Consider the following 57,053-nt stretch of genomic DNA (forward strand, 5'->3'; position numbering starts at 1 on the left):
CGAGGTACTGTCCGCCGGTCAGATGCAGACGCAGCTCGTTGAACACTCGCCAGACCTCGGCCGAGCGCGCGGGCGGCAGTTCCGCGGCAGTCACCGCCGCGTCGCCCAGGATGAACGCCAGGTCGGCGACGAGCAGTCCGGCGGCCTCACCGAACCGGGCCGGGTCGCCCCGCCAGCGCTCCCGGCGGTGCAGGTTCTCGAACGACACATGCACCGCGGGCTTGAACCGCCGCTCCCGGGAACCGTCCATGATGTCGTCCTGAATCAGCGCGAACGCGTGCACCAACTCGATCGCGCAGCCCAGGCGCAGCGCCGCCCGGGCCGTGGCCCCCGCCGCAGGGCCGCCCGCCCCCCGGTAGCCCCAGTAGACGAGCTTGGGACGCAGCCGCTTCCCCCTGCCGAGCACGAACTGCCGCAGTGGCTCGACGAAAGAATGAGTGTGCTCCCCCAGGAACTCGAGGGCCTCCAACTGCCGTTCCAGCAGCCCGGCCAGCGCCCGCCCGACGGCCTCGTCGAGCGAGTCCTCGGCACGATCCCCGGCCGGGGATACATCCAGAACAGCGCCCTGCCTCACAGCGGTGGACCGGACCATGAATGACTCCCTCCGCGTGGCTCTGATCGGCCTCACGCTAATGAGCCGTCCTCCGGCGGTATTGGATTAATGGGACCTGTCCGCTCCCCGTAGGTGAGGGAGTACTCGAAGAGCGCGGTAGCTGTCCGGTGCGCGTGCGAGGCCGGACCGCAGCAGCGGCGCGTCACGCGCGGAACGGAAGCGAGGCAGCGCTCCCCCCGCTGATCAGTCCAAACCTGTCGGCGACCGAGAAGCAGTGCTGCCGTGTCTGTTCTGCCCGGCGTTTCCAGAGGTAGCGTGGTAAAGAAGGCCCCCATAGAAGGGCGATTCGATGCCGTGGTTCGCATGGCTGCTCGCCGCCGCGGCGCTGGGTGCCGCGGAGTTCTTCACCCTGACCCTGGTCTTCGGGCTGCTGGCGGGCGCCGCGTTGGTCGCCGCCGTGGTCGCCGGTGTGGGCATCGGCGTTCTCGGGCAGCTTGTGGCGCTCGGTGTGGCAGCGGCGGCGGGTCTCGTCATCGTCCGCCCCATCGCGCTGCGGCATATGGCACAGCAACCCCTCACACGCGACGGCAGTGATGCGCTGATCGGCAAGCGGGCCGAGGTCATGCAGGAGGTCACGGCGACCCGCGGCCTGGTCAAGCTCTCCGGCGAGGAGTGGTCCGCCCGCGCGCTCGACGAGAGTCTGGTGATCCCGGTGGGGGCGCTGGTCGATGTCATGGAGATCGACGGCGCCACAGCCGTCGTCTACCCCCGCGAACTCCTTCCATGAACGGCTGAACACGTAGCGATGGAGGCACCGTGGAACCACTTGTCATCCCCATTCTTGTGGCGGCCATGGTCGTGGTCTTCCTCGTGGCCTCCACGGTGCGGATCGTCCCGCAGGCGCGCCGCTACAACATCGAGCGGTTCGGCCGGTACCGCCGGACGCTGCAGCCCGGTCTGAACCTGGTCATGCCGGTGGCGGACCGCATCAACACCAAGCTCGATGTGCGCGAGCAGGTCTATTCGTCCGACCCCAAGCCGGTGATCACCGAGGACAACCTCGTGGTGAACATCGACACCGTGCTCTACTACCAGATCACCGACCCGCGGGCGGCCGCCTACGAGGTCGCCGACTACCTGCAGGCGATCGACCAGCTCACCGTGACCACGCTGCGGAACGTCATCGGCAGCATGGACCTGGAGGAGACGCTCACCTCGCGCGAGGAGATCAACACCCGGCTCCGCACCGTCCTCGACGACGCCACCGGCAAGTGGGGCATCAGGGTCAACCGCGTCGAGATCAAGGCCATCGATCCACCGCACACCATCAAGGAAGCGATGGAGAAGCAGATGCGGGCCGAGCGTGACAAGCGCGCGGCCATCCTGCACGCCGAAGGCGAGCGGCAAGCCAAGATCCTTACGGCGGAGGGCACGAAGCAGAAGGACATCCTGGAGGCACAGGGCACGCAACAAGCCATGATCTTGCGGGCGGACGGCGAGGCGCAGGCGGTGGAGCGCGTCTTCCAGGCCGTCCACCGCAACAACGCCGACCCGAAGATCCTGGCGTACAAGTACCTTGAGACGCTCCCGCACCTGGCGAAGAGCGACAACAACACGTTCTGGGTGATTCCGGGAGAGCTCACCGAGGCCGTCCGGACCGTCACCAGCGCGTTCGGTGACCAGTCGACGGCAGGTCCGCCCAAGCCCGCGCCGCCTCAGGAAACGGCCACCGCCGACGCCGACGACGCCTCGGACGAGGACCGGACTCCCGCGCTCGAGGCAGGCTCACCTGTTCCACCCGACGCCGGCGCGGCCACCGACGAGGCCGTGAAGCAGGCCGCCGCCGCGGTGAATGACGCCAAGGCGGAGGCGGAGGCCGCCAAGTCGCCCCAGATGTCGCGACGGGGGCGGACGTCCGGCGACTGACCGACCCCAGGTGCTTGCTGGCAAAAGCGACGGCCCCGGCACCTGCGAGAGGTGCCGGGGCCGTCGCGCATCGTCGCGCGTCCGCCGCCGAGGCGGAGCGCCTACGGGACGGCCCCCAGTTCGGGCTGCGGTGCCGGCTGCCGCAGGGGTGCGACCTTCGGTTCCCACAGTTTGGTGACGCGTACGTAGTAGTAGACGACCGAGGCCATCGCCAGAATGACGAGCGGTCCGGACACCTGCGGATTCCTGGCCATCTCCATCGGCACATAGCGAATGGCCACCAGGAGCACGGTGAAGACCGTGGTGCCGTAGGCGACCAGCAGGATTCCCGCCCTGTCCCAGCCTCGTTCGAGCGAGCGCAGGGCCGCGTCGATCGTGACCACGAAGATCACGCCGGTGACGATGTCCACGCCGTAGTGGTAGCCGAAGCCCAGTGTGGCGCCGAGCGTGGAGACCAGCCAGAACGTGCCTGCGTACCGGAGCCATCGCGGGCCCTTGCGGGAATGGATGAAGATCGCGGTGGCCCACGCCGTGTGCAGGCTGGGCATGCAGTTGCGCGGGGTGATCTCGTCGAACGGCATGTGGTGCGGCGTGCTGATCGGCGGCAACGTGTTCGGCCACAGATCGGCCACCGCCCAGGCACCGCCGTCGGCACCGTAGACGAAGATCGGTCCGACCACCGGGAAGAGCATGTAGATGCCCGGCCCGAGGAGGCCGATCACCAGAAAGGTGCGCACCAGATGGTGGCCGGGGAAGCGGCGCTCGGCCGCCACGTTGCGCAGCTGGTACAGGGAGACGGCGACTGCGGCCACCGCGAGCTGGATGTAGACGTAGTCCAGCACATGGGCGCCGATCGGGCCGGTGGCCTCCACGATGCGGCCGGCCAGCCACGACGGGTTGCCCAGTGCGTGATCGGCCATCGCCACGTACTGGTCGAGCACCAGCGGCTGGGTCTTCGACGTGATGAGCAGCCAGATGTCGCCCGTCTTACGTCCGGCCACAAGCAGCAGGCCGAGCCCGACGCCCTTCAGGAGCAGCACACGATCGCTGCCGCTGCGGCGGGTGAGGGCGATGACCGCGCAGGCCAGAATCACCCACAGTGCGCCGTTGCCGAAGTTCATCTTGGCGTCGGCCGCCCAGCGCACCAGGAAGAAGACCACGTCGATGCCGACCGCGGCGCCGGCCGCGATGAACCGCTGCCTCCAGGTGAGCACCACCATCATCAACGCCATACCGGCGTACAGCAGCGGCCCCGACTTGGGGGCGAAGATCACCTCGCGTGCCTGGTTGGTGATCGGCCCCGGCACGCCATAGCCACGTGCGGTGATCTCCAGCGCGACGAGAAACCCCAGCGCCGTCACGCTCGCCGCGGCCCACAGCACTGTCCGTGGCCGACGCCATACAGGGCAGTCCGCTTTGCCGTCTTTTCGCGAAGATGTCCGCGATATTGTATTAGTCAATTTTATGTCGTTTGTTAGGTATTGATTGGTCGGATCACTCTTCATGCCGGGCCGGGCAGCAACGCTTTTCTGCGAGTTCCGGTCAACTGGCTCCCCGGGCGGAGATGTTGACGTACCTCCAAGCGCTGTCACCTCCCCCACCGTCAGGAGAAGACGGAAAACCTGAGCGGCGCGTTGCGACAGCCCTGGAAGAGGGTGCCGGCTATCGGCCCCTGGCGTCGGTGGCACTGGGCGAGTGCGGGCTGTGGCGTGCGCATCGAAGACCCCCCGGTGTGTACCGGCCCGGCGAACCCGGCCGTCTGTGTAACTGAACGATGTAGAAATGAGAAAAGCCCGAGTGAATCCCAGGTGTCAACTCTGCGCGGAGTCGAGCATGCCGTGTGACGGCAGCTGCTCTCCAGGAACGTCGTGTACTGGATGACGGCGGGCACCCGGACCTTCAATGCGCCGGGATCCTCGGTCAGTTCCGTCTCGTAGGCGTCGAGTTCCATCGGCCGGGTCGAAGATCTCCCCCCGTACGAAGTGCTCGGCGCCTCCCTGCAGCGGTCTGTCGTCGGGAAGCCGTTCCACCCGCTCCAGTACGACCGCTGCCGGCTCCTCCGCGGAATCCGGGTAGGTGAGCGGGGGCGGGGTGAGCCCATACGCCGGCTGCGGTGCGGGGCCCAGGGTCTGGTAGCCGACGACTGCCACGGCCGCGGCGGTGACCGTCGTCGCGGCGGCCGTCACCCAGCTACGAGAATGTCCTCTGCGCTCAGCTCGCTGGACCACGCCGCGAACCTCCGTATGTCAGCTGAGCATCTCGGCCGCCCTGGTCCTCGGCCCTCCCGCGTCACCGGTGTTGAGCGTTCCCGCCGGTTCGAGCAGCAGGATGGCGGTCTCCTCGTCCGCCACGGGGCAGTGTTCGACTCCACGGGGCACCACGAACAGCTCTCCCGGTCCAAGGACCACATCGCCGTCCCTGAGCTGGATGGTGAGCCGTCCGCTGATGACGAGGAACATTTCATCGGTGTCCTCGTGGCTGTGCCAGACGAACTCCCCCTTCAATTTGGCCAGTTTGACCTCGTAGTCGTTGAGCGCGGCCACCTTCTTCTGCGACCACAACTCACTGAACTGCGACAGCTTGTCGGCGAGATTGACGGGAACAGCGGACTCCGGCATACGGCAACCTTCCTCAGGACTGAGCGGCCGGGAGCGGTCTCACGGGGCTCCCGGCCGGTGTCACGAGCCTGCCGCACCGGGATTTCAGCGGTCTTGTACGTTCCTGACATGGCCGGAAACCGAGCCCACACGTCCATCAGCGCCTGGCGGCCGTCGATCCCGGGGATCGCCGAGGTCTTCCACGCGCACTTCACCGACCACGCGTACCCGGCCCATACCCATGACACGTGGGACCTGATGATCCTCGACGACGGCGCGGTCGACTTCGCACTCGACCGCCACCGTCACGGAGCGACCGGCAGCGCCGGGGTCCTTCTGCTGCCTCCAGGTGTCCCCCACGACGGCCGGACCGTCACGGCGTCGGGCTTCCGCAAGCGCAACCTCTACCTCGACGACTCCGTGCTCCCGCGGCATCTGGCCGGCCGAGCGGTGGACGCCCCGATTCTCCGGGACGGGCCGCTGCGCGATCGGATCGACCGGCTGCACGCCGCGCTCGCCCATGCCGGAGACGGGTTCGAGGCCGAGTCCCGGCTCTCGTTCGTCCGCGAACGGCTCCACTTCCACCTCGACGCGCTCAAGCCCCGCGCACCGGGCCGCGAGGCGAACCGGCTCGCCGCCGGGCTGCGGGAACTCCTGGACTCACGGACACGCACCGGCATATCCCTGCACGAAGCCGCCGCTCTCCTGCACGCCCACCCCACCCATCTGGTCCGCTGCTTCAAGCAGACCTACGGCCTGCCGCCCCACACCTACCTCACCGGCAGGCGCATCGAGGAAGCACGCCGGCTCCTCCTCGACGGCCACCGGCCCACCGAAGTCGCCGTCACCGTGGGGTTCCACGACCAAGCCCATCTGAACCGGCACTTCACCCGCCATGTGGGCACCACACCCGCGCGCTACCAGCGCCCTCGCGCCCGTCCCGACACATCCCGGGGCCGGACCAGGCGTCGCTAGTTCCGCATTGCGGAAAACAGGGGCGGGGTCATCAGGCCCACGCGGCCTGATGATTAGCTGCGGGCCATGCAGCACGATTCGCACTCCGCGCCACAGCAGCCTTCGCACGCCCCGCACGCCTCTCAGCCCCCTCAGCCCCCTCACAACGGGGCGCAGCAGACCTACGCATGGGTTCAGCACGGTCCCGGGCAGCCACCCGGCTACGTGTACCAGTCGGTGCAGTTCGCGAAGATTCCTCCGCAGGCCCTGGCCGGGCGCGGGGCCCGGCTCGGGGCGCGAATAATCGACCTGATCCTCTGGATCGCCTGTCACATGGCGGTGGCCATCCCGCTGATGCCGGCCACGGACACCGCCAGCGCGGCGCAGACCATCCTTCTGCTCGGCTGGCTGCTGCTGACGTTTCTGTGCGTCTTTCCGTTCAGCATCCTGATGTACGGCACCACGCTCGGCAAACGGCTGTGCGGGCTGCGCGTGGTGCGCAGCGATCCGGACAAGGACCTGACGTACTGGCGGGTGCTGGCGCGGGAGTTCATGTGGCTCGTCGCCCACATCGTCCCTGTGCTCAGCTTCCTCAATCCGTTGTGGTGCTGCTGGGACAAGCCGCTGCAGCAGTGCCTGCACGACAAGCTCGCCGACACCGTCGTGGTGCAGCGGAACGTGCCGCTCGATCCGTATCCGGCCTGACGCTTCAAGGCGCCTTCGGCACCGGTGGTTGCGGGCCGGTGGTTGCGGGCCGCGTCACCGCCCCGTGGTGTCGTCCCTCTGCGTACGTCGCCCGGCGGCGGTGACATCCCGCATGGCCAGCAGGAACCGTCGCACCACGGCCAGTTCCTTCTCGTCGAACGAGTCCATCGCCGTCACCATCTCCTCGATCAGCGGCCCGAAGAACGACCAGCCCGTGGCGACGGCCTTGTCCGTAACGGTCAGGAGTACCCGCCGGCGGTCGCGGGTGTCGCGTTCCCTGCGGGCGAGCTCCAGTCGTTCCAAGCGGTCGATCAAGGCCGTGGTCGAAGCCGAGTTCACGCCCAACTGTGCGCCGAGCCACCCTGGTGTGGCGTCGACGCCTTCCCGGCCGGCGTCAAGCAGGTGGATCAGCGCACGCACATCGGTGGGATGCAGACCGTTCCGGCCTGCGAACTCGGCGGCGAAAAGGTCCAGTTCCACGGTGACGGCCCGCAGCAGATGAACCAGTTGAAGGCCGGGCTTCTGGTCGTCCACGCGCCCCTCCGAAGCTATTATCTCGATGACCGAGGTACTCGATCGTCGAGAAATCATAGACGGGACGGGCGGCAGTCATGGGGAACGAAGCGACCTTCTTCGCGGCGTACGACGCCGTCCTGAGCCAGTGGCCCGTGAAGGTCCACAGTGCCGACGTGCCCGGCCCCTACGGCAGCACACGGGTCCAGGTCTGCGGTCCCGAGGGCGGCACCCCGCTCGTACTGCTGCCCGGCGGCGGGACGACTTCGGTGACGTGGTTCGCCAACATCGGGGACTTGGCCCGCGACCATCGGGTGTACGCCGTCGACGTGATGGGCGACATCGGCCGCAGCACACACGACGGGGCCCAACTGCGCGGCCCGGGCGACCTGATGGCGTGGCTCGACGCGCTCTTCGACGGGCTCGGCCTGGACGGTGCGCACCTGTGCGGTCATTCCTACGGCGCCTGGATCGCCCTGACGTACGCGCTGCACGCACCCCACCGGCTCGGCCGGATCGCGCTGCTCGACCCGACGAACTGCTTTGCGGGGATGAGCTTTCGCTACCTCGCGCGGGCACTGCCGATGCTGCTCAAGCCCACCTCCGAGCGGTGGCGGGCCTTCCACCGGTGGGAAACCGGCCGCATGCCGGAAGACCCGGTCTGGCAGGCGTTCCTGGACAGTGCCGCCACTGCCCGGCGGTCGAAGGTCGTAGCCATGCGACGCCCCCGGTCGCGGGATCTGCGGGCCTGCGCCGTTCCGGCCCTGGTGCTCCTGGCCGGACACAGCCGGGTCCACAACGTGCGGCGGGCGGCGGCCGCGGCCCGTCGCCTCCTGCCCGAGGCCGACATCGCCGTCCTGCCCAACGCCACCCACCACACCCTTCCCACCGAGCAACCCGCTGAACTCAACCGGCTGTTGACGAGATTCCTGGCCTGAGCACCGTTCCTTGCGGTGGCCATAGCGACGCCTTTCAGCGTCTCCTATTCTTTCCCGTCCCGGGAAAGCGTGAGCCGGATGAGGGGTGAACCGCCGGACGTCGACGGGCAGTCGGTGCACCCCCGCGAGACGAAGACGCAGCCTGAGCAGTCCGGCATTCCCACGAATTCACGTTCGATACGCCCCTTGCGCACCCAGTGATCCGCCATCGCGCGCGCCTCGTCGACGGTGATACCGAGGCTGCGGGCGATCACCGCAAGACCCATGCCCGGCCGGGCCTGCTCGAACTCGCGCAGGAAGTCCCGCAGTCCGGCGCTCACGACAACACCTTCAGGAATTGGAACACGCCCACGGCGAGCAGCCACGCCACCACGAGCTGCACCCCGAGACCGATCAGCGTCAGGCGCGTTCCGATCTCCACGCGCTGGGCGGCGAGCGTCGCCATACAGGGCGTGTACGCGAGGATGAAGACGAGGAAGGCCATGGCCGCCGCGTCCGCGTGCCCTCCCGAGGAGTGCTCGAAGGTGTCGTGCAGCTGCTGCGAGAGCGCCTGCCCGCCCACCGCGGCGTCGTTGTCCTCGTCTCCCCCATAGGTCTGCGCGACCGTCGAGACGACGCCCTCCTTGGCGACGAACCCGGTCGTCAGCGCCGCCGAGGCATGCCAGTCGCCGAAACCGGCCGGGGCCATGACGGGCGCGATGGTCTCGGTGACCGTGCCGAACACGCTCTGCTCGACCGGCACTTCACCGAAGTGCCCGGCCCCCGCGGCCGCCGGGACGGCCATCAGGAGCCACACCGCGGCGACGGTCGCCACGATGATGCCGCCCGCCGTCTTCAGGAACGCCGCCGTGCGCTGCCACACCTGGGTGCCGGTCACCCGCAGCGTCGGAAGCCGGTACGGCGGCAGCTCCAGGACCAGCGGCTCCGGCTTCATGTCCTTGAACAGCAACGGCCGCAGGATCAGGCCCATCACCACGACGAGCGCCACCGACATCACGTACAGGATGAAGATCACGGTGCCCGCGTTCGAGCCGAAGAACACGCCCGCGATCATCGCGAAGACGGTCAGCCGCGCCGTGCAGCTCATATACGGGATCAGCAGTCCCACCAGGAGGCGGTGCGAGCGCTGCTTGAGGATCCGGGTGCCCGCAAGCGCCGGCACATTGCAGCCGAAGCCCACGACGAGGGGCAGGAACGCCCGCCCCGGCAGCCGCAGCGCGCGCATCGCCCGGTCGGCGACGAACGCGGCCCGCGCGAAGTACCCGGAGTCCTCCAGGAGCGTGAGCAGCAGGAACATGATGACCATCAGCGGCACGAAGGTCAGCAGCTGGCCCACACCGTTGACCACGCCGTTCACCAGGAGCCCCGACAGCCAGTCCGGCGCGTGCAGGGCGTCGAGGAAGCTCTGCGCACGGTCACTGACGGGACCCGAGACGAACGCGCCGAGCCCGTCCTGCAGCGGCTTCGCCAGGGTGGTGGTCGCCTGGAAGACGCCCCACATCACGGCCAGGAAGAAGGGAATGCCGAACCACTTCGAAAGGAGCAGCCGGTCCACCCGGTCGCTCGCCGTCGCCCGTGACGCCAGGGGGCCGCGCACCGCCTGTTCCAGGACCCGGTGCGACCAGGTGTAACGGGCCTCGGCGATCAGCAGCTCGGCGTCGGCGCCGTCCGTGTCGGCGCGCGCGAGCTCGTCCGCGGCCCGCGCCGCCGCGACAGTCAGCTGCTCCGCCGTGCCCGGCACCCGCTCACCGCACAACAGGGTCAGGGCCAGCCAGCGGGCGGGTCCCGGCTGCCCGGCGGCGGCCTCGGCCAGCGGATCGACCGTGCGCGCCAGGTCCGTCCCGCGATACCAGGCGGGCGCCTCGACGGGCGCGGCGAGCGCCCGCCGCACAGCCTCGGCGAGCGGCCCGAATCCCTTGCCGCTGCGGCCGGTCACGGCCACGACGGGCAGTCCGAGCGCCTGGGCCAGCGCCTCGGGGTCCGGCTCCGTGCCGCGCTTGGCGGCGATATCGGTCATGGTCAGCATGACCACCACCGGCAGCCCGGTATCGAGTACCTGCGAGAGCAGATACAGATTGCGGGCCGGGTTCGCCGCGTCCAGGGCGAAGAGCACCAGGTCGGGCCGCTCGCCGGCCGGGGCGGTCAGCAGATCTCGGACCAGCTCCTCGTCGGGGGAGTCGGGCAGCAGGCTGTATGTGCCCGGCAGATCGGCGACCCGCAGCCGGGCTTCGCCCGGGATGCGCCAGGATCCCTGGGCGACCTGGACGGTCTTGCCCGGCCAGTTGCCGACGTGCTGATGGGCGCCGGTCAGGGCGTTGAATACGGTGGACTTGCCGACGTTCGGATTGCCGACCAGGGCGATCAGCCGGGCCGTCATGCCGGTCGCGGGCCCATGGTCGAGTACGGCCGTGCCGCCGTGACAGGAAGCCGCCATCACCGGTGCCTCAGCCCGGCGGCAGTGCGGAAGTCGAGGGCGACGCGGGCCTCGCCCACACCGACGAGCAGCCCGCCGGTGGCGCCCCGGGCGATGACAGTGACTTCGGCGCCCGGCACGAACCCGAATTCAAGCAGTCTGCGCCGTGCGGTGGTGCCGCCCTCCGGGTTCTCAATTCCAGCCATACGGACGGTGGTTCCCGGACGGCAGTCATTGAGGGAGGGCACGGAATTACCTCTTCCATAGGTATGTGGATTAGGTAACCCTAACTTTGGCCGACCGTTGGATCAGGCGGCAAAGGACACCCGGCCGGAGGCCCTTCGCCCCCTGCTCGCTTATTGACCCGACCCTTATTGGAAAGTCCTTTACCTTTCCCGGAGGCCTTTCCCTCCCCGGAGGCCTTTCCCTCCCCGGAGGCCTTTCCCTTCCCGGGGGCCTTTCCCTCCCCGGAGGCCTCTTCCCTTCCGGCCTCCGCGGGCTAGCGGCCCAGCCACCACCCGAACTGCGCGCCCTTCTCGGGTGCCCCGATGCTCTTCGGCCCGAACGAGTCGATGCCCGTGGTGGTGAGCCCGCCGGTGGCTCCGCGCAGCACCCACACCGCGCCCGATGCCGCGTACGCCCCGTCCTCCTCGGGCACGCCGACCGTCAGGTCCGCCTTCTTGTCGCCGTCCACGTCCCGCAGCAGCACGGTGTGACCGAACCCGTCACGCGCCTCCGAGGCTCCCGGCACCCCGTCCGTCGACTGGGTGAAGGCCTGCGAACCGGCGCCGGTCACACCGCCCTTGGCGCCCTTGAGCAGGACGACGCTGCCCGCGTCCTTGATGTTCGTCGCCCCCGGCTTGATGTCCTCGCCGGGGATGCCGACCGCGATGTCCGCGATACCGTCGCCGGTCACGTCGGCGGCGCTGAGGGAGTAGCCGAACTGGTCGCCGTCGTACGTGCCGGAGGCGTCGCCCTCGCTCACACCGGGGACGCCCGGGGTGTCCTGCGTGATCTTCTTGGCGTGCGCGGAGTCGGGGCCGGCCGTGCTGCCGTACTCGATGCGGAGGGTGCCCGCCTCGATGGAGTTGTCGTCGTTGTTGGTGCCGTTGTCACGGACCACGAGGTCCCCGTAGCCGTCACCGTTGACGTCGGCGATGGTGCCACCGTCGGTGGACGCGATGCTCTTCGTCTCCGCGTGCGGAAGGCCGTCCTTGCCGCCCTTCCAGAAGCTGCTGCTGTACGCCGTCTCTTCGAAGCCGTGGCTCGTCACGAGGTCGTCGACGCCGTCGCCCGTCAGGTCGCCCACGATGAAGTCGCCCGGTCCGTAGTACTCGTTGCCGGTCTGGATCGAGTCCAGCCGGGCGGGCTTGCCGGCACGGGTGAAGGGTCCGTACGAGACGGTCATGCCCGACTCGTCGTCGTTGGGGTCGTCGTCCGGCGGGAATTCACCCGACACCAGGTCCATGTGTCCGTCGCCGTTGAAGTCCCCTGCCTGGCCGCCCGTGAGCGGCGGCAGTTCGACGCTGCCCGCGCCCGTCAGGCCGTCCTCGGCACCCCACAGCACGACAGGCCGGTCGCCCAGGCCGCCGACGACGAGATCGGTGTACGTGTCGCCGTCCAGATCGGCGGCGGCGTGGCTCCAGCCGAAGCCCGAAGTCTGGCCGCCCTGCCCCGGTACCCCGCCGACGCCGGGCCTGAAAGTGACGGCACGGGCCTTGTCGGGGCCTGACGCGGAGCCGTACACGACGCTCACATAGCCCGTCGCCTGCTGATCCCCCGAACCACCCCCTTGCGGCCCGGAGATGACCAGGTCCGCGTACCCGTCGTGGTTGAAGTCGACGACCGGCTTGCGCGGCGGGACGGGCGCGGCGTGCGCGCTGCCCGGCACGGCGATGACCAAGGGAGTCGCGAACGCCGTGACGGCGAGAGCGGCGAGGACGGAGCGGCGCACTGTTCCTCCAGCGAGGCAGGGGTTGGCGAGGGACACGGAGATCTCCATGACGGACGGATCTCCACAGCGGAAGACGAGTGGCCGCGGTGAACGGTTGTACACCTGAGGCGTGCTGCCCGTCCGAGCACGGCCACCGTCCGAGTCCACCCCCCCCTGCGCAGCCCTCTTCGTAGCCCCCGATGAATCCCCCCGTCACTCTTGTCGGCCACGACGAAGCTGCGGCCGCGGCGCTGTCCTACCTTCCGGACATCACCGATTCGATGCCTCGGAGGTGGGAGTCCGTATGTCGACGTTGGACGAGCTCAGCGCCCTGATCCAGGAACGTCTGCCCGGTCTGCTGGCCGAACACCGGGTTCCCGCCGCGGCGGTGGCGGTCTACGCGCATGGGGAGGTGGCCGACTGCGCGGCCGGGACGCTCAGCGGGAGCACCGGCGTGGAGGCGACGCGCGACTCCCTCTTCCAGATCGGGTCGATCACCAAGGTGTGGACCGCGACGCTGGCCATGCAGCTCGTCGACGAGGGCAAGCTGGATCTCGACGACCCCGTGTGCCGCTGCCTTCCGGAGTTCGCCGTCGCGGACCGGGACGCCGCACGGCGGATCACGGTACGTCAACTCCTCTGCCACACCGCCGGGTTCGAGGGAGACATCTTCACCGACACCGGCAAGGGCGACGACTGCGTGGAGAAGTTCGTGGCCACGCTCGGCGACGTGCCCCAGCTCTTCGCACCCGGGCAGATGTTCTCGTACAACAACGCGGCCTACTGCGTCCTCGGCCGGATCATCGAGGTGCTGCGGGACAAGCCCTACGACGACTGCCTGCGCGAGCACTTGTTCACGCCGCTCGGCCTGGCCCATGCCGCCAACGGCCCCTATGAGGCCATCCTCCACCGTGCGGCGGTCGGCCATCTCACCCCGGCGCCCGGCGCCGATCCGCAGCCGGCGCCGGTGTGGGCGCTCGCCCGCTCCAACGCGCCTGCCGGGTCCATGCTGAGCACGTCCGCGCGCGATCTTCTCGCCTTCGCCCGTCTCCATCTCGACCAGGGCAAGGGGCCGGACGGCGCAGCAGTGCTCAGTGCGGGCAGTGCGGCCGCGATGCAGCGGCGTCAGGTGGAACTGCCGTATCTGGGGATCCTCGGCGACGCGTGGGGGCTCGGCTGGGAGATCTTCGACTGGGACGGGCGGACCGTGATCGGTCATGACGGCGGCACCATCGGGCAGTCCGCGTTCCTCCGGGTGGTGCCCGACCGGCAGGTGGCGGTGGCCGTACTGACCAACGGCGGCAGTCCGCTGCCGCTGTACACCGAGATCGTCGGGCGGGTGCTGCGTGAGCTCGCCGATGTGACGATGCCGCCGCTGCCCGCTCCCGGTGCCGGGCGCGAGCGCACGGCGGTGGACGCCTCGCGGTATGTCGGTGCGTACTCCTCCTGCGTCGCGGACGTGGTGGTCACACAGGACCCCGAGGGGCGGGTGTGGGTCGAGCGCACGCCCAAGGGCGAGTTGGCGGCGCTGATGGGTGCGCCGGAGAAGACCGAGCTGGTGGCGATGCGGGGTGACACGCTGCTGACGGCCACCCCGAAGGACGGGATGTACCTGCCGCACGCCTTCGTCGGCGACGACGGAGAGGGCCGGGCGCTGTATGTGCACACCGGCCGGGCGGATCGGCGGGTGTCGGCATGAGCGGCGGTGTGGCGAGAGGTGCCGGGCGCGGCCTGCCGATTGTCGCGGTCGCCGTGCTCGTGGTCAGCGGCTGCGGCGGCTCGTCCGGGTCCGCCGCGGGCGGCGGGGGCCAGGAGCCGGTCGACGGCCAGACGTTCACCATGGCGTACGGCTCCGACCCGGGCGGCCTCGACCCGGCGAAGACAGTGATGTCGATCGCCATCGGCATCAACCGGTATCTGTACGACCCGCTGGTCCACCTCGACGGCAAGGGCGAGCCCGTCGCCGGTCTGGCGCAGAAGTGGCAGGCGACGACCAAGTCGGCCACTTTCACGCTGCGTTCCGGCGTCACCTGCTCGGACGGCTCGCCGCTGACCGCGAGCGATGTGGCCGCGAACCTCAACTACATCGGCGACCCGAAGAACAAGTCGCCGCTGGCCGGGGTGCAGATCGCCCCCGGCTCCACCGCGCGGGCCGACGACGAGCGGCGCACGGTCACCCTCACCAGCGGCGCGCCCGACGCGTTCCTGCTGCGCAACGCCGGCTCGGTGCCGATCGCCTGCGGCAAGGGACTGAAGGACCGCACCGCCCTGGCCAAGGGCGGCAAGGGCAGCAACACCGGCATGTTCACCATGACCGAGGCGGTCGCGGGCGACCACTACACCCTCACGCGGCGCAAGGACTACGCCTGGGGGCCGGGGAGTTGGAAGCGCGCGCAGAAGGGACTGCCGGACAAGGTGACGATCCGGGTGGTCCCCAACGAGACCACGGCCGCCAACCTGCTGCTGTCCGGTGAGCTCAACGCCGCGCCGGTGGTCGGCCCCGAGCAGAAGCGCCTGGCCGCGCGGAAGCTGTTCCACGCCGACGTGCAGGCCCCGGTGGGCGAGCTGTTCTTCAACCAGAACGCGGGCCGGCCCGGGGCGGACGTGCAGGTGCGGCGTGCCCTGGTGCAGGCCCTTGACCTGCCGGGCCTGGGCAAGGTGATCACCAACGGCACCGGGAAGCCGTCCAGGGGAATGGTCACGCTCGACCCGGCGGTGTGTCCGGGCGACGCGGTCTCCGGCAACCTTCCCGGGCGTGATCTCGCCGCGGCGAAGCGGGAGTTGGTCACGGCGGGCTGGAAGGCCGGCGCGGGTGGTGTGCGGGCCAAGGACGGCAAGAAGCTGAAACTGAACGTGCTGTACGGCACACAGTTGGGGCCGACCATGGCCGCGGGCGCCGAGCTGGTCCAGAAGACATGGAAGAGCCTCGGCGTCGAGGCCGAGCTGAAGCCGGTGGACAGCCCCGGCCTGAACAGCGCGCTGTTCGGCTCCGGCGACTGGGATGTCTCGATGGGGCCGGTCGGGCTGACCACACCCACCCAGCTCGTTCCGTTCATGGCCGGGCCCAAGCCGCCGAAGGGTGTCAACTTCGCCGGGGTCGACAACGCCGAGTACCGGAAGCTGGCGCAGAAGGCCTCGGCCGAGGTCGGCACCGCGGGCTGCCCGCAGTGGCAGCAGGCCGAGGCGGCACTGATCAAACGCCTCGACGCGGTGCCGTACTACAACTCCATCGCCCCGGTCTTCGGCCACGGCTCCCGCTTCCAGGTCAGCCAGGGCGCGATCGTCCCGTCCTCGATCCGTATGTACGCGGACTAGGGGGCCGCGTCCATGACGACAGCCGTGATCGAGGCGCGGGCGGCGGCCCCGGAAACGTCCGCCGCCGGCGCCCGGGGCAACCGGTGGCTGGTGTTCGGTGTCCGGCGTGCGGCCCGCCTGGTGGTGTCGCTGTGGGTCCTGGTGTCCGCGGCGTTCCTGATGATCCATCTGATTCCCGGCGACCCGGTCCGTGCCGCGCTCGGCATGACGGCCTCGCCACAGATGGTGGCGGCACGGCGCGCGGCACTGGGGCTCGACGACCCTTTGTGGGAGCAGTACTTGAGGTTCCTGGGCGGTGTGTGCACGGGCGACTTCGGGACCTCCACCATCAGCGGTCTGCCCGTCTCGGCCACCATCGGCGACCGGCTGCCCGCGACCCTGCAGCTCGCCGTGCTCGCCTTCGTCGCCGCCCTGGTGGTGGCGGTCCCGGTCGGCGTGCTGATGGCGGCGCTGACCCGGGGCGGGCGCCGGCGGGGCGGGGAGCTGGCGTTCACCTCGGTCAGCGTGTTCCTCGCGGTGATCCCGGAGTTCCTGCTCGCCGTCGTCCTCGCGTATGTCTTCGCGGTGCGGCTCGGCTGGTTCCCGGTCGCCGGGCGCGCGGGCGCCGGGTCGTACGTCCTGCCCGTACTGGCCCTTGCGGTCGGTCCCGCCTCGGTCCTGGCGCGGCTGTGCCGGGTGGAGATGCTGTCGGTACTCGGCGCCGACTACGTCCGGACCGCGCGCGCCAAGCGGCTGCCCGCCCGCCTGGTGTACCTGCGGCACGCGCTGCCCAACGCGCTGACCGCGACGCTCACCCTCGGCGGGCTGCTGCTGTCCGCGCTGGTCGCGGGCACGGTCCTGGTGGAGAACGTGTTCGCCTGGCCCGGGCTCGGCTCGACCATCGTGCAGTCGATCCTGCAGAAGGACTATCCGGTGGTGCAGGCCGTCGTGCTGGTCTACGGCGCCGGGGTGCTCCTGGTGAACCTGCTGGTCGATGTGCTCCTCGCGGTGCTCGATCCGCGATCCACGATCAGGGAGGGCTGATGGGCGTACGTCGCACCAAAGGGCTGACGGGCGTACGTCGTTCCAAGGCCGAGGCCGGGTCTGTGGCCGGGCCCCGTTCCAAGTCCAGGTGGCTCGCCGTCGCCCGTACCCCCGTGGGTGCCTGTGCCGGGGGGCTGTTGCTGGCCGTGACGGTCCTGGCGGTGCTCGCCCCTCTGCTGTGGGGGAACGACGCGGCCGTGGTGGACACCGCCGCGATCCAGCAAGGGCCCTCCGACGCCCACCTGTTGGGCACGGACAACCTGGGCCGTGACATCTTCCACCGGGTCCTGGTGGCCACCCGGCTTTCCCTGCTCCTCGCGGTGACCGCCACGCTGATCGGCGGGCTCCTGGGCATCGTCCTGGGCGCGGCGCCCTCGGTGCTTCCGCGCCGGGCGGGGCGCCTGGTGACCGCCCTCGTGAATATCGCCGTGGCCTTCCCCGGGCTGCTCCTCGCCCTGTTCTTCGCGGTCATCTTCGGGGTGGGCACGACCGGTGCGGTCCTGGCGATCGGGCTCGCCATGGCACCGGCGTTCGCCCGGCTCACCCAGACCCTGGCCGCATCGGTCGCGGGCCAGGACTTCGTGGCCGCGGCCAGGGTGGCCGGGGTGGGGCGGCTGCGCCTTCTGGTGCGCCACGTCCTGCCCAACATCGGCGAACCCCTGGCGGTCAACGCCACCATCGGCGCCGGCTCCTCGCTCCTCGCCTTCGCGGGTCTTTCGTTCCTGGGCCTGGGGGTGCAGGCACCGGACTACGACTGGGGCCGGCTCCTCGGCGAGGGCCTCGACCGTATCTACCTCTCCCCCGCGCCCGCCCTCGCCCCGTGTGTCGCCGTGGTCGTCACCGGCCTGGCGTTCAACCTCTTCGGCGAGGCCGCGGCCGCCGTCCTCGGCGTACGCACGCTGTCGCACCGGACCGGTCCTCGTGCCGTGGCGCCGGCCGTCCCGGATGCCGCGTCGGACACGCGGGGCGAGGGCGGGCCGGTGCTCGCGGTGGAGAACCTCCGCGTGGCCTTCCCCGGTCCGGAGCCGTCGGCCTGGATCACGCCGGTGCGCGGGGTGAGCTTCGCCGTGCACCCGGGAGAGGCGGTCGGTGTGGTGGGCGAGTCCGGGTCCGGCAAGAGCCTGACCGCGCTCGCCGTCTCCCGCCTCATCGAGCCGCCGTCCCATGTCACCGCCGACCGCCTCGACTTCGCCGGCACCCCGCTGCTCCACACCCCGGAGCGTGAGCTGCGTGCGCTCCTCGGCACGTCCCTCGCGATGGTCTTCCAGGACCCGATGACGTCGTTCAACCCGGTCAGAAGCGTCGGCCGGCAGCTCGCCGAAGTCGCCGAGCAGAACCAGCGGTTGGGCCGCGGAGCGGCTCTCGCGCGAGCGGTGGACCGGCTGCGCGCGGTCCGCGTACCCGCACCGGAGCGGCGTGCCCGGCAGTACCCGCACGAGTTCTCCGGCGGCATGCGCCAGCGCGCGATGATCGGCATGGGCCTGATGGGTGACCCGAGGCTGATCATCGCGGATGAGCCGACCACCGCGCTCGACGTCACCGTGCAACGGCAGGTGCTGCGCCTCCTCGCCGAGGTGCGGGCGAGCCGCAGCACCGCCCTCCTGCTGATCAGCCATGACGTCACCGTGGTCGCGCGGACCTGTGACCGGATTCTGGTCATGTACGCCGGACGCATCGTCGAGGACCTGCCCGCCGCCGATCTGCACACCGGCGCCCGGCACCCCTACACGCGGGCGCTGCTCGCCGCAGTCCCGGATCTGGACACCGACCGCGACCGGCCCCTGGCCGTGATCCCCGGTCGTCCGCCGGAGCCGGAACGGGTGCCGCCCGGCTGTGCGTTCGCCCCGCGCTGCCCGCGGGCGGACGACCGCTGCGGCCGCGAGGAGCCCGAGCCGGTCGCCCACGGCGAGGACCACCGGGTCGCCTGCTGGCACCCCGTACAGCAGGACACCGAATCCGTCGAGGGGACCACCGTGGGAGGTACGGCGTGAGCGATCTGGTCTTCGACGCGGTGCGCGTGCACTACGGCCACCGCCGCCACGGCCTCACCGCCGTCGACGGCGCGAGCCTGACCGTGCCGTCCGGACAAGTGGTCGGCCTGGTCGGCGAGTCGGGCTCCGGGAAGTCGACGCTCGCCCGGGCCGCGGTCGGGCTCGCCCCTCTCACCGCGGGCCGCGTCCTGCTCGGCGGCACCGACGTGCGGCAACTGCGGCGCGGACGGCGCCCGTTGCAGATGGTCTTCCAGGACCCGTACTCCTCACTCGATCCGCGGATGAGCATCGGGGACTCCATCGCCGAGGCGATACCGCGGCAGGCGGGGCGTGGCGCGGCAGAGCGGCGCGCAGAGGTGGTGCGCCTGCTCGAGCAGGTCCATCTGGCCCCGGACCGGGCCGCGTTGCTGCCCGGACAGCTGTCCGGCGGACAGCGCCAGCGGGTCGCGCTCGCCAGGGCCCTGGCCGGGCGGCCGCAGGTCGTCATCGCCGACGAGATCACCTCGGCCCTCGATGTGTCCGTCCAGGGCACCGTGCTCAACCTCGTGCGCGACGTGCAGCGGCGGCTGCGGCTGTCGATGCTGTTCATCTCGCACAACCTCGCCGTGGTGCGCTACCTCAGCGACCAGGTCGCGGTGATGTACCTCGGCCGGATCGTGGAGACGGGCCCCACCGAGGAAGTACTCGCCGACCCGCGCCATCCCTACACCCGCGAGCTGCTTGCCGCTCTGCCCGGGCGTCCGGGCCGGAGCTCCTTCCTGCAGAACGCCGAGGACGACGCGCCGGGCCTGGGCGAAGCCGCCGACCCGCACCATCCTCCGCCGGGCTGCCGCTATCACCCGCGTTGCCCCGTCGGCCCGTTGGTCCACGCCGATCGCGGCATCTGCCGTACCGACGACCCGGCCGAAGGCGCCGTGTCCCGAGCGCACCGGTCCGCATGCCACTTCGCCCCCGCCGCGGACCTCACGTATCCGACCCCTCTGCGAGGAGACAGCACACTGTGAGCCGACGCCTGGCCATCGAGGACCTCTACGCCATCGCGCTGCCGGAGCAGCCGTCCCTGTCCCCCGACGGCACCCGCATCGCGTACGTGCTGCGCACCGCCGACCGCCAACTGGACCGTGACCACCGCGCGTTGTGGACGGTGCCCGCCGACGGAGGGCCGGCGCGGCGGCTCACCAACGGGCCCGCGGACACCGCTCCCGCCTGGTCGCCGGACGGCCGGTGGGTCACGTTCCTGCGCGCCGGGAACGGCCCCGCGCAGCTGTGGCTGCTGCCCGCCGACGGCGGTGAGCCGGAGCCGGTGACGAGCCTGCCGCTGGGTGCCGGTGCGCCGGTGTGGAGCCCGGACGGCGCCGCCATCGCGTTCACGGCTCCGGTCGACGGCCGGGAGGAGACGGCGGCTTCGGGCCGTACGACGGCACCGGTCGTGACGGACCGCCTCGGCTACAAGGCCGACGGACACGGTCTGTTGGGTACGGTCCGCAGCCACCTGCACCACCTCGACCTCGACCGCCGTACGGTCCGGCAGATCACCCACGGCGACTGGCACGCCGTCGCCCCGGCCTGGTCGCCCGACGGACGCAGCCTCGCGTTCACGGCGGCACGCGGCGCCGACGCCGATCTGTCGCTGCGCTCCGGGGCGTACGTCGTGGACATCGCGAGGGCCGGTGCCCGAGCCGGTGCCGATGTCGGTGCCGGTGCCGGTGTCGGTGTCGGTCTCGGTGTCGAGCCGCGTCTTGTCGGCAGCGGTGAGGGCATGGCGTACACCGTCGGCTGGAGCGGCGGGGGCGACGCGCTGCTGGTCGTGGGGCGCGCGGACAGCGAGATCGGCCACGCGGGCCTGCTGCGCGTACCGCTGGACGGCGGTGCACCGGTCGCTCTGACCGCCGCGCTCGACCGCAATGTGATGCCCGGCGGGCCCGGCTACCCGGGCGCGCCGCCCCAACTCGCCGCCGACGGGCGCACGGTGCTGTTCTGCGTGCGCGACCGTGGCTGCACCCACCTGTACGCGATGGGCATCGACGGCGGCGGGCCCCGGGCCCTCGTCGGCGGCGCGGGCCGGGTGGTCTCCGGTGTGTCGGCCGCCGGCGGCATCGCCGCGGTCGTCCTGTCGACGCCCGCTTCCTACGGCGAGATCGCGACGGTCGACCTGGCCACCGGGCGCGAGCGGATCCGCACCGCACACAGCGGGAACCTCGCCGAGGTGGAGCTGTTCACGCCGCAGGAGCGGGAGTTCACCGTCTCCGACGGCACCACCGTGCACGGCTGGCTGCTGCGCGACCCGGACCGCTCCGGGCCCGCGCCGCTGCTGCTCGACATCCACGGCGGCCCGCACAACGCCTGGAACGGCGCGGCCGACCCGGTGCACCTCTACCACCAGGCGCTGGTCGCCCGCGGCTGGTCGGTCCTGCTGCTCAACCCGCGCGGCAGCGACGGCTACGGCGAGGCGTTCTTCACCGCCGCGCTCGGCGCGTGGGGGGCGGCCGACGCCCGGGACTTCCTCGAACCCCTCGACGCCCTGGTCGCCGAGAAGACCGCCGACCCGGACCGGCTCGCCGTCGCCGGCTACAGCTACGGCGGCTTCATGACCTGCTATCTGACCGGCCACGACGACCGGTTCGCCGCCGCCGTCGCCGGAGGCGTGGTCAGCGACCTGACCAGCATGTCCGGCACCAGCGACGAGGCACACCAGCTGGCCGTCGCCGAACTGGGCGGACCGCCTTGGCACCACCGCGCACGCTACGGCGAACTCTCCCCGTACTCCCGGGTGGAGCACGTCCGCACCCCGACCCTGGTCCTGCACGGCGCCGCCGACGAACGCTGCCCCGTCGGGCAGGCCGAGCAGTGGTTCACCGCCCTGCGCGAGCGGGGTGTGCCCACCCGCCTGGTGCTCTACCCGGGCGGCTCGCATCTGTTCCTCCTGGACGGCGCCCCTTCCCACCGCGCCGATCTCTCGCGCCGCATCGTGGACTGGGTGGAACGCCACGCGGGAGGCCCCGGGCGGCCGGCCCGTGCCCCGCTGGACGTCGCGCACTGGCAGCGCAGGCTCGACGAGCTGGCGGCCCGCCACCGAGTGCCGGGCACGGTCCTGGGCATCGCACGCGGCGACGAAACCGCCCTGGCCGCCCACGGTGTGCTCAACAAGGACACCGGCGTGACGGCCACCGAGGACTCCCTCTTCCAGATCGGGTCGATCACCAAGGTGTGGACCGCGACCCTGGTCATGCAACTGGCCGACGAGGGACTGCTCGACCTCGACGCCCCTCTCGCCGACGTACTGCCCGACCTGCGGCTCTGCGATCCGCAGACCGCGAAGCAGGTGACCATGCGGCATCTGCTCACCCACACCAGCGGCATCGACGGCGATATCTTCACCGACACCGGCAGGGGCGACGACTGCCTGGAACGGTACGTCGACCAGCTCGACCGGGCCGCGCAGAACCACCCGCTGGGGGCGACGTTCTCGTACTGCAACTCCGGTTACGTCCTGGCCGGCCGGGTCATCGAGAAGCTCACCGGTATGAGCTGGGACCGCGCCCTGCGAGAGCGGCTCTGCACACCGCTGGGTCTGGCACACACGGTCACGCTCCCGGAGGAGGCCCTGCGCTTTCGCACCGCGATGGGACACGCCGCCGAGGGCGAGGCGGAGCCGCGACCGGTGCCGGCCTGGGGCCTGCCCCGTTCCGCCGGGCCCGCCGGGCTCATCACCGCCACGGCCGCCGACGTACTGGCCTTCGCCCGTCTGCACCTGACCGGCGGCAGCACCCCGGACGGCAACCGTGTGCTGTCGGAGGCGGCCGCGCGCGCGATGACGGAACAGCAGGTGGAGCTGCCGGACACCCACACGCTCGGGGACTCCTGGGGCCTCGGCTGGATCCGCTTCGACTGGAACGGCCACCGGCTCATCGGACACGACGGCAACACCCTGGGCCAGTCGGCGTTCCTGCGCCTGCTGCCCGGGCAGGACCTCGCGGTCACCCTCCTCACCAACGGCGGGGGCGCCCACGACCTGTATCTGGAGCTGTTCCGGGAGATCTTCGCCGAGGTCGCCGGAGTCACCATGCCGCAGCCGCTCGAGCCACCGCCCGTACCGCCCCTGTCACCCCTGTCGTCCGAGGCGGACACGAGCCGGTATCTGGGCCGCTACGAACGGGCCGGCGCGCGCATCGAGATCCTGACCGGCATCGAAGGCCCGCGACTGCGGCTGCGCCAGACGGTGACCGGGGCGCTCGCCGAGCTGGTGCCGACGCCGGTCCAGGAGCTTGACCTGGTGCCGGTCGCGGATGACCTCTTCGTCGTCCGCCAGGCGGGCAGCCGGTCCTGGACGCCCGTGACGTTCTACGCACTTGAGACCGGGGAGCGCTATGTGCACTACGGCGTGCGCGCGACTCCGAGGGTGTCCTGACGTGGAGCGCCTGCACGCGGGCCATCCGGAGGGCAGTCATCGGGGAGCCCCTCGAGCAGCTCCTGACGTGGGCTTGTTCCAGGCCGCGTTGCCCGCGCTGGTCGCCGACATAGAGCGGCTCGTACGGACCGAGTCCCCGTCGGCCGACCTCGCCGCCGTGGCGAACAGCGCCGAGGCGGTCGCCGCCCTTGGCGCCGAACATCTGGGCACAGAACCGGAGTTGCTGGTCCTGGAGGGTCGCAGCCACCTGCGCTGGCGCCTCGGCGACGGGCCCCGGCGAGTGCTGCTCCTCGGCCATCACGACACGGTGTGGCCGCTCGGCTCCCTGGCCACGCACCCGTTCGAGGTGCGCGACGGAGTACTGCGCGGACCCGGCTGCTTCGACATGAAGGCGGGCCTGGTGATGGCGTTCCACGCACTGGCCGCAGCCGGTGTCCCGGACGGGGTGACCCTGCTGGTGACCGGCGACGAGGAGCTCGGTTCACCGTCGTCCAGGGAGCTGATCGAGTCCGAGGCGGCCGGTTGCGATGCCGCGCTGGTCCTGGAAGCCGCCGCGGACGGCGGGGCGTTGAAGACCGCACGCAAGGGCGTCTCGCTGTACGAGGTGCGCGTGCACGGGCGGGCGGCGCACGCCGGCCTCGAACCGGAACGCGGTGTGAACGCCACCGTCGAGAGCGCCCATCAGATCCTCGCGGTCGCCGCGCTCGCCGACGCCGAGGCCGGTACCACGGTCACCCCCACGGTGCTGGCGGCCGGCACCACCGGCAACACCGTTGCCGACACCGGCCGGTTCACGGCGGACGTCCGGGTGCGGGACGCCGCCGAGCAGGCCCGGGTGGATACGGCGATCCGCGCCCTGCGTCCCGTCGTCGAGGGCGCGTCCATCGATGTGGCCGGCGGCCCCAACCGCCCGCCCCTGTCACACGACGCCTCGGCCGCGCTCTACCGGCGCGCGCGGCATCTGGCGGACCGGCTCGGCATCGGGCCGCTCACCGCAGCGGCCGTGGGCGGGGCATCGGACGGCAACTTCACCGCGGGGATCGGCACTCCCACGCTGGACGGGCTCGGCGCGGTCGGCGGTGGTGCGCACGCGGATCACGAGCATGTGCTGGTGGCCGAACTCCCGGGGCGTACGGCCTTGTTGGCGGCGCTGATCGATGACGTGGCGGCCGCCGAACCGCAGCACGGCCACAACGCCCGGGAACGCCGGACCGCCCAGCCAACCAAGACCACCCGGACCACCCGGACCACCCGGACCACCCGGACCACCCAGACCACCCAGACCACCCAGACCACCCAGACGACAGCGACCGGCGGGAGCCCCCGATGACGGACATCCCCGCCGCCCTGGCCACGACGGCGCCGGACACCGGGCACCGCAACCGCCTCGCCGATGACGCCACGGCCGCGGCCGACGCGGCGGCCCGTGCCGCCGGCTGCCGCGTACAACCGGTCAGTGCCCTGCCGGACCTGGAGTCGGTGTGCCGTCTCTTCGCGGGCATCTGGACGCCGGGCGGCGAGAACGGCCTGGTGACGACGGAGCTCCTGCGCGCCATGGACAAGGCCGGCAACTACGTCGCGGCCGCCTTCGACGCCTCCGAAGGTGACAGCGGTGGCGGCAGCGGAGCGGGAGGCATCGGCCATGGCGACGGCCGAAGAGACGGCCGAGGCGATGGCCGAGGCGACGGCGGCGAACTGGTCGGCGCCTGTATCGGCTTCTTCGGCCCACCACCGCACGGCGCGCTGCACAGCCATATCGCGGGCGTCTCCGCCAGGATGCGCGGGCGCAGCGTGGGCTTCGCGCTCAAGGCGCACCAGCGTGCCTGGGCACTGCAGCGCGGCGCGACGCAGGTGTCCTGGACGTTCGATCCGCTGGTCCGGCGCAACGCCTTCTTCAACATCACCAAACTGGCCGCCCGTCCGGCCGAGTATCTGACCAACTTCTACGGCCGGATGAACGACGGCATCAACGGCGCGGACGACACCGACCGCCTCCTGGTGGACTGGCGCCTCGCCGCGCCCGAGGTCGCCGCGGCCTGCCACGGCCACCACAGGCCCGCCGACACCGCGGCGGCCCGCGCGGCCGGTGCCGCCGTCGCCCTGGGCATCACCGCCGACGGCCGCCCCACCCCCGGCCGGGTCACCGGCACCGGCGCCCTGGTCGCCGTCCCCGCCGACATCGAACACCTCCGCCGCAGCGATCCGCGGTCCGCGGCGGCCTGGCGCTCGGCCCTGCGCGACGCACTCGGCGGACCGCTCGCCGACGGCTGGCGGGTGAGCGGATTCGACCGCGACGGCTGGTACATCCTGCAGCGAGAGGACGCGCAATGAAGCTCACCGGGGTCGAAGTCCGCGAGATCCGGCTGCCGTTGGTGGCGCCCTTCCGCACCTCCTTCTCCGCCCAGACCGCGCGCACGGCCCTGCTGCTGCGGGCGGTGGGCACCGACGCGGAGGGCTGGGGCGAATGCGTGGCGATGGCCGACCCGCGCTACTCATCGGAGTACGCCGCGGCCTGCGCCGACGTCCTGCGCCGCTTCCTCGTCCCGGCACTGACCGGCCACGAGCACCTCGACGCCGCCGCGGTGGCCCCGGCCCTGGCTCCGTTCCGGGGGCACCGGATGGCGAAGGCCGCACTGGAGATGGCCGTCCTCGACGCCGAACTGCGCTCCCGTGACCTGCCGTTGGCCCGCGAGCTCGGCGCCGTCCACGACCGGGTGCCCTGCGGGGTGTCCGTGGGCATCATGGGCTCCGTGCCGGAGCTGCTCGACGCGGTGTCCGACTACCTCGACGCCGGCTATCTCCGTATCAAGCTCAAGATAGAGCCCGGCTGGGACATCGAGCCGGTACGGGCCGTACGCGAACGCTTCGGCGACAGCCTGCTGTTGCAGGTGGATGCCAACGCCGCCTACACCCCGGCCGATGCCCGGCACTTGGCCCGGCTCGACCCGTTCGGCCTGCTCCTGATCGAGCAGCCACTCGACGAGGAGGACATCCTCGGCCACGTCCAGCTGGCCAAGAGCGTCGAGACGCCCGTGTGCCTGGACGAGTCGATCACCTCAGCCCGCGCCGCCGCGGCCGCGATCACGCTCGGCGCGTGCAGCATCGTGAACATCAAGCCGGGGCGGGTCGGCGGCTATCTGGAGGCCCGCCGCATCCACGACGTCTGCGCGGCACACGGCATCCCCGTGTGGTGCGGCGGGATGCTGGAGACCGGACTCGGCCGTGCCGCGAACGTCGCGCTCGCCGCCCTGCCGGGCTTCACCCTCCCCGGCGACACCTCCGCATCGGACCGCTACTACCGCACCGACATCACCGAGCCGTTCGTCCTGCTCGACGGCCATCTGCCCGTGCCCGCCGGGCCGGGCCTCGGTGTCGCCCCCGTCCCGGCCGCGCTCGAGGAGTTCACCGTCTCCACCGAATGGATCCCGGCGTGACCGATCCCTTGTCGCACACGACGAACGAGGCACACAATCCCGTCGAGGCCGACGAAGGGCCGCCATGACCACTGTCTCCAGGGGCCGGAGGGAGCCTGTCGCCGTGCAGGAGCGACCGCGAGCGAGCCTGGGGCGGGTCCTGGAGGACCTCGGCACCACGCTCCTCGATCTCGTCTGCGGCGATCCCGAGAAGGCGGACGCGATCGGCGGCGTGGTCATCCATGATCCGCTGGACGAACCGGTGCTTCCCCGGCAGGCGCTGGTCCTCGCCGTCGGTCTGCACCAGGCCGCCGAGACCGCGCGGCTGCTCACGGAGCTCGGCGAGGCGGGCGCCGCCGCCCTGGTGGTCCGCGCCCCCGCCCCGAACGACCCCGCGGTCACCACGGTGGCACAGCGCTCCGGGGTCGCCCTGCTCGCCCTCACCCGCGGCGCGTCCTGGGCCCAACTCGCCGCCGTACTGCGCTCGTTGCTGGCCGAGGGCGACGTCGGCGAGGCGGGCCCGCAGACTCTGGGCGGCACTCCGTCCGGCGATCTGTTCGCCCTGGCCAACGCGGTGGCCGCGCTCCTGGACGCCCCGATCACCATCGAGGACCGCAGCTCCCGCGTCCTCGCCTTCTCCGGCCGCCAGGACGAGGCCGACCCCTCCCGCGTGGAGACCATCCTGGGCCGCCAGGTACCCGAACGCTTCACCCGCCTCCTGGAAGACCGCGGCGTCTTCCGCGCCCTGTACCGCCACGACAAGGCGGTCCATGTCACCCCTCCCGAGACCGAGGACTTCCACATCCCCCGCGTCGCCATCGCGGTACGGGCGGGCGACGAGATCCTCGGCTCCATCTGGGCCGCTGTCCGCACACCCCTGAGCGAGCAGCGCACCCAGGCACTGCACGACGCGGCCAAGCTGGTGGCCCTGCACATGCTGCGGCTGCGCGCCGGTGCCGACGTCGAGCGCAGACTCCGCGCCGACCTGGTCGGCACCGCCCTGGAAGGCGGCCCCGGAGCCGCCGAGGCCCTGGCACGCCTCGGCCTGGCCGACCACGCCGGCGTCGTCCTCGCCCTGGCCGCGCCGGAGCCGCCCGCACTCCCCCGCTCCACCGATCTGCACGCTCAGCACACCGCCGAACGCCAGCGCCTGGCCGACGCGTTCGCCATGCACCTCACCGCCGTCCACCCCCGCGCCGCCACCGCCCTCATCGGCGATGTGGCCTACGGCATCCTGCCCGTGCAGAACCACAGGACCGACGCCGAGGACCGGGCCGCCCGCGTCGGCTCCGACTTCCTCACCCGCGTCGGCGACCGCCTTCATCCCCTGATCGGCATCGGTCCGGCCGCGGCGGACGGCACCGGCCTGGCCCGCTCCCGCGACGGCGCCGACCGGGCCCTGCACGTCCTGCGCACCCACGGCGGCACCCGCCGGCTCGCCCGCATGACGGACGTCCACATCGAGGCGCTGCTCCTCGAACTCGCCGACCTCAGCGCCGCACGGGGCCACCCCCCGACCGGCCCTCTGGCCAGGCTGCTCGCCTACGACCGCCGCCACGACGCCCACCTGGTCGACACGCTCCGCGCCTGGCTCAACGCCTTCGGCGACGTCCCCGCCGCCGCCGAAGCGATGTACGTCCACCAGAACACGTTCCGCTACCGCCTGCGCCGCGTCACCGAGGTCGCCGAGACCGAACTCAGCGACCCCGACGCCCGCTTCGCCCTGATGCTGCAGCTACGCCTGCTCCGCCGCCCCGACACGTCGCCGGGCTGACTCCCCCTTGGCGCACCGCCAGGTCTCCCGTCGGCCGGCGCAACCTTCGGATGAACTTTCCGCAACCGGCCCCGAGTTGGGCTGCGGCGCTGGAACTCTGTCCACCGCACGAGGTACGACTCGGCAGTACACAGGGGAGGGTGGCCGCATGCCCGAAGACCTTCAGGCCCGTCAGGCGCCGACGCACAGCAACACGGACACATTCACGTACACGGACGGGTCACCGCAGGAGGAGACGGACGCAGCGCCGTTCAAGGCGGCCTCGGTGACCACCGAGACGGTGGCACGACTACGCACCCCCAGCGGCCGCCCGCGCATCACCATCGTCGACCTGATGGCCTCCTGACCAGGCGGCACCCTGCGCGAGGCGCTGGGCGGGCGCTGGGCGGGGCGCGACCAGCCACGACGCACCCGCAGATGACGCACCGGACGTCTCGCGGCGCGCTACGCGCCCCGGTGCTGGTCCCGGATCTCGGGGAGCTGCCGGAAGCCGGCCGACTTGTAGGTGGCGACGGCGCCGGCGTTGACGCTCGGCGTGAAGACGACCGCGCTCGACGAGCCCAACTCCCGCAGTGCGGCCGCCGCGGCGATGGTGACGGCCCTGCCGTAGCCGTGACCTCGGTGGTCCGGGTGCACGCCCATCGGCTCGAGCAGTCCGGGCCTGCCAGGACCGGCCGACCACACCGTCACCGCCGCCACCGCGTTGTCCCGGTCGTCGTAGGCGAGCAGACACCGGGCATCGGCGTACGGCAGTCCGGCCGCCATCGCGTGCCAGCGCTCGTCCGTGAACGTCGGCCGGCCGAACGCCGCGCGATGTACGGCGGTCCGCGCACGCGCCCGCTCCGGTCCGACCACCTCGATCCGTACGCCCGGACCCGGCACCGGCGCTGTGAGGTCGCGGCACAGCTGCGTCCATGGCTCGCCGGTGCCCCAGCCCTCCTCGAACAGCAGCTCCCGGACCCGTGTGCCCGCAGGCGTCTCGACGTACGCCTCGCCCTCCCCCAGCACACCGCGCTCGGCCCTCGTCAGGTCATCGGCCAACCGCTGTGCCAGCTCTTCGTCGCGCCGGGCGTCCGGCGCGACCGTCAGGCGCAGCAACTCGGCGCCGTCGAGCAGCCCGACGGCGAGAATCTGTCCGTCCCGCCGCCACGTCCGCACCGCCGCGGCCGTCGCCTGCGCACCGAACCGCCAGTACCAGCCCAGGTCCCCCGGATGCAGTTGCATCGGCGCCCCCTCGTACTGCCATGCCCTGAGCGCGCCCACGGCCTCGCTCAGCGCGTCTGCTCCGTCGAGTCCATCGCTTCCGTCGCCTCCGAGGGTACTCAGCTCAATTGGCATACCGCCGATCAGACAACACGGCACCGACGGTCCGCACCCGGTTTGGTTCCTGGTTCAGCGGCGGGCTTCGACCTTTGGACCGGCCGTGACGCCCCGCACCGTGGAACCAAGCGTGCCGCCCCGTACCGTGGATGCGACGCAGGAGCCGGCCGCGTTCCTGAGGGCCCGGCGCGAAAGCCTGGACCCGCACGATTACGGCCTGCCGTCGCGTCGGCAGGCCCGGCGGACCCCGGGACTACGCCGCGAAGAGGTCGCCGAACTGGCCGGAGTCAGCGTCGACTACGTCGTACCCCTTGAACAGGGCCGCGGACTGCGGCCATCGGCGGACGTGGTGGAGGCCCTTGCCCGGGCGCTGCGCCTGGACCCCGGCGAACGCGCCTACCTCTTCGGTCTGGCCCGGCAGCGTCCCCGCAACACCGCAAGGCCCGCGACCACCGCGGCGCCGCAGCTGGCCCGCCTTGTCACCGACCTGTCGCCGCTGCCGGCCATGCTGATGAACCACCGCTACGACATCCTGGCCTGGAACGGCGAAATGGCGAGGCAGCTGGTGGATTTCGGCAGCCTGCCGCCGTCGCCGCGCAATGCGATGTGGCTGTGCTTGATGCATCCGGAAGTGCGCGAGCTGTACGTCGACCGCGAGCGCGTCGTACGGGAAGGGATCGCCCATCTGCGTGCCGCGTGGGCCGCGCATCCGGAGGACCGGGAGTTGAGCGGTCTCATCGCCGAATTCGCCGCGCGTGACGAGCAGTTCGCGCGTTTGTGGGCCGAGCGGGACATCAAGGTCAACGGCCGGGGGCACAAGGTGCTGCGGCGTCCTGGCGGCGACGTCATCGCGGTTCATTTCGAGGTGCTGATGCCACTTCAGGACGCTGACCAGCGCTTGGTGATCTACCGCGCCGCGGACGAGGCGAGCCAGTCGGCATTGGACCGGTTGTGCGCACGCTGAGCCCCTCCCCCCCCCCAGCGCGTCCGGCGCGAGTTCAGGGCATGGTCCGCGAGTTCAGGGCGTGGTCAGGCGGTGCCATTCCTTGCCCATGGCCGTGAACTTGTCGACGGCTGGTGGCGCCGAGCACGAGAACTCGACGGGCTGAGGACCGGTCTCGTTCCCGAGGTTCAGTGTCCCCGCGCCGTTCTGGAACGTGATCGTGCCCGTATCGCGTGATCTCTGGACCGGGCCTCCCCTGTAAGGGAGTTCGATCTCGCGGTTGAGTGTTCCGTCGCCGAAGAAGGCCAAGGTGTCCGTGCCGGCCGGGGTTTCGGCCGTGGTGCCGTCCGCCTCGACGGGCCGGCCGGCCCGGAAGTGCCCGACGACATCGGTGATGGCCGCACCGCATGGGGGTGCCTCCGGTACCGCCTGGGCGGTGCCGGTCGCGGTGGTGAGGAGCACGGCACCCAGTCCGGCCGCGGCTGTTGCTTGCGCTACGGGCTTGAGGTCCATGCCTGCACGTTTCCTGCCGCGAGCGCGGCGGGCGACTTGGCTTCCGCCAGACAGGCGATACCTGCCGGGTGTTCCCTTCGCGGAAGGCGCGCGCCGCGCATCGGCTCGGGCGAGGCAGGAACGGCGTGACGCACCGGCCCGATCACCGACTGCGCACCTGGTCAGCGCCCTTCCAACTCACCCGGCCCGTGCGGCCCGTCGCCACATGTCACGGCCGACCGGGACGAACCAAGTCCCCGGAGGCCGTACGGGGCTCGTACGGCGCTCATATGGGGCTCCATGGGGCTCCATAGGGCTCAGCCCTCTGCCGCAGCGAACTTTTCCGCGAGGTCGTGATGCCTGTCCGCGGCCTGCTTCGCCTGAGAAGGGCTGATGGCCGATCCCGGCATACGGCCCAGGCGTTCGACCCACTCCGCGAGGCGCAGCTGCTCGCGCCGGGCCTGCTGTCGGCAGGCGAGGCAGGTGACTTCGTCCGGGCGCGGCGAGGTCATCGCATGGGGCACCCGTAGCCCGCATCCGGTCGTGACAAGGCTCGGCAGGTCACCTGCCAGACCGAACGTGGATGCCAGCACGTTGCGGACAGCAGCATCGTCGTGGAGCACCTTCGACTCCACATGGATGTGCGGATCGTTCCCGCCCACGCGCCCTCCTCGCCCCGGCGACCGCACCGGCCGGAAGTGCTCTCGGCCGGCTTCGGACTGCAGAGTGCTCTCGGCCGGAGAGTGCTCTCGGCCGGCGTCGGACTGCAGGAGGAGTTTCCCATGTCGCGACCGGCCATGGACGATCGCTGGCTCCCCTCCCCTCCCCGAGGCCGCAAGCCACATGCGCGCGGCTTTCCCCTGCCCACCGCCCGCTTATGGGATTGATCACCAGGTATTGCCTGGTGAGGGCAGGGGTGCTCAAGGTGGGCGCCTTGGGGCGTTACGCGCCGGATGTGAGGGTGCAGGGAGCATGGAGAGCAAGGAGGCCGGATTGCGTATCGGAGCCGGAGCCACAGCCACAGCCACAGCTTGCGGAGTGTGCGCGGCGCTGCTGGTGCTGTCGGGGTGCGGCGGCGCGCAGGGCGGGCGGGAGCCGGAAGCGCCGGGGAAGACCGGGGCGGTCAGCAGTCCGGCGCAGTCCCGGCCGGTGCCCCGGGGCGACGGGAGCGACGTCGGGAGCGACCTCAACGGGGACGGGCACCCCGATCTCGTACTGGGAGAGGACCTCCACGCAGGCACACGCCTCAGCGTCGCGTACGGCTCGGAAAAGGGACTCGACCCGTCGACGCACACCGTTATCGGGCCGGGCGGACTCCAGTTGGGCGAGACCGGGCAGGCCGCCGATCTCGACGGGGACGGTTACAGCGACATCCCGGTGGCCGCTGCCCCAGGTCAGGCGATGAACGCCCTGGCCACGCCACATATCGTGTGGGGCGGGCCGAAGGGTCCGCAGTCCGGGCGGACACCCGTCAAGGTGCCCCTGCCCGAGGGCTTCGAAGCCGGCTACGAGGAACTGTCACCGACCACCGGCGACTTCAACGGGGACGGACATCCCGATCTCGCGCTCAACGGCCCGAATGTCGCGGTCCTCTACGGACCGTTCAGCCGTGACGGCCGGCCGGACGAGAAGGCCGTACCGCAGGCGCGTACCGACATCGAGGGCGGCGCGTCGATCGTGGCCGACCCCGCCGCCTCCGCAGCGCGCGACTCCCCCGGCGGCAAGCGCGCCACCGGCCTGGTGGTCCTGGGCCGGGGCGGCGACGGCGAGCAGGTTCCGGCGACGTACATTCCCGGCGGCCCCGGCGGCCTGCGCGAGGACGAGTACCCGCTGTCCGCGGGCAACGCCGCCGCCTTCGGGGACTTCAACGGTGACGGCCGGCGGGATATCGCCGTGGCCGACAGCGGCAGCCGCAACAACGAGGCCCCCGGCTCCGGCAGCGCGGCCCGGCCGGACGCGGTCGCCGTGCACTACGGCACCGAGGGCGGCGGAGTCGACGGCAAGGAGAAGCGCCTCACCTCCCCGGCCGGCACGGGCGGTGTGGGGGGCCGGGTGCTCGCCGTGGACACCGACGGTGACGGCGCCGACGAACTCGCGGCGCTCGGCTACCCCGCCACGGAGGGCGAGACCCAGGCCGACAAGGTGCTGGTCTTCGACGGCGGGCGCCAGGGCTTGCGACCGGACGGGGCCAGGACGTTGCGTCGTCTGAGCCCTGCGAAGACGGCGGGACGTGAGCTGCCCGCCGGTGAACGGCTCGCCTCCCCCGAGGCGGCCCGTGACCTCGATGGTGACGGCCGCGAAGAACTGCTCCTCTCCTTCGCCGGTCCGGGCTACGAGGGAAGTCAGGTGTGGGTGACCGACGGGCACGACGACCAACAGGCGTTCAGCACCGCCAAGTGCAGCCAGGAAAAGCAGTGCCAACGCGAGGTCTACGACTACAAGATGAGCGACGTCGAAGCGGGCTTCAAGTAACCCTTCCCTGACGGCAACCGAGCACGGCAGCGGCCGGGCACAACCCGCACAGCACGACTGACGACGGACCCACACGCGGGGCCGGCCCTCCACGGCCGGCCCCGCGCGCCGTACCCCATGATCCCGTGATCCCACGCCCACGCGACCGATGAGTTCCACCTCGCCACGTCGTCTGCATACGGGAAACACCCCTTCCGCAACTGCGGGAGGCCCGCGATGAGTTGACGAGGAGCGTGTGCACCATGGGCCAGGAGAACCAGGAGAAGGTCAGCGCCACCCTTGCTGTCGCCGTACCCGCCGACACGGTGTTCGCGGTCCTTGCGGACCCGACGGCCCATGCGGCGATCGACGGCACCGGCTGGGTTCAGGAACCGGCCGACCCGGCGCCGCTGACCGAGGTGGGGCAGATCTTCCGGATGGACATGTATCACGCCAACCATCCGGACGGTGACTACCAAGTGGCCAACAAGGTCCAGGTGCTCGACCCACCGCGCACCATCGGCTGGCTGACCGGGCGCGAGAAGGAGGACGGCCACCTGGAGTTCGGCGGCTGGCTCTGGCGCTACGACCTCGCGCCGCTCGGCCCGTCCGAGACCGAGGTCACGCTCACCTACGACTGGTCGGCGGTGCCGCGGTACATCCGGGAGTACATCCAGTTCCCGCCGTTCGGCCCCGACCACCTCAGCAACTCACTGCGGCACCTGGCCGAACTCGCCGACAGGGAGCAGGGATCACCACAGCACAAGGCGAGCCACCACCCCTAGGCCGGCCATGGCAGGATCGCGGCCATGCCCTTCAGCGTTCCCCGCCTCCGGATCGGCTCGACCGAGATCATCGCCCTCGCCGATGGCGAGGGCCCGTTCTTCTCCCCGCGCGCCGAGGCCTTCCCCGAGGCCACGGCCGCTCAGTGGGCCGAGGCCGACCGCTTCGACCCGGGCGCGGTCGATGCCGAGGGCCGCTGGCGGCTGCAGTTCCGTGCGTACGCGATCCGCGGCGACAACGGCCTCACCGTCGTGGACGCCGGGATCGGCCCGGCGGACGGCCCGGCCGCCTCGTGGGCGCCCGTGCCCGGTGCGCTCCCCGAGTCGCTCGCCGCCGCGGGCATCGACCCGGCCGAGGTCGACACCGTGGTGCTCACGCATCTGCACACCGACCACGTCGGATGGGCGGTCGTGACCGAGGCGGCCGTCCCCTCGGCGGGCAGCGGCGCGGCGGCCGGCGGCGCTCCCGCTTCCCGCGGTGCCGCCGACGGTCGCCGCCCCTATTTCCCGAACGCCGAATACCTGCTCCAGCGGGCCGAGTTCGACGCCCTCGACATGCTCAACCCGCAGCTGCGCGAGGCCCTCACCGACCCCCTCAAGGCGGCAGGACGACTGCGGCTCCTCGACGGGGACACGCAGCTGCGCGCCGGGCGCGTGGTCGCCACGCCCGGTCACACGCCCGGGCACCAGAGCGTGCTGGTCGCCGACGGGCGCGACCTCGCCCTCGTCACCGGGGACCTTCTGGTGCACGCGCTCCAGCTGCTCCACCCCGAGCTGCCCTACTCCCACGAGACCGACCCCGTGGCGGCCAGGCACTCACGGGAACGCATGTTCCACCGCGAGGGCGCCTCCACGCTGCACCTGGCCACACCCCATCTGACGGAGCCGTTCGTCTCGGCGTGACCACGGCCGCCCGAGCCGTTCCGGCGCTGCCCGCCCACCGCGTGGCACCCCGGGCCGTCGCGAGCCTCATCCGGGGGACTTGCTGGTGCCGGGTGCCGCCGGACGGTGTCCACTGGACGGGTGCCCGATGATCTGCAGCATGAGCCGGCCCCGCAGCCCGACGCACTGACGGAAGGCCCGCCTGCCTGGACGGCACGTGCGGAGCGCATCGCGTTGTGGGCCCTGGCCGCGACGGCTGTCCTGACCGTCCTGACCCTGATCTGGTACGTGCGGCTCGACAACGCCCATCAGCCCCTCAAGGGCTGGGCGGCGCTGGCGGCCGTGGGCGCGCTGCTGCTGATCTGCGGCATCGTCGTACTCGTACGGCCCTTCAGGCTTACGCACGGTCGCACCGTCCTGACCTCCGCTCTCGTCTCCGTGGTGCTGGCAGCCGGGACGGTGAGCACCTGGATGCACATCAGCAAGGACGATGCCCATCTCCTCTCCCCCGGCACGATCGTCAACAGCTCGGACCAGGCACGGGCGCTGCTCGACAAGGACAAGTCCGCCAAGAAGACGACCCGCATTCCCACGGGGCTCTTCATCCAGCAGCTCACGTTCGACGGCCCGACCGCGGTGCAGGTCAGCGGCTATGTGTGGCAGCGTGTCCCGAAGGGCTTCCCCAAGGAGTACGAAGGCGTCGTGCTGCCGGACGCCGAGGATTCGTACGGCACCAAGGAGGTCTACCGCGACGTGCACACCGACGGCAGCGCCACCGTCGGCTGGTACTTCAAGGCCCGCGTCATCCAGCACTTCGACTACAAGCGTTTCCCCCTGGACCGGCAGTCCGTCCGGCTCCGGCTGTGGGACGCGGACCGGGCCGACAACTCCATCGTCCTGGAGCCGGACTTCCACTCCTACCCCCCGTGGGAGTACAAGAGGATGCTCGGAACCGATCCGGAACTGGTCCTGAGCGGCTGGGAGCGCACCTTCAGCGGCTGGAGCTACGCGGATCCCGTCTACGAGACCACCCTGGGCGGCAATCTCCGCCCCTACGCCCAGGCGCCGTCCGCGCCACCGGAGCTCTACTTCAATGTGGGGCTGGCGCGCGAGGCGGCCATGCCGATGCTGAGCAGCCTGATCCGCTGGGGCATCGTCGCGGTGATGATTTTCCTGGCGCTCTTCGTCTACTCCAAGGAACGCGGTGAGCTGCGCCCCAACCTCGGTTTCAGTACCTGGGCCGTCATCACCTTCTCCGTTTCGATGCTCCTGGTGATCGTCGTCGATCAGACCGCCGTCAGAGAGCAGACCGCGACCGCCATGGCCTACGTGGAGTGGTTCGCCCTGTCGCTGTACGTCGTGATCCTCCTTGTCGCCCTCAACGCCGTACGCCTGACCAGCAAGAGAACCACCCCCGGCCTGGAGTGGCAGGACAACCGCCTGGCCAAACTCCTCTACTGGCCGCTCCTGCTCACCCTGATCTTCGCCGCGACCCTCTACGTCTTCAGCCCCCGCTGGTAGCCGCCCGGCGCGGCACCGGCTCACCCGGCAGGGCTCTGCCGGTCCCCGCGCTCCGCCCTGCGCAGCAGCAGTGCCGCCACGCAGCCGCCCGTGAAGACCGCGGCCGCACCGGCCAGTTGGCCGGTCTCGACCCCGGACGCGAAGGCGTCGGTGACGGTGGCGCGTTCGCCCTCCGTTCGGGCCGCGGACAGGGCCGCGGGAAGGGAGCCCGCGCCCGCGAGCGCTGCGGGCAGCAGCGCGGCGAAGCGGGAGTTGAGGACGGCACCGAGGACGGCCACCCCGAGGCCGGTGCCGAATTCGGCCAGGGTGCCGTTGACTCCCGCGCCGACCCCGGCCTTCTGCGGCGGGATCGACGACATGATGGTCTCCGCCATGGCCGGGTTGGCCAGTGCGCACCCCGCGCCCATCACCACGAGTCCGGCGCACAGGGGGCCGTAGCCGCCCGCCCCGAAGACGGCGACGACCGCGAGGCCGCCCGCGAGGAGGCTCATTCCCAGGGCGATGGCGAGAGGCAGTCCGCAGCTCCGCATCAGCCGCGCCGAGATCCCGCTGAAGTTGAGGGCGACCACGGTGAGCGCCAGGGGCGCCGTCCGCAGTCCCGCCTCCAACGGCCCGTATCCCAGGATGAACTGGAGATGCTGGGTGAGCAGGAACAGGGCCCCGCCCATCCCGAAGGTGATCAGAATCGCGCCCGCGACCGCGCCCACGAACCGCTGGTTGCGGAAGAAGGCCATGTCCAGCATGGGGTGCGGGATGTGGAGCTCCCACAGGGCGAAGGCGGCCAGCGTGGCAAGGCCGATGCCCGCCGGCAGCAGTACCGGGCCCGAGCTCCAGCCCTCCTCCGGGCCGGAGATGATCGCGTAGACGACCGCCGTCATGCCCACAGTGGACAGCAGCGCGCCGAGCAGGTCGGGGCGCTCCCCCTGACGGCTCCTGGACTCCGGTACGAGGGCCGTGACCGCCACCAGACCGAGGAGCACCACGGGGACGTTGATCAGGAAGATCGCACCCCACCAGAAGCGGTCGAGCATGAGGCCGCCGATCAGCGGCCCGCCGGCGAAACCAAGGGCGTTGACCGCGGCCCAGATACCGATGGCACGGGGCCGCTCGTCGGCGTCGAAGATCTGCACGGCCACGGCCAGCGTGGTGGTCAGGAGCAGTGCGCCGCCGACGCCCATCCCGGCCCGCGCCGCGATCAGTTCGGCCGGGCCGGGTGCGAACGACGCGGCGACCGAGCCGAGTCCGAACAGGGCCAGGCCCGCGAGCAGCATCCGCTTGCGTCCGTAGCGGTCGGCGGCGTTGCCCGCGGCGAGCAGCAGTCCCGACTGGACCAGCGAGTACGCGTTGATCATCCACTGGATGTCGGAGCTGCTTGCGACCAGGTCGCGGGTGAGGGAGGGGATCGCCACGCTGAGGACGGTGTTGTCGAGCACCACCGTCAGCTGGGCGAGACAGATCACGCCGAGGATGAGCCACCGCGTCGGCAGCCGGGCACCGCCGGCGCCGGACGGTCCCGACGCCCGGTCGGTGTCCGCCTCGGCCTGCGCCATCAGGACTCCCCGCGTACGGGCGCGAAGCGGGCGATCGGGTTCTCCAGTGTGCCGATGAGCTGCAGCGCGCCCGCCGGGTCCTGCAGGTCGACCATCTGCTGGTTGTTGCGCAGCTGGAGCCGGTTCAGGCAGGAGCGCCCGAAGCGGTCGGCGAACATGTCGTACCGCTCGAACTTGTCGGCCAGGTGCGGGACGGACCGCTGGTAGTCGGCGACGCAGGCGGCGACGGTCGACCAGAAGAGGTCCTCGTCCAGCGTGCCGTCCGTGCTCAGGATCCCGTTGAGGAAGCGCAGGAAGCAGTCGAAGACATCCGTGAAGATCGACAGCAGTTTCATGTCCTCGGGCACGTCCGCGCGGATGCGCTCGACCGCCGACGGGAGCACCGCGTCCGGGTCCATGACGGCGATCTCCTCGGCGATGTCCTTGAAGATGGCGCGCTGCGGGATGCCCTGCTCGTCCAGGACCAGGATGACGTTCTCGCCGTGCGGCATGAACACCAGGTCGTAGGCGTAGAAGGAGTGCAGCACCGGCGTCAGATAGGCGTCGAGGTAGCGGCGCAGCCACACCTCGGGCGCGAGGCCTGAGCCGGCGATGAGCGCGGCCGTGAAGGAGCCGCCGTCGTGGTCGGTGTGCAGCAGGGACGCCATGGTGGCGAGCCGCTCGCCGGGCTGCAGCTGCGGCACCGGGCTCTCGCGCCACAGTGCGGCGAGCATCTTCAGATACGGGGAGCCCTTGGGCGCCGCGGCCTCGTAGTGCTCGTGGCGGTAGCCGACGGCGGCCCGCTCGCGGATGATCGAGAAGCCGGCGCCGGTCAGCACCTCGTCCTTGGCGATGAGGTCGGCGAGCCAGTCGTTGATGGCGGGCGTGGCCTGCATGTACGCGGCGGACAGACCTCGCATGAAGCCCATGTTCAGCACGGACAGGGCCGTCTTCACATAGTGCTTGGACGGGTCGGTGGTGTTGAAGAAGGTACGGATCGACTGCTGCGCCAGGTGCGCGTCGTCGCCGGGGCCGAGGCACACGAGGTGGCGGCGGGCGACCTCGGCGGCGAAGGTCACCGTGAGCTTGTTCCACCACTGCCACGGGTGTACGGGGATGAGGTGGTAGTCGGCCAGGTCGAGGCCGAGGTCGGCCAGTTGTCCGGCGAAGCGCCGCAGGGGCTCCTCCCCCAGCTCGGCGCGCATCAGCGTGTCGTAGTCGAGGTCGTCGGACGCGGTGAAGGTCGAGCGGTCGCGGCGCGCGGCCAGCCAGATCAGATGGACCGGAGCACCGGTCTCGGGGGCGTACGCGCGGTACTCGGCGATGTCGAATCCGAGCCGCCCGTTGTTGGCCACGAAGCACGGGTGGCCCTCGGTCATGCCGGTCTCGATGTCCTGGAAACCGGACCGGGCAAGCTCCGCGGCACTGCGCTGCCGTGTGTCCAGTTTGTACGCCGTGCTGGACAGAGTGGAGCTGATCTCCTCCAGGTAGACGGGAAGGATCTCGTCGCTCAGGCCGAGGGCCTGGCGCAGTTCGATGAAGAACTCCAGGGCGTCCAGGGGCAGTTGGGTGCCGTCGCGGTGGTGGCGGGTGATGCTGTCGGCGTCGATGTGCCAGTGCTCCAGGCTCAGCTGCCGGCCCGTGAAGCGGTATTCGACGCTGTTGTCGTCGTTCCTGACGGCATAGCGGCCGTCGGAGATCTCTTCCGGTTCGAGCAGGCACTCGTGCGCGAACTCGGCGAGGCCCTTGCGCACCAGGAGGCGGTTGGCGCGGTCCCAGTGGTCGGGGGTGAGGTGGGCTACGGCGTCGGCGGCGTGGGTCATGCGGTCTCTCCTCGTGCGGCCAGGAACTGCTCACGGGTGCAGATGCTGAGCAGGGCGTCCTTCTCGGGCTTGGCGATGGTGGCGACCACCTCGAAGCCGACGGACTTGTTCAGGGCGTGGACAGCTGTATTGCGCACATCGGGCTCGACCACGACGCGGCGGGCGTCAGGGGCGGTGAAGAACAGCTCCATGACGGTGGTGATCACGGCCTGGGTGAAGCCGTGCAGCGGGGTGTCCGTGGGCGCGCACAGGAAGTGCATGCCGACGTCGCCCTCCTGCGGCGGGTACAGGCCCACCAGCTCGACGTGGGCGGGGTCGTAGCGCTCGACCAGGAAGGCGGGGCTGCCGTTGTGGAGCCCGATGAACGCCTCGTGGTGGGGGTGTGCGTCGATGTCGCGGTATTCGCGCTCCACGTCGCCGACGCTGTGGTCCTGCATGAGCCAGTAGGCGCTCTTGGGGTGGGTCACCCAGCTGTGCAGCAGTTCGGCGTCGGCGGCCGGGTCGACGGGGCGTACGGCGAACTCGCCGAGCCGCGGGCCGTCCGTACGGGAGAAGATCACGTCGGTCATACGGGCCGGTACCTCCGCTTCGGCCGTGCCCGCCGGAGCACCGAACTCCTGGAAGGCGATGGACTTCTCGACCGGGTAGACCTCGCGGCCGAGGAGTTCGGCGATGATGTACGAGTTGCGGTATGCACCCATGCCCAGGTCGGGCGAGGTGATGCTGTGCGCGTGCACGCCCGCGTTCTGCAGGAAGACTCCGCTGCCGGTCGTGTCGACGCTGTAGTTGCGGCGTACGTCGAAGCGCCCTTGGTCGTCCCACAGCAGCCGGTCGCGGATCGGTGCCAGGAACTCCGGTGCCTCGTAGTGGTATCCGGTGGCGAGGACAAGACCCTGGGTGTCGAGGTCGAAGTCCCGGCCCTGCTCCTGCTGCCTGAGGCCCAGCGTGTACGTGCCATGGGCGTCGTCGTACGCGGCGGAGGTCAGGGCCGTGTTGGTCATGAGGCGCGTCGGGCACGGGCCGCGCCGGTTCTTGAGGTACAGCAGGTCGAAGATCTCGTCGACGAGCTCGGAGTTGATGCCCTTGTAGAGCGGCTTCTGCTCGGTGACCAGGCGGTTGCGGGTGGCTGCGGGAAGCGCGTGGAAGTAGTCCACGTACTCCGGCGAGGTCATCTCCAGGGTGAGCTTGGTGTACTCCAGCGGGAAGAAGCGGGGCGAGCGGGTTACCCAGTTCAGCTCGTATCCGTAGGTGTCGATGTCCTGCAGCAGGTCGTAGTAGATCTCGGCCGCGCTCTGGCCGCTGCCGACGACGGTGATGCTGTCCTTCGTCTGCAGCGAGGACTTGCTGTCCAGGTAGCGGGAGTTGTGCAGGTAGTCGCCGCCGAGTCCGCGGCAGGCTTCGGGGATGTACGGCGGCGTGCCGGTCCCGAGGACGAGCCGGCGCGCGCGGAAGGTCCTTGTCCGGCCACTCGGACGGTGTTCGGCACTGACGGCATAGAGGCCCGCCTCCGTGTCGTACTCGACCGTCGTGACGCGGTGGCCGAAGCGGACGCTGCCGAGTTGTGCGGCGGCCCAGCGGCAGTAGTCGTTGTACTCCTCGCGCAGCGGATAGAAGTTCTCGCGGATGTAGAAGGGGTACAGACGCCCGGATTCCTTCAGGTAGTTGAGGAAGGAGTAGGGCGAGGTGGGGTCGGCCAGGGTGACGAGGTCCGCCATGAACGGCGTCTGGAGGTGGGCGCCCTCCAGGAACATGCCCGAGTGCCAGTCGAAGTCCGGCTTGCTCTCCAGGAAGAGTCCGTGGAGTTCGTCGATGGGCTCGGTGAGGCAGGCGAGGCCGAGGTTGAAGGGGCCGAGGCCGATGGCGATGAAGTCGTAGTCCTCATCGTGGGGGTGGGGGGAAGACAAGGGTGGTTCTCCTGTGCGGGGGAAGAGAGTTACCGCTCAGCTCGCGCGGGCGGCCGGCTCGCGTTCGGGCCCGGCATGCTCCGCGAGGTAGCGCCCGGCGTGCTCGGCGATGAGGTCGAGGACGTCGGCGATGTCCTGGAGGGCGGTCTCGGGGTTGAGCAGCGTGAACTTCAGGTAGTGGGCGCCGTCGACGACGGTCCCGGCCACGACGGCGTCGCCGGAGGCGAACAGCGCCTCGCGGGCGTGCAGATTGACCCGGTCGGTCAGGGCGTGGCTCACACCCGCGGGGCCCGGCGGCACATAGCGGAAGACGAGGGTGCTGAGCTGCGACTTGGTGACGACCTCGAAGCGCGGGTCCTCGTCGAGCAGCCGCCAGGCGTCCGCGGCCCGGTCGATCACCTCGTCGAAGAGGTCGCCGACGGCGTCCGCGCCCATGATGCGCAGGGTCAGCCACAGCTTGAGCGCGTCGAAGCGACGGGTGGTCTGGATGGACTTGTCGACCTGGTTGGGGATGCGCTCCTCGGCCATCCGCGCCGGGTTGAGGTAGTCGGCGTGGTACGTGACGTGGCGCAGGGCCGTGCTGTCGCGGACCAGGATCGCGCTCGAACTGACCGGCTGGAAGAAGGACTTGTGGTAGTCCACGGTGACGGAGTCCGCGTGCTCGATGCCGTCGAGGAGCTGCCGGCGCCGCCGGGAGGCGAGCAGCCCGCCGCCGTACGCCGCGTCGACATGCAGCCACGTGCCGTGGCGCGTGCACAGCTCGGCCAGCTCCGGCAGCGGGTCGATGCTGCCGAAGTCGGTGGTGCCCGCGGTGGCGACGACGGCCATGACCTCCAGGTCCTGGCGCGCGCAGCGCTCCAGCTCGTGTGCCAGCGCGTCGGTGCGCATCCGCTTGTCCCGCTCGCACGGCACGGACACCACGGCCTCCGGGCCGAGTCCGAGGAGCGTGGCGGCCTTGGTGATGCTGAAGTGTCCGGCCTCGGAGGTGAGGATGCGAAGGCGGGGCAGGATCTCGGACCTGGGCAGCGGCCGCTCGGCGTTCTTCTGGACGATCCGGCAGGCCTCTTCGCGGGCGATGAGCATGGCCTGGAGGTTGGACTGGCTGCCGCCGCTGGTGAAGATGCCGTCGGCGGCCGTGCCGAGGCCGATGCGCTCGGCGGTCCAGTCGATGAGGCGGCGTTCGATGAGGGTGCCGCCGGCGCTCTGGTCCCAGGTGTCGAGGGAGGAGTTGACGGCGGAGAGCACGGCTTCGCCGAGAACGGCCGGGATCACCACCGGGCAGTTGAGGTGCGCGAGATAGCGCGGGTGGTGGAAGTAGACGGCGTCACGGAGGTAGACGCTCTCCAGCTCGTCGAGGGCGGCGGCCGGGTCGTTCAGCGGGCGGTCCAGGTCGATGGCGCCGACCTCGGGGGCGAGCCGGTCCGGGGTGATGCCGGTGAACGGCCGCTCGGTGCGGGCGATTCTGTCCGCCACCCGCCCCGCTCCGTCGGTCACGGAGCGCCGGTACTGCTCCGCGGTGTCGCCGTTGAGGAGGTGCGAGCGGGGCGACGCCGCTCTGTACGCCGCCGCCCCGGGTATGGCCTCGTCGGGTGACGCGGCGCCGTCGGGGTGGGGGTGGTAACTCACCTGTCCGTCCTTTCAGTTGGGGACAAGGGTGCGGACACGACCGGGTGCGGACACGGCCGGTCGATGACCATGAAGTAAAGGTAGCCTAACCTAACTAACACGCGTCAACGCAACGGCCTCGCCGACAAGCGGAACAGTCCCCTCCGCGTAACGGGCACCACATTTCACGGCCCTTCGGCCGAGGAAAAGGTGACGTCCCGAAGCCGCGTCTTACGGAGTATGCGGACGCGGGCGATGGGCCCGGATGTCGACAGGCCGCCCGTCGGGGTCATGAGCCGTCATCGTCCACTGCGTGGGCAGCGTCTCGATCGGACCGACCGGCCACCCGGCACGCGCGATGCGCTCGCGGACCTCACACAACTGCCCGTACGTTCCCACCCGAAGCCCCCATCCCGCCCGGTCGAGGGGGTCGAGGCCGGCGCTGGGGGCGGCAGCGGTTTCGACGATCATCAGGTGGTCGTCGCCGCCGACATCGACGACCGCGATCCGGGGATCGGAAGGGGTGGCGCCGCGCTCGAACGCGAGCGCGGCGCCGAGCAACTCCGTGTAGTACGTCACGAGCCGGTCGAGGTCGGTCGTGGACAGCGTCAGATGATTGATTCCGAGAAGATCCGGCATGGTCGGCCAACTGTAATGCGGCCGCCGCACGACGGCACCTTGCCCGTGACCGCCTTTCCGGTCACAACACCCGGTGTATCAGGGCGAGTTGAGCGACGGCTTCGTGGAGGGCGGCGTCGGCTGCCCGACGACGTTCGCGACCCTCAGTCGATACAGAACTCGTTGCCCTCGATGTCCTGCATCGGGATGCACGCGTCATTGCCGTCGTACAGCGTCCGCACATGTACCGCCCCGAGCGGGACCAGCCGTGCGCACTCGGCCTCCAGTGCGGCGAGGCGCTCCTCACCCACGAGTCCGGTGCCGACCCGCACATCAAGATGCAGCCGGTTCTTGGCGGCCTTTCCTTCGGGCACGCGCTGGAAATACAGTCGCGGGCCCACGCCTGAGGGGTCGACGCAGGCAAACCACGCGTCCCGCTGCTCGGGCGGCTGCGAGCGCTTGAACTCGTCCCAAGAGGCGAACCCCTCAGGCGGCGTCGGCACGACGTACCCGAGCACCTCGCACCAGAAACGAGCGAGACGCTCGGGCTCGGCGCAGTCGAAGGTGACCTGGAACTTCTTGATCGACGTCATCGGGTCACCATATGGGCGCGCCCTGCCCGGTGGAACCCCGGGTCGCTCAGGAACCGTCGCTGGTCGTCCAGGAATCCGGGCGCGAAGAGCGAGCGGGGAGCGAAGAGCGCGGTGAGTGTGATCTTGAGGTCCGAGCGTTCGACGGACTGCTTGACCAGGGAATGGGCCGCGTCCGGGTAACGCTTGACCGTCAACGCGCCGCTGCTGCCCAGCACTTGGCGGTAGCCGCGTTCCGTGTCTGCGGTGTCCACGTTGAGGTCTTGGCCCGCGGGGGTCAGCAGCACGGGTATGCCGCGCAGGGAGCGCAGATCCCGAGTGGCGTCCGCGGTGTGGTTCCTGGAGACGAAACCCCAGCGGTCGGCGGTCATGCCGTCCGTGTCGCCGCGCACGGCCTCGACGTACTCCTCGAAGGTGGCCCGGCGTTCCAGCAGTCGGCGGGTGGTGTCGCTCCTCGCGATCGCGGCCCTGGTGCGGGCCGCCGACGCGCCGTCGGCGCGCAGCCCGGCGAGGAGGTGGTAGCGGCCCTGCCGGCGCCAGTTGATCGCGGGCGACACGGCGATGACGAAGCTCACCGGCGTCCTGGCGGCGACCTTCGGCAGGACCCAGCCCGCCTGGCTGGCGCCCCAGAGCCCGATCCGGTCCCTGTCGATGTCCGGGCGGGCCCGCGCCCACGCGATGGCGGCGGATGCCTCGTCGGCCCGGTCGTCCATGGACTGGTCGAGCCAGTTGCCCGGCGCACCGGCGACGCCCGGCTTGTCCCAGGACAGGGAGGCGTAACCGGCTTTCGCGTTCGCTTCCCACAGGGACCTGTAGCCGTCGTCGTCCTTCGCACCACGAAGGACCTGCGCAGGGGCGGCACCCGGGAACCCGCCGAACTCGCCCGCCAGTTGTGGCCCCTGCAGGAGATCGAGGACCGCTATCACCGCCTCAGCCGCATCACCCGGCCGCGACTCGACCGGCTCACCGGCCCTGCCCGGCTCTCCCCGTCCGCGCTCCTGACCATCGCGGTCGAGCTGGCCGCCGAACTCTCCCGCGCCATGGAGCCCGACCCGCTGCTGCCGCCCCAACTCCTCCCCGAGCCCTGGGCCGGCACCCTGGCCCGGGAACTCATCGCCCGGTCCTGGGCGGCCCTGCACGAGCACGACCACGGCGAAGCCCGCCCGGTCCTCTTCCGCCTCTACGCCGACATCACCCGCGAAGCAGCGGACCGGGCCACACGCCCCGAAGGGGCGCGGGGAACTGCGCGGCCGGCCACGACGCACCCGCAGGTGTCATAGGCGTTGGCGAGGCGGCCGCTCGGACAATCAGGTGTCCTGATCCGGGCGTTGGCCGGTTCTCCGGGGCTCCGGTCCCGCAGCGGCGCCTACTTCGGCGAGGTGAGGATCTCGGCCCCGTCGTCGGTGATGGCGATCGTGTGCTCACTGTGTGCCGTCCGGCAGCCCGTCGCGCTGCGCAGCGTCCAGCCGTCGGCGTCGGTGACGAGTTCGGCGGTGTCCGCCATCACCCACGGCTCCAGTGCGAGGAGCAGTCCCGGGCGCAGTTTGTAGCCGCGGCCGGGCCGGCCGGTGTTCGGAACGTGCGGGTCCTGGTGCATCGTAGAGCCGATGCCATGGCCCCCGAACTCGGTGTTGATCGGGTAGCCCGCCTCGCTCAGGACCGTGCCGATGGCGTGGGAGATATCGCCGATACGGGCGCCGGGGCCGGCCGCGGCAATCCCTGCGGCCAGCGCGCGCTCGGTCGCACCGATCATCGCGACGCTCTCGGAGGGCTTGGCGTCGCCCACGAGGAAGCTGATGGCGGCATCCGCGGCGACTCCGCCACGGGAGACGGCGAGGTCGAGTGTGAGCAGATCGCCGTCAGCGAGGGTGTAGTCGTACGGAAGCCCATGGAGCACCGCGTCGTTGACGCCGGTGCAGATGTAGTGGCCGAACGGGCCGCGTCCGAAGGAGGGTGCGTAGTCGACGTAGCAGGACTGCGCTCCCGCCTCGTCGATCATGGCCTTGGCCCACCGGTCGATGTCCAGCAGGTTCGTGCCGATCGTGCTCCGGCTCTTCAGCGTCTGCAGGATGTCGGTGACCAGGGCGCCCGTGTCTTTTGCCCGGGCCAGCAGGGTGGGGTTCAGGATCTCGATCACGCGGCGTCCTTTGCATGCAACCAATAACTATACCGGCCAAACTATACCGGTATTAGAATCGGCGTCATGGTCAGGTTGCCGCTCACTCCCGCAGAGGTCGAACGCGGACAGCGTCTCGGCGCTCTCCTGCGCCGGGCCAGAGGAGAGCGCTCGATGCTCGAGACCGCGCTCGACGCACGGGTCTCGCCGGAGACCCTCCGGAAGATCGAGTCGGGCCGTGTGGCCACCCCCGCCTTCCCGACCATCGCGGCGATCGCCGATGTCCTCGGTCTCTCCCTCGACGCGGTGTGGGCCGAGATCAGCCGGCCCGAACGAGGCGTTGCGGCGGCCGACTCCGGTCACCACCCGCGCGAGCAGCTGACCCGCTGAACAGCCCCGTGCGTCCTCTCAGCCGAACCGCAGGATCCGCGGGGCGAACGTGTTCTCGGGACCGGCGGCGCGGCCGACCGACCACACCGTCTCCGCGCCCGGCACCGCCGCGAGGCGCAGCGTCGAGGAGTCGCCCTCCCCGGCCACCGCCGGTTCGCTGTGCCCGGTGAACGTCTGCCCGTCCCAGGCGAGGAAATCCGGTCCGGGTACCCACGGCGGATAGCTGCCCGGCGGGCCCCACTTCAGCGAGCGCGTCACCGATACCCAGCCCAGCGCGCCGGACGAAGTGGGCGCCAGTGAGGTGACCCCGCCGAAGTCGGTGGGCATGGCCACGCGGCTCCACGTCTGCCCGTCGAAGCGGACCAGGAGGGGCGGGATCGGCCGGCCCACCGGGCCGCCGACGAACCCGGCCGTGCCGCCCGCCCACACCTCCGTCGGCGAGACCGCGAGGACGCTGCCCACGGCCGAGCGCGGGAACCCGTCCACGATCGTCTGCTGCCACTCCTTCCCGTTCCAGTGCGCCACGGCCGCACCCGAGACGGTCTCGCCCGCGGCCCACACGTCGTCGGCCGCTTTCACATGCAGGCCGTACACGGCTCCCGGCGGCACCGGCATCTCCTGCCAGTCGCGCCCGTCCCGGCGCAGCAGCACCAGCGCGCCGTCCCTCGAACCGATCAGCCAGGTCTCACCGCCGCCGGCGACGACTCTGGTCAGCGCCACACCGCGCGGCGGCCGGGTTTCGCGCCAGGCGATGCCGTCGTAGCGGAGCAGGTGGGCGACGCGCTCCGTGTCGCGGCCGACCGCCCACACCGCGGTCGGTGAGGTCGCGGCGATGGACAGCAGTTCGCCCTGCCAGCCGGTCCCGGGCAGATTCTGGCGCTGCCACGCGGTTCCGTCCCAGCGCAGCAGCAGCGGGAAGCCCGGCGCCTCCCGGCCGACGGCGTCGGCGCCCACCGCCCATGCCCGGTCGGGCCCGAGCGCCACGGCCTCGTTGAGGCCGGTCTGCGGGCGCAACTCGGCCGGGACCGGGACGTGTTGCCACGCCTGGGTTTCCGCCGCTGCCGAGGTCATGAAGGTCACGACGGACATCGCGAAAGCCAGCACCACGACGAGAAGTCGGCGTCTCATGGTCAGCCTCCCAGCCGCTCGCTCATCAGGTTCGGTTTCGAGCCGTAGATCTCGACGGTCCCGAAGGACAGCAGTGAGAATCCGGCCCTCGCCAGTGCACGCGGTTTGACGTCGATCGCGTTGGGGCGCTCCGGGCCGTAGGAGTAGGTGGTGTGGGAGCCGCTCACCCGTGCGTACTTCGACTGGAACGCACGGTCGCTGCGCACCGGCAGCCACAGCGCGCCGTCCGGGCCGCGCTCCATGCCTTCGGTGTACGTGTCGCCAAGGGGCGGGTAAGTGGTGCGCCACCTCTGCCCGTTGAAGGTCATCAGGTACGTGTGGGGGCCGCTGTCGGTGTACTGGCTGCCGCCGATCGTGGCCCGGCCCGACGGTTCGAGCAGGATCGTGTGCACGTTGCCGTTCGGCGGCAGCGGCACCTGCGCGTCCCGCCACGCCGTGCCGTCCCAGCGCAGGACGGCGGTACCGGTGGCGGTGTCCGCCCAGGCCCAGGCGTCGGTGGCGGTTCGTGCGGTGATCCCCATCACGTAGTACACGCCGTCCGGGGTGGACTGTGCGGTCCAACCGGAACCGTCGTAGTGCAGGACCTTCAGCCCGTCGTCGTCCTGACCGACCACCCACGCGGCACCCGGCACCGCGGCGAAGTCCTGGTAGATCCACAGGGTCTGCGGCAGCGGCAGGACACTCCAGCCCGCCGCCGACCGGCGCAGGATCTCCCCGCCCGCGCCGCCGCTGTGGAAGATCCACATTTCCTCGCCGACGAACTGCACGTTGCCGAGCCAGCCGAGCTCACCGGCGCCGGGGAAGGTCGTGTCCCGGCTCCACGCCGTGCCGTCCCACCGGTACAGCATCGGGCGCAGCCCGTCGGCGGCGTGCTCGTACCCGCTCGCCCACGCCTCGCCCGGCCCGCGGGCGGCGAGATCCTTCAGGGTCACCGGCGCTGCCGCCGCGGGCGGCACCGGCAGCGCCGACCAGCTCGGCGTCATCGCCGTCGCCGGTGTTTCAGCCGCAGCCGGTGTCTCAGCCGCGGCGGGCGGCACAGCCACGCCCGGCGACACCAACGCGGCACACGCGATCACAAAGCAGACAAGAACCGCACGGAGACCGTTCACATGACCCCCCATAGCGAAGGTCGCAGAGCCTATTGGCGTTCACACACCGTGAACAGAGGCCATTCGGCCTCTCACGTTTCCCTCCGGAGGCCCGTCGTGCCGGGCAACTCCTGGCGCCACGCGCGCAGTTCGCCGTACGGGCCGAAGGACCCGGCGCGACCGGTCCGCGGCGGACACAGTTCCTGTCCGAGTTGATCGCCGCAGGCACCTGGTGGGCCAAGTTCTGAGCAGCGGCGCGAGAAGGCGACCCGCTCAGCTGACCGTCTCAGCCTCCCAGGCCCCCGGCGAACGGCATGGTCCGCCATTGCTCGATGGCGGGTTGCACTGCCTCCTTGAGCATGGGCAGCTGCGGTGCGAGCGCGAGGCACGACACCGCCCGCAGCATGCCGACGGCGTTGACGACGCGCAGGACGCGCTCGTCCAGCTGCCGCAGGCCGAGGCGCCGCGCGGCAGCGTTGTACGCGGCTTCGCAGTCGGGGCCGAGCCCGGCCAGGTCCCACTCCACGGGTCCGAGGGTGACCAGCTCGAAGTCGGAGTACAGCTCACCGGCCGCGACGGTGACGATGTTGACCACCGGCGCATCCCCGTGGACCGGCTGGAGTTCGATGCCGGGGAACTCCGTCCGGAATCCCGCGCGCGAGCCGATCACGGGTTCGAGGACCGCCCACTCCCGGCGTGCGCGGTCCAGATCGGCTGCCGTGATGACGTCGGGGCGCGTGGCGAGAGCGGCAAGTGCCTCGGTGACGAACTGCGGTTCGGCCGCCGAGAGGAACGGCAGCTCGCCGGGGTACGCGCGCAGCGCGGCATGCAGGTCGGCGACGAGAGCGGAGTGGTGCACGTAGTCGGGCTCGGCGTTCTCGTCCCGCGCGACGAACTGCCAGAACGTCATCGAGAAGCCGTCGCGCTGCACAGGTTCACGCGGCACCAGCGGACTGGGCGGAATCACCGGGTGCCCCTGCTCGGCGAGCCACCCCACCACATCGAGCTCGGCGCGCTGGCGCGGCCCCAGGGTGTCGAGTCCGGCGTACGGCGGCAGGACGGTGGGCACCCGGACCACCACGGGCGCCGGAGCCAGGTGCACGACCACGGAGAACATGTCGTGGAGCACCACCGCGTCGCGCACGTCGAGCCCGAGTTCACGCCCCGCGGCGACGGCCGCGCCACGCGCGCGTGCGGTACGGGCGGCCAGCCGGCCGGGCGTCATGCTTTCGCTCATGCCGTGATCGTGCCACGCCGGGCCGGCACCGATCGCCGGTGCGGGGATGGGTAGGGTCGTGCCCAACTGCGTTCTGCCACACGGACGTTCACACGATCGGGGAACTCACATGACCATCGGGGAACTCGCATGACACCTGAGGAGTGGTCCGACTCCCTCGGCATACCCGCCGACCGCCCGACCTCCGCCCGTGCGTACGGCTGGATGCTCGGCGGCAAGGACAACTACGAGATCGACCGGGAGTTCCTCCTCGCCACGCTGCCGAGCTTCCCCGAGTGCGTGGACATCGCCCGGCAGAACCGCCTCTTCCTCTACCGCGCGGTGCGCCATCTGGCGCAGGAGGCCGGGATCCGCCAGTTCATCGACATGGGCTGCGGCCTTCCCACCGACGACAATGTCCACCAGGTCGCCCAGCGGTTCGTACCGGACGCCCGCGTCGTGTACGTCGACATGGACCCGATCGTCCTCGCCCACGGCCGCGCGCTGCTCGCCGACGACCGGTCCACCACGGTGATCGCCGCCGATATGCGGGACCAGGACGCGGTGTTGGGTCACCCCGATGTGGCGCGGCTCATCGACTTCGACGAGCCGGTCGCCGTGTTGTTCCTCTCGGTGGTGCACCATCTCACCGACGCCGACTCCCCCCGGCGCGTCCTGCGCACCATCGTCGACCGCGCCGCGCCCGGCAGCTTCCTGGGCCTGTCCCAAGTCGTCTCCGACGACGCGGAGACCGGCGCCGCCATGTCGGCACACATCTCCGCGGGCGGCATCCCCTGGCAGACCCGCACACCGGCCGAGGTCGACGTGTTCGTCCAGGGCCTCGAGCCCGTGGCGCCAGGCCTTGTGGATCTGCCCGACTGGCACCCCGACGCCTCCCAGCCGGCCCTCGATCCGGCCCCTGAGGCCCTCCTGCCGTACATCGGCGCCACCCGGCACAACAAACGGGTCTACGAATACGGCGGGCTGCTGCGCAAACCGTAGGTCCCTTGCTGTCAGCACTACTTGACCCGTGTCTCGCACCGCATCCTGCGCCCGTGACCGACCTCGCGCTCCGGCCCGGTCAGAGTGAGCGGCACTGTGTGGTGGACGAGGGCGCTGGAGGCGGCGACACGCAGTTCGAGGGCTCCGGGTTCGACGACGCGGCGGCCGTCGGCGCCGGTGTACGCGGCGAGGTCGGCGGGGAACGTGGCGTGCACCTCGGCCGAGGCGCCGGCCTCCAGCGGCACCCGGGCGTAGCCGACGAGCCGGACCTCGGGCCGGGCAACGGTGCCGAGCGGGTCGTGGAGGTAGAGCTGGACGACCTCTGTGCCCGCCCGGTCGCCGGTGTTGCGGACGGTCAGCCTGATCGACGTCTCGCCGTCCGTGGGGAGTTCGGGGGTCTCGCACTCGGGGGCGTCCCAGGTGAACGCGGTGTAGGACAGGCCGTGCCCGAACGGGTACAGCGGAGTCGGGTCCACGGTGCTGGGGAAGCCGTGCCGGCCCAGCGGCGGCGCGAGATACGGGGCGGGCTGGCCGCCGGGGCTGCGCGGCACCCCGACGGGCAGCCGCCCCGAGGGGTCGACGCGGCCGGAGAGGACGCCCGCGACGGCCGGGCCGCCCGCCTGCCCGGGGAAGAACGCCTGGACGACGGCGGCGGCCCGGTCGGCCCAGCGGCCCAGGGCGTAGGGCCTTCCGCTGAGTACGACGATGACGACCGGCGCGCCGGAGGCCAGCGCCTCGTCAAGGACCTCTGCCTGGCCGTACGGCAGTTGCAGGTCCTCGGTGTCGCAGCCCTCCCCCGACGAGCCGCGCCCGAACAGACCCGACCGGTCCCCGACGACGGCCAGGCAGACCTCGGCCGCCGCCGGATCGTCGACGAACGTGGCGCCGGGGAGCTCGGCGCGCAGCGCCTCGGCAAGGGTCAACACCTCCACTCCCGTGGGGAGTCCGGGGTGGTGCACGCCCACGTGCCGGGGGAAGGTGTAGCAGCCGAGCATGGCGGCCTGCTCATGGGCGAGCGCGCCGAGGAGGGCGATACGCGGCTCGTCACCCAGAGGCAGCACCCCGGCGTCGTTGGCGCACAGGACGACCGACTCCTCGGCGGCCTGCTGTGCCAGCTCCCGCATTTGCGGAGGGTTCAGGTCGACGGGCACGCCGCTCGTGACGGTCTCCACGTCCGGGTCCAGCAGGCCCAGTTCGCACTTCTGCGTGAGGACGCGCAGCGCGGCCCGGTCGAGCAGGTCCTCGGGGAGCGGATCTGCGGTGCTGAAGCAGCGGGCCGCCGGAAGCTCCACGTCGACACCGGCCGCGAGGGCGAGCCGCGCGGCGCCGCCTTCCCCGTCGGCGACCCGGTGCGCTTCTTCGAGGAGCGAGACGCCGTAATAGTCCGAGACCACGGTTCCGGTGAACTGCCAGTGCTCGCGCAGAACTTGGGTGAGCAGCTCGGTGTGGGCGTGGGCGGGCAGGCCGTCGATGTCGTTGTAGGCGGGCATCACGGAGCGGGCGCCGCCGTCACGCACCGCCATCTCGAACGGCGGCAGGAGCACGTCCGCGAGTTCGCGCGGGCCGAGCGCGGCGGGCGCGTGGTTGCGGGCGGCGCGCGAGGCCGAGTACCCGGCGAAGTGCTTGAGCGTGGCGACGATCCCGGCCGCTTCCAGGCCCCGCACATAGGCGGTGCCGATGGTGCCGACGAGGTAGGGGTCCTCGCCGATCGCCTCCTCGGTACGGCCCCAGCGTGGATCCCGTACGACGTCCAGGACCGGCGCGAGTCCCTGGTGGATGCCGACCGCGCGCATCGACGTGCCGATGGCCTCGGCCATTTCGGTGATCAGCGCGGGGTCGAAGGTGGCGCCCCAGGCGAGCGGGGTCGGGAAGACGGTGGCCTGCCAGGCGGCGAAGCCGGTCAGGCATTCCTCGTGGGCGATCGCGGGCAGGCCGAAGCGGTTTCCGGCGCGGATGGTGCGCTGCAGCTCGGCCAGGCGCTCGACGCCCTCGGCGGGCTCGACGGGCACGGTGCCGAAGGGCCGGGTGAGGTGGCCGAGGCCGTAGGGGCGGAGTGCGTCCAGGGCTGCGCTGCCGGCGGCGTAGGCGTGCTGGCCCGGGGCGACGTCGGCGTCCGCTGTTCCCTCGGCGGCGGCGCCGATCCAGACGCCGGCCAGCTGGGCGGTCTTCTCCTTCGTGGTCATCCGGGCGAGCAGGTCCGCCGCCCGGACGTGGGCGGGCATGGTGGTGTCCTGCCAGGGCTCGACCATGGAACTCCTCAAACGCGTTACGGGTACGGGATGTTGGCCTGCACGGGGGTCAGCCCTTGGTGGCGCCCATCGTGATGCCGCCGATCAACTGCCGTTCCGCGACGGCGTAGAAGGCGAGCGCGGGCACCATGGCCAGGACGAGATAGGCGAAGATACGGGCGATGTCGGTGGCGTACTGCCCCTGGAACTGCTGGACGCCGATGGGGATCGTCCACCAGGACTGCTCGCTGAACACCAGGAGCGGCAGCAGGAAGTTGTTCCAGCTGCCGACGACGGCGAGGATCGACACGGTGCCGAGCGCGGGCCGCGCCATGGGCAGCAGGATCCGCCGGAAGAACCCGAACGCCGAGCAGCCGTCGAGGGTGGCGGCCTCCTCCAGTTCGCCGGGTATCTCCCGGAAGAAGCCGCGCAGGATCACGATCGTCACGGGCAGTCCGAACGCGGCCTGCGGCAGGATCACACCCCAGGGGTTGTCGAGCAGCCCGAACGTGCGCAGCAGGATGAACAGCGGCAGGATCGCCACGGCGAACGGGAACATCAGGCCGACGGCGAACAGGGTGAAGAACAACTCCCGCCCGCGGAAGGCGAAGCGGGCGAGGGCGAAGGCAGCGAGGGCCGCGGTCCCCACCGTGAGCACGGTCGTGCCGACGGCGATCAGCGTGGAGGAGCCCAGCATGCGCCAGAACGCACCGGAGGCGAGCACATCGGTGTAGTTGGACGTCACCCACGGCGAGGGCAGTCCGAACGTGTTGCGGGAGAGCTGGTCGGTGGACTTGAACCCGGACACCAGCGCGTACAGCAGCGGTGTGACCATGACGATGCCGACCAGCCACACGATCACGTACAGCGGCACGGAGCGCAGCCTGCTGCGCATGCCCGCGCTCATCGGGAGGCTCGCATCGTGGTGAGGGCTCCTTCGGTGTCGCGGCGCAGCACGGAGCGCTGGTAGATGAGGGCGAAGACGAGGCTGATGAGGAACATGGCGATGCTGATCGCGCTGGCGTAGCCGATCTGGTAGCGCTTGAAGCCGAACTGGAACATGGTCACGGCCATGGTTTCGGAGTGGTGGTCGGGGCCGCCCTGCGTGACCACCCACACCAGGTCGAAGAGCTGGATGGCGCCGATCACGGAGAGGAACACGCTGATCCGGATCGTCGGCCCGAGCAGCGGCAGGGTGATGTGGCGGAAGCGCTGCCAGGGGCCCGCGCCGTCGATACGGGCCGCCTCGTGCAGTTCGGCGGGGATGCCCTGCAGCCCGGCCAGGTACAGCATCATGTGGAAGCCGAAGTACTTCCACGTCATGACGAGGAACAGGGTCGGCAGCACATGGTCCTGGTCGGCGAACCACAGTCCGCCGAGGCCGTCGAGGCCGACCGCGCCGAGCACCTGGTCGGCGAGCCCCTCCTGCGGCGCGAAGATCATGGAGAACAGCACGCCGGTGATGACTTCGGACAGGACGTAGGGGGCGAAGAACAGCATCCGGTAGACGGCACGGCCGCGCAGTTTCTGGTTGAGCAGCACGGCCATGCCGAGTGCGAACGGCAGCTGCACGCACACCGAGAACAGCACGAGCAGCAGGCCGCGCCACAGGTCGCCGAGGAAGACCGGGTCGCGCAGGAGCCGGGTGTAGTTGTCGAGGCCGGCGTAGTCCGAAGGGGCCCCGAAGCCACCCCAGTTGAAGAGGCTGACGTAGACGGCGTACAGGATCGGGGCGAGCACGAGCGCGCCGAACAGGAGCAGGGCGGGCAGGGTGAAGCAGAAGGCGGTCAGCCAGTGGGCGATCCGCCGGGTCCGCGGCCGGCCCGCCCCGGTGTCCGGCCGCTTCGGTGGAGCGGTGACGGGTGCGCGGTCCTTCACGTACGTGGAGGTCATCGCGCTCACTGGCTCTTCGCGACCTGGGTCACCGAACGGGCCACCTGCTCGGGCGACTTGGACCCGGCGATCAGGGCGGCCACCGAGTCGTTGATCTCCTGGCCGACGGCGGGCGGGTACGCCTGGTCGAGGTAGAGCTGGAACCCGGTCGCCTTGCCGAGGGTGTCGGAGACGGCCTTGAGGTTGCGGTCGGTCAGGGCGCTCGTGGCCTCCTTGACTACGGGCATCATCGAGCCCTTGGAGACGAGGATGCGGTCGGACTCGGCCGTCATGAAGAACTTCAGGAAGTCCGCGGCCGCCTCGGGGGCGCCCTTGCGCACCGCGTAGCCGCCGCCTCCGCCGAACACGTCGGTGACCGCGCCGCGGCCGCCGGCGACCGCGGGGAACGGGAAGAATCCGAGGTCCTTGCCGAGGCCCTTGCCGGCGTCGGCCTGTACGACGGGGGCCCACTGGCCCATCAGCTCCATGGCCGCCTTGCCGTTGCCCATGGCGGCCGCCTCTCCGGTGGGCGTGGAGTACGCGGCGCCGAGGAAGCCCTTCTGGAACGGCTGGAGCGCGACGAGTTCCTTGAGGTGCTCCCCCGCCTTGACGAAGTCGGCGCCGGTGAAGTCCTTGGCGTCGGCGGCTTTCTGCATGCCCTCGACTCCGGCGATCCGCAGGGCCAGGTAGGCCCAGTAGTACATGCCGGGCCATTTCTCCTTGCCCGCGAGGGCGATGGGGGTGATCCCGGCGCCGCTCAGCTTTCCGACCGCGTCGAGGTAGTCGGACCAGACGGTGGGCGGGGCCTTGATCCCGGCCTTGGCGAACAGCGCTTTGTTGTACCAGAAGCCGACGGCGCCGATGTCGAAGGGCACGGCGTACGTCTTGCCGTCGAACCGGTACGCCTCGGTCGACGCGGTGATGAGGGTGTCGGCCCAGGGCTTGACGGCGGAGGTGAGGTCCTCGACGAGTCCGGCGTCGATCTGCTGCTGGAGCACGCCGCCGCCCCAGGTGTGGTAGATGTCCGGAAGTTTTCCGGAACTGGTTAACGCCGTCATCTTCGACTTGTAGGCGTCGTTCTCCATGGTGACGAGCTT

The 57,053-nt window shown here is 71.0% G+C and carries 50 protein-coding genes and 1 pseudogene (2 of these 51 cut by a window edge); 24 read left to right on the forward strand and 27 right to left on the reverse strand.

Features of this window, described 5'->3' with window-relative positions:
- Nucleotides 1-592: the 5' portion of a polyprenyl synthetase family protein gene (locus tag ACFQVC_RS23115; RefSeq protein WP_381833447.1), read on the reverse strand. Its footprint begins 539 nt before the window's first position; only the first 592 of its 1,131 coding nucleotides appear in the window; the start codon lies at nt 590-592; its stop codon lies beyond the left edge, outside the window.
- A 310-nt stretch (nt 593-902) separates the two neighbouring features.
- On the opposite strand from ACFQVC_RS23115, the gene ACFQVC_RS23120 reads away from it, so the two are divergent.
- Both ACFQVC_RS23120 and ACFQVC_RS23125 read left to right on the forward strand, forming a co-directional pair.
- Complete coding sequence (locus ACFQVC_RS23120; RefSeq protein ID WP_381833450.1) at nt 903-1,340, forward strand: NfeD family protein; 438 nt, start codon at nt 903-905, stop codon at nt 1,338-1,340.
- Nucleotides 1,341-1,369: 29 nt separating this feature from the next.
- Nucleotides 1,370-2,479 (forward strand): SPFH domain-containing protein, encoded by a 1,110-nt coding sequence (locus ACFQVC_RS23125; RefSeq protein ID WP_381833453.1) that lies wholly within the window; start codon nt 1,370-1,372, stop codon nt 2,477-2,479.
- 101 nt (nt 2,480-2,580) lie between these two features.
- Here ACFQVC_RS23125 and ACFQVC_RS23130 read toward each other — a convergent pair whose 3' ends face one another.
- Together ACFQVC_RS23130 and ACFQVC_RS23135 are read right to left on the reverse strand one after the other, a co-directional pair.
- Nucleotides 2,581-3,861, reverse strand: coding sequence for a phosphatase PAP2 family protein (locus ACFQVC_RS23130; RefSeq protein WP_381833456.1), 1,281 nt, complete (start codon nt 3,859-3,861; stop codon nt 2,581-2,583).
- A gap of 864 nt (nt 3,862-4,725) precedes the next feature.
- Complete coding sequence (locus ACFQVC_RS23135; RefSeq protein WP_381833459.1) at nt 4,726-5,097, reverse strand: cupin domain-containing protein; 372 nt, start codon at nt 5,095-5,097, stop codon at nt 4,726-4,728.
- 108 nt (nt 5,098-5,205) lie between these two features.
- Between ACFQVC_RS23135 and ACFQVC_RS23140 the strand changes: the two genes are divergently transcribed.
- Together ACFQVC_RS23140 and ACFQVC_RS23145 are read left to right on the forward strand one after the other, a co-directional pair.
- A complete protein-coding gene (locus ACFQVC_RS23140; protein ID WP_381833461.1) occupies nt 5,206-6,051 on the forward strand; it encodes a helix-turn-helix transcriptional regulator in 846 nt (281 codons plus the stop codon).
- A 66-nt stretch (nt 6,052-6,117) separates the two neighbouring features.
- Entirely contained in the window at nt 6,118-6,735 is a 618-nt protein-coding gene (locus ACFQVC_RS23145; protein WP_381833464.1) for an RDD family protein, read from the forward strand.
- A gap of 54 nt (nt 6,736-6,789) precedes the next feature.
- Here ACFQVC_RS23145 and ACFQVC_RS23150 read toward each other — a convergent pair whose 3' ends face one another.
- The gene (locus tag ACFQVC_RS23150) at nt 6,790-7,269 is read right to left on the reverse strand and encodes a MarR family winged helix-turn-helix transcriptional regulator (RefSeq protein ID WP_381833467.1); all 480 of its coding nucleotides are present in this window, start codon (nt 7,267-7,269) and stop codon (nt 6,790-6,792) included.
- A gap of 77 nt (nt 7,270-7,346) precedes the next feature.
- Between ACFQVC_RS23150 and ACFQVC_RS23155 the strand changes: the two genes are divergently transcribed.
- Nucleotides 7,347-8,186 carry an alpha/beta fold hydrolase gene (locus ACFQVC_RS23155; protein ID WP_381833470.1) on the forward strand — a complete coding sequence of 280 codons (840 nt, stop codon included), beginning with the start codon at nt 7,347-7,349 and terminating at the stop codon, nt 8,184-8,186.
- Between the two features lie 44 nt (nt 8,187-8,230).
- Here ACFQVC_RS23155 and ACFQVC_RS23160 read toward each other — a convergent pair whose 3' ends face one another.
- The 4 genes from ACFQVC_RS23160 to ACFQVC_RS23175 all read right to left on the reverse strand — a co-directional run bounded on the left by ACFQVC_RS23160 (nt 8,231) and on the right by ACFQVC_RS23175 (nt 12,601).
- Nucleotides 8,231-8,506, reverse strand: coding sequence for a FeoC-like transcriptional regulator (locus tag ACFQVC_RS23160; protein WP_381833473.1), 276 nt, complete (start codon nt 8,504-8,506; stop codon nt 8,231-8,233).
- The gene (feoB, locus tag ACFQVC_RS23165) at nt 8,503-10,620 is read right to left on the reverse strand and encodes a ferrous iron transport protein B (protein ID WP_381833476.1); all 2,118 of its coding nucleotides are present in this window, start codon (nt 10,618-10,620) and stop codon (nt 8,503-8,505) included. Before feoB ends, ACFQVC_RS23160 begins: the two co-directional genes overlap by 4 nt.
- Entirely contained in the window at nt 10,620-10,847 is a 228-nt protein-coding gene (locus tag ACFQVC_RS23170; RefSeq protein ID WP_381833479.1) for a FeoA family protein, read from the reverse strand. Before ACFQVC_RS23170 ends, feoB begins: the two co-directional genes overlap by 1 nt.
- Nucleotides 10,848-11,098: 251 nt before the next feature.
- Complete coding sequence (locus ACFQVC_RS23175) at nt 11,099-12,601, reverse strand: FG-GAP and VCBS repeat-containing protein (RefSeq protein ID WP_381833482.1); 1,503 nt, start codon at nt 12,599-12,601, stop codon at nt 11,099-11,101.
- A 235-nt stretch (nt 12,602-12,836) separates the two neighbouring features.
- On the opposite strand from ACFQVC_RS23175, the gene ACFQVC_RS23180 reads away from it, so the two are divergent.
- From ACFQVC_RS23180 to ACFQVC_RS23230, 11 genes are all read left to right on the forward strand, one after another.
- On the forward strand, nt 12,837-14,231 hold the full coding sequence (locus ACFQVC_RS23180; protein WP_381833485.1) for a serine hydrolase domain-containing protein: 1,395 nt from the start codon (nt 12,837-12,839) through the stop codon (nt 14,229-14,231).
- A complete protein-coding gene (locus ACFQVC_RS23185; RefSeq protein ID WP_381833488.1) occupies nt 14,228-15,847 on the forward strand; it encodes an ABC transporter substrate-binding protein in 1,620 nt (539 codons plus the stop codon). Before ACFQVC_RS23180 ends, ACFQVC_RS23185 begins: the two co-directional genes overlap by 4 nt.
- A gap of 12 nt (nt 15,848-15,859) precedes the next feature.
- Nucleotides 15,860-16,870: an ABC transporter permease gene (locus ACFQVC_RS23190; RefSeq protein WP_381833491.1), complete on the forward strand. Its 1,011-nt coding sequence runs from the start codon at nt 15,860-15,862 to the stop codon at nt 16,868-16,870.
- The gene (locus ACFQVC_RS23195; protein ID WP_381833494.1) at nt 16,870-18,861 is read left to right on the forward strand and encodes a dipeptide/oligopeptide/nickel ABC transporter permease/ATP-binding protein; all 1,992 of its coding nucleotides are present in this window, start codon (nt 16,870-16,872) and stop codon (nt 18,859-18,861) included. The genes ACFQVC_RS23190 and ACFQVC_RS23195 overlap by 1 nt, the downstream gene beginning before the upstream one ends.
- Entirely contained in the window at nt 18,858-19,865 is a 1,008-nt protein-coding gene (locus ACFQVC_RS23200) for an ABC transporter ATP-binding protein (protein ID WP_381833496.1), read from the forward strand. The genes ACFQVC_RS23195 and ACFQVC_RS23200 overlap by 4 nt, the downstream gene beginning before the upstream one ends.
- Nucleotides 19,862-23,269 carry a serine hydrolase gene (locus tag ACFQVC_RS23205; RefSeq protein WP_381833499.1) on the forward strand — a complete coding sequence of 1,136 codons (3,408 nt, stop codon included), beginning with the start codon at nt 19,862-19,864 and terminating at the stop codon, nt 23,267-23,269. The genes ACFQVC_RS23200 and ACFQVC_RS23205 overlap by 4 nt, the downstream gene beginning before the upstream one ends.
- A gap of 67 nt (nt 23,270-23,336) precedes the next feature.
- Nucleotides 23,337-24,599: a M20 family metallopeptidase gene (locus tag ACFQVC_RS23210; protein WP_381833502.1), complete on the forward strand. Its 1,263-nt coding sequence runs from the start codon at nt 23,337-23,339 to the stop codon at nt 24,597-24,599.
- Nucleotides 24,596-25,600, forward strand: coding sequence for a GNAT family N-acetyltransferase (locus tag ACFQVC_RS23215; protein WP_381833506.1), 1,005 nt, complete (start codon nt 24,596-24,598; stop codon nt 25,598-25,600). Before ACFQVC_RS23210 ends, ACFQVC_RS23215 begins: the two co-directional genes overlap by 4 nt.
- Nucleotides 25,597-26,703, forward strand: a complete 1,107-nt coding sequence (gene menC / locus ACFQVC_RS23220; RefSeq protein ID WP_381833509.1) for an o-succinylbenzoate synthase — start codon at nt 25,597-25,599, stop codon at nt 26,701-26,703. The genes ACFQVC_RS23215 and menC overlap by 4 nt, the downstream gene beginning before the upstream one ends.
- Before the next feature lie 103 nt (nt 26,704-26,806).
- The gene (locus ACFQVC_RS23225) at nt 26,807-28,456 is read left to right on the forward strand and encodes a PucR family transcriptional regulator (protein WP_381833512.1); all 1,650 of its coding nucleotides are present in this window, start codon (nt 26,807-26,809) and stop codon (nt 28,454-28,456) included.
- 148 nt (nt 28,457-28,604) lie between these two features.
- The gene (locus ACFQVC_RS23230) at nt 28,605-28,802 is read left to right on the forward strand and encodes a hypothetical protein (RefSeq protein ID WP_381833515.1); all 198 of its coding nucleotides are present in this window, start codon (nt 28,605-28,607) and stop codon (nt 28,800-28,802) included.
- Nucleotides 28,803-28,900: 98 nt separating this feature from the next.
- On the opposite strand, the gene ACFQVC_RS23235 is transcribed toward ACFQVC_RS23230, so the two are convergent.
- On the reverse strand, nt 28,901-29,794 hold the full coding sequence (locus ACFQVC_RS23235; protein WP_381833518.1) for a GNAT family N-acetyltransferase: 894 nt from the start codon (nt 29,792-29,794) through the stop codon (nt 28,901-28,903).
- A gap of 85 nt (nt 29,795-29,879) precedes the next feature.
- On the opposite strand from ACFQVC_RS23235, the gene ACFQVC_RS23240 reads away from it, so the two are divergent.
- Nucleotides 29,880-30,740, forward strand: coding sequence for a helix-turn-helix domain-containing protein (locus tag ACFQVC_RS23240; protein WP_381833521.1), 861 nt, complete (start codon nt 29,880-29,882; stop codon nt 30,738-30,740).
- A gap of 54 nt (nt 30,741-30,794) precedes the next feature.
- On the opposite strand, the gene ACFQVC_RS23245 is transcribed toward ACFQVC_RS23240, so the two are convergent.
- Nucleotides 30,795-31,232 carry a hypothetical protein gene (locus ACFQVC_RS23245; RefSeq protein ID WP_381833524.1) on the reverse strand — a complete coding sequence of 146 codons (438 nt, stop codon included), beginning with the start codon at nt 31,230-31,232 and terminating at the stop codon, nt 30,795-30,797.
- Between the two features lie 296 nt (nt 31,233-31,528).
- A complete protein-coding gene (locus ACFQVC_RS23250; protein ID WP_381833527.1) occupies nt 31,529-31,873 on the reverse strand; it encodes a hypothetical protein in 345 nt (114 codons plus the stop codon).
- A 310-nt stretch (nt 31,874-32,183) separates the two neighbouring features.
- On the opposite strand from ACFQVC_RS23250, the gene ACFQVC_RS23255 reads away from it, so the two are divergent.
- From ACFQVC_RS23255 to ACFQVC_RS23270, 4 genes are all read left to right on the forward strand, one after another.
- Nucleotides 32,184-33,683 (forward strand): FG-GAP repeat domain-containing protein, encoded by a 1,500-nt coding sequence (locus tag ACFQVC_RS23255; RefSeq protein WP_381833530.1) that lies wholly within the window; start codon nt 32,184-32,186, stop codon nt 33,681-33,683.
- Between the two features lie 242 nt (nt 33,684-33,925).
- Complete coding sequence (locus ACFQVC_RS23260) at nt 33,926-34,447, forward strand: SRPBCC family protein (RefSeq protein WP_381833533.1); 522 nt, start codon at nt 33,926-33,928, stop codon at nt 34,445-34,447.
- Between the two features lie 24 nt (nt 34,448-34,471).
- Nucleotides 34,472-35,347 carry an MBL fold metallo-hydrolase gene (locus tag ACFQVC_RS23265; protein ID WP_381833536.1) on the forward strand — a complete coding sequence of 292 codons (876 nt, stop codon included), beginning with the start codon at nt 34,472-34,474 and terminating at the stop codon, nt 35,345-35,347.
- 120 nt (nt 35,348-35,467) lie between these two features.
- Complete coding sequence (locus tag ACFQVC_RS23270; RefSeq protein WP_381833539.1) at nt 35,468-36,847, forward strand: hypothetical protein; 1,380 nt, start codon at nt 35,468-35,470, stop codon at nt 36,845-36,847.
- 20 nt (nt 36,848-36,867) lie between these two features.
- On the opposite strand, the gene ACFQVC_RS23275 is transcribed toward ACFQVC_RS23270, so the two are convergent.
- The 8 genes and pseudogenes from ACFQVC_RS23275 to ACFQVC_RS23310 all read right to left on the reverse strand — a co-directional run bounded on the left by ACFQVC_RS23275 (nt 36,868) and on the right by ACFQVC_RS23310 (nt 45,806).
- On the reverse strand, nt 36,868-38,397 hold the full coding sequence (locus ACFQVC_RS23275; protein ID WP_381833542.1) for an MFS transporter: 1,530 nt from the start codon (nt 38,395-38,397) through the stop codon (nt 36,868-36,870).
- The gene (locus tag ACFQVC_RS23280) at nt 38,397-40,199 is read right to left on the reverse strand and encodes an IucA/IucC family protein (protein ID WP_381833545.1); all 1,803 of its coding nucleotides are present in this window, start codon (nt 40,197-40,199) and stop codon (nt 38,397-38,399) included. Before ACFQVC_RS23280 ends, ACFQVC_RS23275 begins: the two co-directional genes overlap by 1 nt.
- Nucleotides 40,196-40,768: a GNAT family N-acetyltransferase gene (locus ACFQVC_RS23285; protein ID WP_381833933.1), complete on the reverse strand. Its 573-nt coding sequence runs from the start codon at nt 40,766-40,768 to the stop codon at nt 40,196-40,198. Before ACFQVC_RS23285 ends, ACFQVC_RS23280 begins: the two co-directional genes overlap by 4 nt.
- 42 nt (nt 40,769-40,810) lie before the next feature.
- Nucleotides 40,811-42,103, reverse strand: a pseudogene (locus tag ACFQVC_RS23290) (lysine N(6)-hydroxylase/L-ornithine N(5)-oxygenase family protein); the annotation flags it as partial.
- Nucleotides 42,104-42,139: 36 nt separating this feature from the next.
- A complete protein-coding gene (locus tag ACFQVC_RS23295) occupies nt 42,140-43,681 on the reverse strand; it encodes a pyridoxal phosphate-dependent decarboxylase family protein (RefSeq protein ID WP_381833936.1) in 1,542 nt (513 codons plus the stop codon).
- Between the two features lie 258 nt (nt 43,682-43,939).
- Complete coding sequence (locus ACFQVC_RS23300; RefSeq protein WP_381833548.1) at nt 43,940-44,347, reverse strand: VOC family protein; 408 nt, start codon at nt 44,345-44,347, stop codon at nt 43,940-43,942.
- Nucleotides 44,348-44,490: 143 nt separating this feature from the next.
- Entirely contained in the window at nt 44,491-44,919 is a 429-nt protein-coding gene (locus ACFQVC_RS23305) for a VOC family protein (RefSeq protein ID WP_381833551.1), read from the reverse strand.
- Complete coding sequence (locus ACFQVC_RS23310) at nt 44,916-45,806, reverse strand: alpha/beta hydrolase family protein (RefSeq protein ID WP_381833939.1); 891 nt, start codon at nt 45,804-45,806, stop codon at nt 44,916-44,918. Before ACFQVC_RS23310 ends, ACFQVC_RS23305 begins: the two co-directional genes overlap by 4 nt.
- On the opposite strand from ACFQVC_RS23310, the gene ACFQVC_RS23315 reads away from it, so the two are divergent.
- A complete protein-coding gene (locus tag ACFQVC_RS23315) occupies nt 45,807-46,196 on the forward strand; it encodes a PaaX family transcriptional regulator C-terminal domain-containing protein (protein ID WP_381833554.1) in 390 nt (129 codons plus the stop codon).
- 86 nt (nt 46,197-46,282) lie between these two features.
- Here the strand turns inward: ACFQVC_RS23315 and map are convergent, their stop codons facing one another.
- Nucleotides 46,283-47,053 carry a type I methionyl aminopeptidase gene (gene map, locus ACFQVC_RS23320; protein ID WP_381833557.1) on the reverse strand — a complete coding sequence of 257 codons (771 nt, stop codon included), beginning with the start codon at nt 47,051-47,053 and terminating at the stop codon, nt 46,283-46,285.
- Between the two features lie 66 nt (nt 47,054-47,119).
- Here map and ACFQVC_RS23325 point away from each other — a divergent pair, with 66 nt between their 5' ends.
- Nucleotides 47,120-47,422, forward strand: a complete 303-nt coding sequence (locus tag ACFQVC_RS23325) for a helix-turn-helix domain-containing protein (RefSeq protein WP_381833559.1) — start codon at nt 47,120-47,122, stop codon at nt 47,420-47,422.
- 18 nt (nt 47,423-47,440) lie between these two features.
- On the opposite strand, the gene ACFQVC_RS23330 is transcribed toward ACFQVC_RS23325, so the two are convergent.
- The 3 genes from ACFQVC_RS23330 to ACFQVC_RS23340 all read right to left on the reverse strand — a co-directional run bounded on the left by ACFQVC_RS23330 (nt 47,441) and on the right by ACFQVC_RS23340 (nt 50,875).
- Entirely contained in the window at nt 47,441-48,550 is a 1,110-nt protein-coding gene (locus ACFQVC_RS23330) for a beta propeller repeat protein (protein WP_381833562.1), read from the reverse strand.
- A 2-nt stretch (nt 48,551-48,552) separates the two neighbouring features.
- The gene (locus ACFQVC_RS23335) at nt 48,553-49,659 is read right to left on the reverse strand and encodes a hypothetical protein (RefSeq protein ID WP_381833565.1); all 1,107 of its coding nucleotides are present in this window, start codon (nt 49,657-49,659) and stop codon (nt 48,553-48,555) included.
- A 265-nt stretch (nt 49,660-49,924) separates the two neighbouring features.
- Nucleotides 49,925-50,875 carry an aminoglycoside phosphotransferase family protein gene (locus ACFQVC_RS23340; protein ID WP_381833568.1) on the reverse strand — a complete coding sequence of 317 codons (951 nt, stop codon included), beginning with the start codon at nt 50,873-50,875 and terminating at the stop codon, nt 49,925-49,927.
- Between the two features lie 129 nt (nt 50,876-51,004).
- Here ACFQVC_RS23340 and ACFQVC_RS23345 point away from each other — a divergent pair, with 129 nt between their 5' ends.
- Nucleotides 51,005-51,856, forward strand: a complete 852-nt coding sequence (locus ACFQVC_RS23345; protein WP_381833571.1) for an SAM-dependent methyltransferase — start codon at nt 51,005-51,007, stop codon at nt 51,854-51,856.
- 17 nt (nt 51,857-51,873) lie between these two features.
- Here ACFQVC_RS23345 and ACFQVC_RS23350 read toward each other — a convergent pair whose 3' ends face one another.
- The 4 genes in view from ACFQVC_RS23350 to ACFQVC_RS23365 are tightly spaced (at most 49 nt apart) and all read right to left on the reverse strand, a layout consistent with a single transcriptional unit that may run on beyond the window.
- Nucleotides 51,874-54,105 (reverse strand): beta-glucosidase, encoded by a 2,232-nt coding sequence (locus ACFQVC_RS23350; RefSeq protein WP_381833574.1) that lies wholly within the window; start codon nt 54,103-54,105, stop codon nt 51,874-51,876.
- A 49-nt stretch (nt 54,106-54,154) separates the two neighbouring features.
- On the reverse strand, nt 54,155-54,979 hold the full coding sequence (locus ACFQVC_RS23355; protein ID WP_381833577.1) for a carbohydrate ABC transporter permease: 825 nt from the start codon (nt 54,977-54,979) through the stop codon (nt 54,155-54,157).
- An 8-nt stretch (nt 54,980-54,987) separates the two neighbouring features.
- Nucleotides 54,988-55,977 (reverse strand): carbohydrate ABC transporter permease, encoded by a 990-nt coding sequence (locus tag ACFQVC_RS23360; protein WP_381833580.1) that lies wholly within the window; start codon nt 55,975-55,977, stop codon nt 54,988-54,990.
- A gap of 5 nt (nt 55,978-55,982) precedes the next feature.
- Nucleotides 55,983-57,053, reverse strand: the 3' portion of a protein-coding gene (locus tag ACFQVC_RS23365; protein WP_381833583.1) for an extracellular solute-binding protein. Its footprint extends 297 nt past the window's final position; the window shows 1,071 of its 1,368 coding nt (coding positions 298-1,368); the start codon falls outside the window, past its right edge — the gene reads right to left on this strand; the stop codon is at nt 55,983-55,985.

It is taken from the genome of Streptomyces monticola, from assembly GCF_042665355.1.
In the GTDB taxonomy this organism is placed as follows: domain Bacteria; phylum Actinomycetota; class Actinomycetes; order Streptomycetales; family Streptomycetaceae; genus Streptomyces; species Streptomyces monticola.

Excerpts from the sequence above, each read along its gene's own strand:
- ACFQVC_RS23360 (WP_381833580.1), bottom strand. The coding sequence starts at position 55,977 with ATGACCTCCACGTACGTGAAGGACCGCGCACCCGTCACCGCTCCACCG.
- ACFQVC_RS23330 (WP_381833562.1), bottom strand. The coding sequence starts at position 48,550 with ATGAGACGCCGACTTCTCGTCGTGGTGCTGGCTTTCGCGATGTCCGTC.
- ACFQVC_RS23300 (WP_381833548.1), bottom strand. The coding sequence starts at position 44,347 with ATGCCGGATCTTCTCGGAATCAATCATCTGACGCTGTCCACGACCGAC.
- ACFQVC_RS23245 (WP_381833524.1), bottom strand. The coding sequence starts at position 31,232 with ATGGACCTCAAGCCCGTAGCGCAAGCAACAGCCGCGGCCGGACTGGGT.
- ACFQVC_RS23145 (WP_381833464.1), top strand. The coding sequence starts at position 6,118 with ATGCAGCACGATTCGCACTCCGCGCCACAGCAGCCTTCGCACGCCCCG.
- feoB (WP_381833476.1), bottom strand. The coding sequence starts at position 10,620 with ATGGCGGCTTCCTGTCACGGCGGCACGGCCGTACTCGACCATGGGCCC.
- ACFQVC_RS23275 (WP_381833542.1), bottom strand. The coding sequence starts at position 38,397 with ATGGCGCAGGCCGAGGCGGACACCGACCGGGCGTCGGGACCGTCCGGC.
- ACFQVC_RS23280 (WP_381833545.1), bottom strand. The coding sequence starts at position 40,199 with ATGACCCACGCCGCCGACGCCGTAGCCCACCTCACCCCCGACCACTGG.
- ACFQVC_RS23185 (WP_381833488.1), top strand. The coding sequence starts at position 14,228 with ATGAGCGGCGGTGTGGCGAGAGGTGCCGGGCGCGGCCTGCCGATTGTC.
- ACFQVC_RS23175 (WP_381833482.1), bottom strand. The coding sequence starts at position 12,601 with ATGGAGATCTCCGTGTCCCTCGCCAACCCCTGCCTCGCTGGAGGAACA.
- ACFQVC_RS23265 (WP_381833536.1), top strand. The coding sequence starts at position 34,472 with ATGCCCTTCAGCGTTCCCCGCCTCCGGATCGGCTCGACCGAGATCATC.
- ACFQVC_RS23345 (WP_381833571.1), top strand. The coding sequence starts at position 51,005 with ATGACACCTGAGGAGTGGTCCGACTCCCTCGGCATACCCGCCGACCGC.
- ACFQVC_RS23285 (WP_381833933.1), bottom strand. The coding sequence starts at position 40,768 with ATGACCGACGTGATCTTCTCCCGTACGGACGGCCCGCGGCTCGGCGAG.
- ACFQVC_RS23235 (WP_381833518.1), bottom strand. The coding sequence starts at position 29,794 with ATGCCAATTGAGCTGAGTACCCTCGGAGGCGACGGAAGCGATGGACTC.
- ACFQVC_RS23325 (WP_381833559.1), top strand. The coding sequence starts at position 47,120 with ATGGTCAGGTTGCCGCTCACTCCCGCAGAGGTCGAACGCGGACAGCGT.
- ACFQVC_RS23180 (WP_381833485.1), top strand. The coding sequence starts at position 12,837 with ATGTCGACGTTGGACGAGCTCAGCGCCCTGATCCAGGAACGTCTGCCC.
- ACFQVC_RS23195 (WP_381833494.1), top strand. The coding sequence starts at position 16,870 with ATGGGCGTACGTCGCACCAAAGGGCTGACGGGCGTACGTCGTTCCAAG.
- ACFQVC_RS23135 (WP_381833459.1), bottom strand. The coding sequence starts at position 5,097 with ATGCCGGAGTCCGCTGTTCCCGTCAATCTCGCCGACAAGCTGTCGCAG.
- ACFQVC_RS23350 (WP_381833574.1), bottom strand. The coding sequence starts at position 54,105 with ATGGTCGAGCCCTGGCAGGACACCACCATGCCCGCCCACGTCCGGGCG.
- ACFQVC_RS23215 (WP_381833506.1), top strand. The coding sequence starts at position 24,596 with ATGACGGACATCCCCGCCGCCCTGGCCACGACGGCGCCGGACACCGGG.
- ACFQVC_RS23140 (WP_381833461.1), top strand. The coding sequence starts at position 5,206 with ATGGCCGGAAACCGAGCCCACACGTCCATCAGCGCCTGGCGGCCGTCG.
- ACFQVC_RS23120 (WP_381833450.1), top strand. The coding sequence starts at position 903 with ATGCCGTGGTTCGCATGGCTGCTCGCCGCCGCGGCGCTGGGTGCCGCG.
- ACFQVC_RS23355 (WP_381833577.1), bottom strand. The coding sequence starts at position 54,979 with ATGCGCAGCAGGCTGCGCTCCGTGCCGCTGTACGTGATCGTGTGGCTG.
- ACFQVC_RS23155 (WP_381833470.1), top strand. The coding sequence starts at position 7,347 with ATGGGGAACGAAGCGACCTTCTTCGCGGCGTACGACGCCGTCCTGAGC.
- ACFQVC_RS23340 (WP_381833568.1), bottom strand. The coding sequence starts at position 50,875 with ATGAGCGAAAGCATGACGCCCGGCCGGCTGGCCGCCCGTACCGCACGC.
- ACFQVC_RS23190 (WP_381833491.1), top strand. The coding sequence starts at position 15,860 with ATGACGACAGCCGTGATCGAGGCGCGGGCGGCGGCCCCGGAAACGTCC.
- ACFQVC_RS23305 (WP_381833551.1), bottom strand. The coding sequence starts at position 44,919 with ATGACGTCGATCAAGAAGTTCCAGGTCACCTTCGACTGCGCCGAGCCC.
- ACFQVC_RS23260 (WP_381833533.1), top strand. The coding sequence starts at position 33,926 with ATGGGCCAGGAGAACCAGGAGAAGGTCAGCGCCACCCTTGCTGTCGCC.
- ACFQVC_RS23255 (WP_381833530.1), top strand. The coding sequence starts at position 32,184 with ATGGAGAGCAAGGAGGCCGGATTGCGTATCGGAGCCGGAGCCACAGCC.
- menC (WP_381833509.1), top strand. The coding sequence starts at position 25,597 with ATGAAGCTCACCGGGGTCGAAGTCCGCGAGATCCGGCTGCCGTTGGTG.
- ACFQVC_RS23230 (WP_381833515.1), top strand. The coding sequence starts at position 28,605 with ATGCCCGAAGACCTTCAGGCCCGTCAGGCGCCGACGCACAGCAACACG.